Raw genomic sequence first — 55,723 nt, 5'->3', positions numbered from 1 at the left:
AGGCCGGCACCCGAGTTGAGGAACGTCTCGACCTCGGTCGCCGTCCGGGCCAGCCCTTCGGCGTCGGTACGGCGTGAACCGATCATCACGGCGGCCCGGGCCCGCTGGGCGCGCAAAGAAGAGAGGTAAGCAATCTCACGGTCGGAATCACGGAACGTGCTCGCCATCATCACCAGCAGGCCGCGTTCGTCGGCGGCTCGCATCACGCCGTTCGCGATCGCCGCGAAGTACGGGTCCTCGATGTCGTGGACCAGGATGCCGACCACATTGGTGGACGACTTCGCCAGTGCCTGGGCCTGCGCGTTCGGCGTGTAGCCGAGGGCTGCAGCCGCGTCCCGGACGCGTTCCTGCAGCTCCGGGCGCGGCACCCGGTCCCCGCCGTTCAGGACGCGGGAGGCGGTCGCTACGGACACACCCGCCCGCTGCGCCACATCGAGCAGTGTCACCGGTGCTCGCAGGTTCATCGCCTTACCCACCTTCCGTGCATCTCCCCCTGGGTGGCGGTCACACTATCGGAAGTGGCGTCATCATCACCGTGTGTGGCTGAGAACTACCGGGCAATGTTTCCAGAACCTGGCTTTGCGGCCCTCGAATGACTAGCCTTCCAAGCCATGACGACCGTCCGCGCCAGGGTCCTCCTTCTGGCTTCGTCCACCGCGCTGGTGTGTCTGGGTACCGTCACGGGTACCGCAGCCGCCGCGCCGCCGTTGGACGGGCCCGCTGGAGTCTTCGCCCCCTCCGAGACCCCGGAGCAGCAGAACTCGGCACAGGGTGCACAGGCGGCCTCGCCACCGGTGGCTGAGGGAGCAGCGACTTCCTCGGTACCGCCGAACGTGGACCCGCGCACGCACAGCACGAAGCCGGTCTACGACTACGGCAACGCGATCCGCGAGTCGGTCTACGTGGACACCACGATGGACACCGACTCCGACGGCACCGACGACGTGGTCGCGGTCGACATCGTCCGGCCCCGCGAGACCGCCGCGGCCGGCCGCAAGATCCCGGTCATCATGGACGCCTCGCCGTACTACTCCTGCTGCGGCCGCGGCAACGAGGGCGAGACCAAGACCTACGACGAGAACGGCGACATCCAGAAGATGCCGCTGTACTACGACAACTACTTCGTCCCACTCGGCTACGCCGTGGTCGGTGTCGACATCGTCGGCACCAACCGCTCGACCGGCTGTGGCGATGTCGGCGGCAAGGACGAGATCGCTTCCGTCGTCGCGGTGATCGACTGGCTGAACGGCCGCAACACCGCGCACACCGGCAGCGGCGATCCGGTCAGCGCGACCTGGACCACCGGCTCGGTCGGGATGATCGGCAAGTCGTACGACGGAACGCTGGCCAACGGAGTCGCCGCTACCGGCGTACGGGGGCTGAAGACGATCGTGCCGATCTCGGCGATCTCCTCCTGGTACGACTACACCCGCTCCGGCGGGGTGCCGTACTCGATCGACTACATGCCCTGGCTCGGCGACTACGTCGGCCACAAGACGCCCGCCTGCGACGCCGTCCGGGCGGACCTCGGCGAGCAGGACGCGGACGAGACCGGGAACTACACCAGCTTCTGGGCCGAGCGCGACTACGTGAAGGACGCGAAGAAGGTGAAGGCTTCGGTCTTCATGACGCACGGCCTGAACGACTACAACGTGCAGACCAACCACTTCGCGCAGTGGTGGGACGCGCTCGGCAAGAACGGCGTCAAGCGCAAGATCTGGCTCGGCCTGGAAGACCACGTCGACCCGTTCGACTTCCGCCGCCAGGCGTGGACCGAAGAGCTGCACAAGTGGTTCGACTACTGGCTGCAGGGGCTGCAGAACAACGTGATGCGCGAGCCGATCGCGACCGTCGAGACCGCGCCGGACAAGTGGAAGAACTACAGCACCTGGCCGGCCACTCAGAAGACCGTGCCGGTGCCGCTGGCGGCCGGCAAGCTCGGTTCGTTCGGCAAGGGCACGGTCACCATCACCGACGAGCCGAGCCTGACCGAGGACGACATCGTCGCCACCCCGTCGGAGGTGATCGCAGGCCGGCAGATGTTCCTGTCAGCGCCGTTGCCGGCCGCCATCCGGGTCAGCGGCACGGCGACCGTGACGCTGCGGATCAAGTCCGACTCGGCCACCACGCCGGTGACCGCGCGCCTGGTCGAGTACGGCGAGGCAGAGCGGTACGCGGGCATCAAGACCACCAAGGTGCCGAGCTGCTACGGCTCGAGTGTCAGCTACGACGACTCCTGCTACTTCGAGATCGAGAAGCTGACCGAGCAGAGCGACCACGGCATCGTCAGCCGGGGCTGGATCGACGCGGCGCACAGCGCATCGCTGAGCAAGCCGAAGCCACTCACGCCCGGCAAGTGGGCCAACGTCACCGTGCCGCTGCGCGCCCAGGACGAGGTGATCCCGAAGGGCCGCATCCTCGGCCTGGCGGTGACCTTGAGCGACGACGACTGGACCACGCCGAACGACTCCGGCGCCACGATCGACATCGACCTGGCCGGCAGCAAGCTGAACCTGCCGATCACCGTCGGCAAGATCAACCCGCCCGCCGCCAAGGCCGCCCCGGTCCAGGTCACCATCACCACCCCGAGCGAGCGCCCGGACCTGCACGATCCCACCCGCTGATCCGCATACTTACCCTGGTGAATTAATTCGCCTAGGGTTGGGCCATGCTTTCGTACTCGGTGGTTGAGGCCTCTCCGTCGGTTGGTGCTTTCGAGGCTGGACGGCTTTGGTACAGCCGGCCGGCGGAGCGCTGGTTCGAGGCGCTGCCGATCGGGAACGGGCGGCTGGGCGCGATGGTCTACTCGGGCGACCGGGTGGAGCGCATCCAGCTCTCCGAATCAACCGCCTGGTCAGGCGCTGCCAGTACTACAGATGTCAGCCCGACAGCGTTGGAGAACCTGCCCGCGATCCGGCAACTGCTTCTCGACGGCCAGTACGCCGCAGCGCAAGCGCTGGCCGGCGAACACCTCCTCGGCCAACCGACCGCCTTCGGCACCAACGTCCAACTACCGGAACTCCTGGTGGAGTTCGCTGTCGACGGACAAACGACCTCCTATGAACGGTCCCTCGATCTCACCGACGCCATCGTTCGGACGCGGTTCGAGCGTGGCGGGATCGTCTTCGAACGCGAGGCCTTCGCCTCACACGCGGACTCGGTGATCGTCGTGCGGCTGACCAACAGCTCGCCGGTCGACTTCACGATCTCCTTCAGCGACGGCAAGATCCCCGCAACGGTCTCCGCCGACGGCGACACTCTCCGACTGCTCGGCCATGCCCACGAGAGCCTGCACAGCGACGGCTCCACCGGCGCCACCGTCGACATCCGCGCCCGCGTGACCACCGACGGATCAACCGTTGCCTCCGACAACCACTTGGCCGTCACCGGGGCCACCTCCGCGACGCTGTTGATTGCCATCGGCACCGACTGGCTGGGCGCCGATCCCGCCGAACGATCCGCGCGCCTGGTGGTCAACGCGGCCGGCTACCCGACACTCAGGCAGGCGCATCTCGACGACTACAGGCCGTTGATCAGCCGGGTCGCGCTCGACATCGGACGTACCGGCGAGGCGGTCCGGGAGCTACCGACGGACGAGCGACGTGAGTTGCTGGCGAAGGGTGGTGAGGATCCCGAGTTGCTCGCGCTTTACTTCCAGTTCGGGCGGTACCTGACCATCGCCGGATCCCGGGCGGACTCGCCACTTCCCCTTGCCCTGCAGGGGTTGTGGAACGACGGACTGGCGTCGGGTGGGCCTTGGACGAATGACTTCCACCTTGATATCAACACTCAGCAGAACTATTGGGCCGCCGAGATCACTGGGTTGGGCGAATCCCAGCTGCCGTTGTTCGACTGGATCGACCGGCTGCGCAGCAGTGGGCAACGGACGGCTCGGGAGCTTTACGGCGTACCGGGCTGGGTTTCGCACACTGTCAGCAATGCGTGGGGTTACTCAGCGCCTGGCTGGGGTCTGGGCTGGGGTATGCATGTGACGAGCGGGATCTGGATCTCGCTGCAGCTGTGGGAGCACTTCGAGTACAACCGCGATCTGACTTTCCTGGAGACTCGCGCCTATCCCGTACTCCGTGACGCCGCCGAGTTCTTCCTTGCGTACTTGACCGAAGACCCCGCCACCGGCCTACTGCTGAGCGGCCCGTCGGACTCCCCGGAGAACTGGTACCTCACCCCCGACGGCGAGCAATGCTCCCTCTCGATGGGCAACACCTGCGACACCGTACTGATCGAGGCCCTGTTCCGGATCTGCAGCGAAGCCTCCGTCCTCCTCGACACCGACGACACCTTCCGCAGCCACCTCGAGGCCGCCCGGAAGAAGCTCCCACCGTTCCAGATCGGCAAGTACGGCCAGCTCCAGGAATGGCTGACCGACTTCGACGAAGCCGTCCCCAGCCACCGCCACACCTCGCACCTGATCGCCCTCTACCCCGAACGTCAGATCACCCCGCGCGAACACCCTGAGCTGGCCGCAGCCTGCGAAACCACCATCATCCGACGCCAAGCGGCTGACGGCTGGGAACAAACCGAGTGGGTAGAAGCCAACCTGATGGCCTACTACGCCCGTCTCCTGAACGGCGACCAAGCCCTGTCCCACTACCGGGCCCTGATCTCCGACGCCAGCGAATCCAACCTGCTCTCCTACTCGGTGGCCGGCATCGCCGGAGTCACCGAAAACATCTACGCCACCGACGGCAACACCGGAGCCACCGGAGCCCTCGCCGAACTCTTCCTCCAGTCCACCGCCGACGAGATAGAGCTCCTACCGGCCCTCCCCTCGGCTTGGCCCACCGGCGAGATCCGCGGCCTCCGAGCCCGAGGCGGCTTCACCGTGGATCTGGCGTGGCGCGAAGGCCGCCTGACGACGGCCCGAATCACCGCCCTGACCCCCAACCAGTCCGCCCGAATCCGCTACCGCGACGACCTAGTCGAACTACTCATCACCGACACCGTGGAGCTCACCCCGTGGTGACTTTGTGCTCCGTGTGAGCATTCCCCGGGCGCTGGAATCATCAGATGAAGCACAAAGTGCCCTCGGCAACTAATTCGGAGGCCGCTGTCGGGGAGCCGGCTAGCTGGGGATGCCGTCGGCGATGTACTGCATGGGGTCGCCGAAGCCTAGGTCGGTGATGCCGGCGGTGTGGAAGGCGCCTACGAGGAGGGAGCGGCGGTGGGCGGCGAAGGTGAGGACGTGGGCAACCATGCCGCCGTAGGTGAAGACGCGGGGTGGTTCGCAGGTGGTGTCGACGAAGCTGTCGTCGAAGCGGCCTTCGTCGTTCAGGCGGTTGACCAGCGCGACGAAGCGGGAGCCGGCGTCGGCGTGCCGGCTTCGTAGGTCGGCGATCGGAGTCGTCACCTCGCGGCCGCACTCAGGGACCTGGAACGGGCGGTCCTCCACCGAGGCCAGCCACATCTCCTCCTGCCAGACGAGCCGGTCCAGCAGATACCGGATCGACACGTCATCGTCAATGCCCTCGACCGAGAGCTCGATCGGCTTGTCCAGGGTCGCGGCGTCCAGGCGCGCGCCGCGCTCGATCATCTCGCCGGTGAGCCACACGTGGTGCTCGACCATCCGTACCAGTACGTCCATCCCTCTCGTCTCCTTCTTTGCGGGCAGGCGCAAACCTGCCGGTGGCTGAAAATGAACCCCACTCGGTGCCGCCAGGAAGAACCGCCGCGACGACTCCCGCCGCCACTCCCGCGGCGACATCCCGAACGCCCTGTTGAACGCCCGCGTAAACGCCTCATGGGACCCGTAGCCCGCCTCGATCGCCAGCTCCAGTACGCCGGTATCGCCCGCCAGCAACCGATACGCCGCCCGCTCCAGCAACAACCGCCGCCGAAACGCCGAAGGTGACTCACCCGCCACAGCCGCGATCACCCGATCGCAGTGCGAGCGGGACAAGTGCACCCGCCCAGCCAGATCACAACCAGTCGTCCCAGCGTCATCGAGGCTGTCGGCAACAGCGGCCACGAAGCCGGCAAACACATCCGTGGAGTTCATGCCTCCACTGTGCCCGCCGAACCACCCGTCCGACTTGATCGATTTCCCCAAACAGACCCGCGCCGCCGCACCCACCGCCAAAAGCCCGTGGGGGACGGCGGGGTAGGTGACGCTTCGGGGTGAAACAGGATTGCGGAGTACTCTGCGGTGTGTAGTAGTGTGGTCGGCAGAGCACCGCGAGGCCGGTCTGAGGGGGCCGGGTTCGCGGTGCACCTAGCGGAGGTGGTGGAGGCGATGGATCCGAGTCAGCTGCTCAAGGGCGTGCTCGACCTGGCGGTCCTGGCGGTGTTGCGGGACGCGGACGGATACGGCTACGACGTACTGCGCCGGCTGCGGGCCGCCGGGCTCGAGGATGTCGCGGATGCGTCGGTGTACGGGACGTTGCGACGGCTGTTCGCGGCCGGTGCGCTGACGTCGTACGTGCAGCCCAGCGAGGAGGGCCCGCACCGCAAGTACTACGGGCTGAACAAGACCGGCCTGGATCTGCTCGCCGAGTCCACCAAGACGTGGAACCACTTCGCCGACACGATGTCGGTGTTGCTGCTCGAGGAGGCGGCTGCGTGAACAGCACTCTGACCGGACCGGTCGCGACCTACCTGACCCAAGTCAAGGCCGAGCTGAGCGACCTGCCGCCGGGCGAACTGGCCGAGGTTCTCGACGACGTGACCGGTCACCTGAGCGAGGTCGCCGCCGAGTTCGAGGAAGAGCCGACGGCCGCCGGCCTACAGGCCCGCCTCGGCACCCCGAGCCAGTACGCCGATGAGCTCCGCACCGCAGCCGGCTACCCACCGCGGACGAAGGCGGCCAAGCCGGAGCGTACCGGCGCCGAGGCCGCGCTGACCTGGGGAGTCATCGCCTCGATCGTCGGGCCGCTGTTCCTGATCATCGGGCTGACGAACGGCATCGGCGAGGCCGCCTTCTTCGGCACGATCGGCGTGCTCCTGCTCGCCGGCGCCGCCTTCATGGGCGTGCGGGCCTTGCAGGGCAGGGATCCGCGCATCGTCCTGGAGACGCATCGCGGTCAGCGCGGCGCGGAGCAGATCCGCAACCTGATCGACCAGATCCCGCCGAACGTCCGGCGCGACTTCGTCACCATCGGCCAGCCGGTGTGGTGGGTCGCCCGCGGCATCGTCGGAGGCGGCGCGGTCTTCGCCATGTCCGGCGCAGCCGCCGTGGTCGTGGTCGGCGCGCTCGCCGGCGCCATCGTCTCGGTCTGGATCGGCCGCAAGACACAGCAGGACCGCCGCTGGCTCTGGTACGTCGTACCGCTGAACGTGGTCGCGACCATCATCGTCCCGCTCTGGCTGGCGTACAGCTTCGTCGGCGGCTCGGCCGGACCCTTCACCAACTACCGCAGCCACGCCACCAGCAACAGCTACTACCCCCAGAACGGCCTGGCGCTGGACGGTACTTCGATCAGCAACGTGTACCCGTTCGACGAGCAGGGCCGCCAGGTGAAGGTCCGCCTCTACGACCAGGACGGCCGGCCGATCAGCCTGCCGCTGCAGAACTGTGCGGCCAGCAACGGCACCATCGGTGGCGGCGACTCGGTCAGCAACCTGTACCCGCAGGCTGTAGTACGGACCGACGAGCCGGCCCAGACGGATGCCAACGGCAACGACATCACCCCGTGCACGGAGACCGACAAGGCCCCGTTCGTCCCACCGCCGGCCCCGGCCACCACCCCGACCATGGGACCGACCACCGGCTCGACCCCGGGCGCCTCCACGACGCCCCGGCCGACCCCGACGCCGACAGCCAAGCCGTCGGTTCCGGCCGCGTCCACCAAGCCGACCCCGACCCCACCGGCCACCACCGGCAATCCGGGTGTCACCCTCACGGTCACCCCGACCCGCTGAACTACTTCAGAGCAACTGGGCTACATGTGCGCCGCGGCTACCGCGCGATACGTGTAGCCCAGTTTGCGATACACCGCGATCGCGGCATCGTTGTCCCCATGGACCATCAACCCGGTCCGCCCATGCCGCTTCACCAACTCGGCCGTCACGAACGCACACACCTCCCGTGACAACCCGCGTCCCCGAGCATCCGGCCGAGTCGCCACCCCAGCCATGAACCCCACCTCCGGCGCACTCCACCCATCCGCCGCGATGCTCAACAGGTCACCGGCCTCATCCACAACACCGGCCCACCGCAGTACGCCGGAAGCCCCCGGCCAGGCATAGGACTCCGGCGACGCCTCACTCAACACCGCCTCTACCCCGTCGTCGCCGTCCAGCCAGGCAGCCGTGGTCGGCTGGGACGGTACGACCGCCGTCTCCATCCACCCGAAAGTCGCCCGCAGCGACAACCCCGGCACCCGCGCGACCAACTCGCGAATCAACGCTTCCTCACCGAACGGCCGGAAACTCGTCCCCAGCTCACCAAGCAGCGAACCGACCAGCGGCACGAGATCGGCCAACGGCCCGCGCACCACCAGCCGATCGTGCTTCGACAGATCGGCGACGGCTACGGCCACCGCGTCACCGGCGTACCAGGCGCGGGCTCGATCGCCCAGGCCCTGCCCGCCCCAGACCACCAACGCGTCCCCATCGGCTCTCGCCGCCAACTCCCCAGCCGTTGCGATCTCATGCACGCAACCATTGTCCCTAACGCGTCAGCTAGGCGCCGAGGTGGATCGTTGCAGCGCGTACGGCGACAGATGGTGATACCCGCGCACCGATACCCGTCGCAATCGACGCAACCGGTACGCCGGATGGCCGTCGAGCGCGGCGGCCAGCTCCCGGTCGACCAGGACCCGTCCGGGTTTCGCCTCCGAGGTCAGCCGCGACGCGAGGTTGACGACCTCGCCGTACACGTCGCCGAGGCGGATCAAGATGCTGCCGTACGCGAGCCCGATCCGGAGCTCAGGCATGTCGCCGGCCTCCATCACCTTGTCCTGCAAGGCCAACGCGAGCGCGGCACCCTGCGCGGGCGTGTCGGTGACGAAGAGAACCTCGTCGCCGATCGACTTGATCACCCGGCCGCCGTTCAGCGCGACCACGTCGGCGGCCAGTCCTTCGAAGCGCTCGATCAGCTTGCCCAGCTCGACGATGGACAGCCGCCTGGTCAGCCGCGTGTAGCTGACGATGTCGGCGAAGCCCACCACCCGGACGCCACGCGACAGCTCGTCGGAGCCGGCCACCGCACGCCCGGCCGCTGCCGCCAGATGCCGGCGCCAGACATACGTCTGCAATCGTTCCATTGCCGGAAGCAACAACGTCGCGACCTCGATCGCGTCGTCGGCGGACAGCTTGGCGCCCGCCAGCAACTCCAGGAACATCGCCGACTGCCAAGACGCCAGCCGCGACTGCGTCTGACCGAGCTTGCGGGCCAGCGACGACTCCACCGCAGGATCGATGAAGCCGTCATCCTCGAGCGCCGCGACCAGCCGGAGTGCCTCGACATCACCGTCGGTGAAGGCGATCTCGTCGTCCGGTACGGTCGCGAAGCCGAGCGCATGCCACATCTGCTCGGCCCGCTCGATCGAGATCCCGGCCCGCTCGGACACCTGGATCCGGGTGAACTTCCGCTCCCCACCCAGCAACGCCTGCTCGAACTCCTGCTGCAACAACCCCAGATCCGGCTCCGGCGTCGAGCTCGCCCCGGAAGGCGGGGGTGCGGAGGCGGGCGTCGCTCCGTCCGCCTCGTCGGCTCGTCCCTCAGGAGCCGCCGCAGACCCCCGGGACGCCTCGGACACCTGGGACGCCTGGGACGCCTCGGACACCTGGGACGCCTCGGAGCCCGGCGCCTCCGGCCGCTTGGACGCCTCGGGGGCCGGCCCCTCGGACGCCAAGGCCGCGTCGGAGGCCGGCGGCGCTGCGGGATCAGCGGCGGCGCCGGATCCGGGGCGGTCAGTCCTTCTGGGGGCCACGGCGTTCGACGATGGTGGCGTCGATGGCATTGCGGAAGTTGGGGAGGCGGGTGGTCAGGTCGTCGAACTTCTCCCGGGTGAAGTGCAGCAGCTGCAGCCGCGACTTCGCCGTGACCGTTGCCGTTCGCAACCGGTTCTGCCGGACCGCGACCTCGCCGGCGATGTCGCCCGGGCCGAGCACGGCGATCTCCTCGCCCTTGACCCGGACCGAGGCGGTGCCGCTCAGGATCAGGTACGCCGCGTCGGGAGGCGTCTGCTCCAGGATCAGCGACCAGCCGGCCGGAACCGAGACCTCTTCGCCGGCCCGGAAGATGTCCTTGATCTCCCGCCCCGACAGGTCCGCGAACAGCGGCAGGTCCCGCGGGGACGTCCTACCCAGTGCCACAACGATCCTCCGAGCCCGCCGGGCGTTGACCCAGCGATAGCAGGCCGATGTTTCCAGTCAGTAACTCTAACGGTTGTTTTGTTCCGGGGTCACACCAGCATCGCCCAGGGGTTGGGCAGGAAGGCGACGTAATAGCGGTTCGCCCCTTAGCATCAGGGTCCGTACGCCGGTTCTGCGGCGTACCAAGCTCAGGGGTGGGCGCATGCGAGTAGCAATGGTGGGGATGGGGACCCGGGGGGACGCGCAACCAATGGCCGTCCTCGGCGCGGAACTGGCCGCACGTGGGCACGAAGTCACGCTCGGTGTGTCTTCCGATCTGGTCTGGCTCGGCGAAGCGCTCGGCCTGCGGACGATCGATCTGCGCACGAGCGCCCGGGAGTTCCTCGAGTCCGAACAGGGCCAGAAGTGGCTGGCCGCGGGCGACTTCCAGTCGTATGTGCGCTGGCTGATGGACCACAAGAACCAGGTCGCCGACCAGCTCCAGGCCGACCTGATCGACCTCGCGTCCGGAGCCGATGCCTTCATCTCCGGTACTGCGACCGAGCTCGAATCCGTCATCATCGCCGAAGCGGCAGGCATCCCCTACGCGTCGGTCTACCACGCCCCGATCCGCAGCAACAGCGCGTTCCCGCACCTGCTCGTCTCGACCGACATCTTCTCTCCGGAGCGGAACCTGGAGACGTACGCCGAGATCGACAGAACCAATTGGCCGCTCTTCGAGCCCTACGTCAACAAGCTCCGCGCCCGCGTCGGCCTCGCCCAGACCACGGAGACGACCGGCAGCCGCCTAGCCAGTTCCGGCGCCCTCGAGATCCAGGCGTACAGCCGGCACGTCGTACCGGAGCTCGCCGACTGGGACATCCGCCGACCGCTGACCGGGTTCCTCGCGCCATCGGCCGATCAGCGCAGACTGCTCGACGAGCTGGTCGACCCCGACCTCGACGCCTGGCTGGATGACGGCGAACCGCCCGTGTACTTCGGCTTCGGCAGCATGCCCGTACTCGACCCAGGCGCCGCGTTGACCATGATCGAGAAGGTCGCCGACACCCTCGGCGTCCGCGCCCTCGTCAACCTCAAAGCCAGTACTGCGAACGCCCGGACCGTCCGCGTCGTCGGCAACCTCAACCACGAGGTCGTCCTGCCCCGGTGCCGAGCGGCCGTCCACCACGGCGGCGCCGGTACCTCGGCCACCTCACTGCGCGCCGGCCTGCCCACGGTGATCTGCGCCGTCTTCGCCGACCAGCCCTTCTGGGGCGCCCAACTCCAGCGGATGGGCGTCGGCAGCACCCTGCGCTTCACCGACCTGAGCGAACCCACCCTGTTCGCAGCCCTCGAACCGATGCTTGCCGACGGCCCCCGTCAACGCGCCGCCGAACTCGCCGTCCTGCTCCGCGAGGAAGACGCCATCGACCAGACCGCCGACGCGTTCGAGGAATCGGTGTCCGGCTGACCTTCCGGATCATCGGTCGCCCACGCCACATAACCGTCCGGCCTCACCAGAACCCGGGCAGCCGCGAAGCCCTCGAGCTCCAGCAGCAGCGGACGCCCGGCGGCGAGCAATCCGGCGATGGTCGTCCCATCGCCCAGCTCCAGATCAGGCATCCGCCGCCCGATCAACGGATGGTCGCCGGGTGCATACGCGATCCCCAGGCCGGAGATGACACCGGCCAGCCGATGGTTGGCCTCGGGGATCCGCAGCAGGTCGAGGAAGGTCTCGCGCAGACAGGCGATGTCGTCGTCGGGGATCATCAGCACGCCTTGTGCTCTGGTGTTGGCCAGTACTGCGGCCGCTACCGGATGGCGCTCGTCGTGATAGCTGTCGAGCAGCTCCTCCGGTGCTTCGCCGTTGAGGTACGCGGCCAGCTTCCAGCCGAGGTTGAAGGCGTCCTGTAGGCCGAGGTTCATCCCTTGACCGCCGGTGGGTGAATGGATGTGCGCGGCATCGCCGGCCAGGAAGACCCGGCCGGCCCGATAGCGATCCGCCTGCCTCACCGCATCGGTGAAGCGCGACGCCCACCGGATCTCACGCAGGACCACCTTCGCGCCGTACCAGTTGGTCAAGGCCTCCGAGACCTCGTCGAAGCCGATCGGATCCTCCCTGACCAAGAGTTGTTGCTCAGGGCCCGTGAACAGCACTCGGTGGACACCGTGGCCGAGTGGGATCAGCGTGAGGACGGCGCCGTCCCGCGGTACCAGCGAAGGCAGTTGCCAACGGCCACTACTCTCGGCTCGCTGGTCGTCGAGGACGACGTCGGCGACGACGGCCGACATCCTGCCGTCGCGGCCGGGGAAGTCGATGGCGGTCAGTTTGCGGACCGCGCTCCTCCCGCCGTCACACCCAATGAGCCAGCCGGTGCGCATCGTCGTACCGTCCGCGAACGACGCTTCGACGCCGGCTGCGTCCTGTGTCAGGCCGGTCAGTTCGAGACCGCGCCGTACTGCGATGCCGCGGGCGGCGAGGTGGTTCTCGAGGTGCTGCTCGATGCGGGCCTGCGGAATCCCGAGCTGGTAAGGGAATCGCGTGTCCCAGCTGGAGTAGTCGAGGGTGACGGGCAGGCCGGCGAAGTGCCCGGCCGGCACCTGGTCGACGGCGTCATCGAGCAGCGGTTGCAGGAGTCCGCGCGAGTGCAGAATCTCGACCGATCGCGGTTGGAGGCTGAGTGCACGGGACTGTCCGGACCGCTCGGTCGCCTTGTCCGCGAGCGTCACCGGAATCCCGGCGAGGCTGAGCTCCGCCGCGAGCAACAACCCGGTCGGCCCGGCCCCGATCACCAGCACGCCGTCCGGCGCATCGCCTCGCGCGCGCTCGACCTGCGCGTCGTCGGTCATGCGAGGAGGTCGTTCTTACGGGAGTAGAGCATCATGAAGCCGTAGAGCAGGACGAACAGGACGATCCATTGCGCGGTCGTCACGCCGGGCACCGCGTCGAGTGGAAGCGCATAGGCGATCACCACCCGAACGACGGCGTCGAAGACCAGCCCGACGCCCCAGACGGCCGTGATCAAGCGCAGCCCGTGCCGGAAACGCGGCTCGGTCTCCCAGCGGCTCGCCCACACCTCGCCACCACCTTTGCCGCGCTTGGCCTCGGCGATTCCGCGACCGATCGACAGCAGCAACGGCTTGCCCGCAAGGAGAGTGCCGAGCATCCACAGTCCGCAGAGCGCGGTGATGACGCCATCCTTGGCGAGCAGCATCCGTGGGCTGTGAAGTGCCAGCGAGGCGATCGTGCCGACGGCCAGTGCGCTGATCATGAAGACGGCCATCCAGTCGACCTTGCGGTCGCGGACGAGCGCGTAGGCGGTTCGCAGTACCGGGATGACGGAACCGGCCAGGGTTGCGCCGAGGACGCCGACGCCCGACTGGCGTAGTACGTAAAAGATGAGCAGCGGCGCGACCAGGTCGATCAGGACCGGCGCGAGGACCGCTCCCCAGCGGGCCTTCGGTTTGGTTTCGGTCATCGCGGTCACGACAGCTCCGCTCGGGTCGCTCGGTCGAAGATCTCGGTCAGTTCGCGGGCGTAGGCCTTGGGATCCGCGCCGGCCACGAGCCGGCCGGCCGCGACGTCGATCGCCCCGCGCAGCGTCACCGCCATCAACAGCGAGTCGAAGGTCCGGAAGGCGCCGGCATGCTGGCCCTCGTCGAACAGCGCGACCAGCCGCACGACTGCGCCATCGGATTCCTCCGAGGGCATCGGTCCTGCGCCGAAGACGATCTGTTGAACAGCACGGACATGATCCGGCTGCGCGGCGATGAAGCCGATGTTCGAGGTGATGTACGCCGCGAGCAGCTCGGCCGGGCCGGTCGCCGCGTCGAGCGTTGGCCGCATGAAGGCCGCCGCGTCCTCGGTCACCTGCCGGAGCACCTCGGCGAGCAGCTCTTCCTTGGTCTGGAAGTGGTACGAGATCAGCCGCTTGCTGCTCAGCCCGGCCGCCTCGCAGATCGCATCGAACGACGTGCCCGCGTAACCGCGCTCGGCCAGTACGCCGATGGTCGCGCCGACGATCTGCTCGCGCCGGGCCGCCGTACTGCCCGCCCTCCCGTTTATCCGCATGTATAAAAATTACCCAGCTGGATAAAAAGTGTCAAGCGATCAGCCGTTGACCTGCCTGGGGCACCTCGCTAGCGTGGGCGAGAAATCGATTTCCTGCCGTTGGACGAGCATCATCGAGCCGCCTAGGAGACGCGCATGCAGAAGCGATTGGCCTTCATCCTTCCGGTGCTGCTCGGGGCCGCGCTGCTGCCGGCCAACCCCGCGCCGGACGCCCGCGCTTCGGCGGTACCGTCAGCTGCTGAAGCGGTACCGGCGCCGGCCGAGCGGGTCGCGAAGCTCACCGGGCCGGGATCGATCAACGACACCGAGGCTCGCTTCGGGCTGAAGGCGACCGATCTGGGCATCCTCTGGGACAACGGTTCGGGCGAGATCCTGACCGCGTTCGGCGATAGCTACGGCAGTGGCTGGACCGGGCCGGGTGGGGGCGCGGGCGATCCGGCGACCATCGACTGGCGTTGCAATCTGCTGTTCCGGAGCAAGGACCACAACCTCGCCGACGGCATGACGCTCGACAGCGCCGCCGAGGACCGGCCTGGGCACGCCAAGGAGTTCCTCGGCTGCAAGAAGATCGATCGGGACGAGCACACCGTGATCCCGACCGCGGGGATCTCGGTCGGCAAGCGGCAGTACGTGCAGTACATGTCAGTCAACTACTGGGGTCCGGCCGGCAGCTGGTTCACGAACCATTCGGGCTTCGCGTACTCCGACGACAACGGCGAGACCTGGACGAAGGATCCGAAGGCGATCTGGAAGAACACGGCCGCCTGGGACGACGACTTCCAGATGAACGCGCTGGTCCGGTCGGGCGGCTACGTCTACATGATCGGTACTCCGAACGGCCGGTTCGGCAACGCGCACCTGGCGCGCGTACCGGAGCAGCAGGTGTTGTCGAAGAAGGCGTGGCGCTATTGGGACGGCGGCAACTGGTCGCGCGATGAGCGTTCCGCAGTACCGATCGCTGCCGGGCCGATCAGTGAAGTGTCCGTGCAGTGGAACGCCTATCTCGGCAGGTGGTTGATGATGTACCTCGACGAGCAACGGGCTTCCGTCGTACTACGCTCCGCCGCGTCCCTCACCGGCCCGTGGTCCGGTCAGCAGGTGGTTGTCCGAGGCACCGACTTCCCCGGGCTCTACGGAACCTTCATGCATCCGTGGTCCGCCGGCCCCGACCTCTACTTCACGATGTCGCAGTGGGACCCGTACAACGTCTTCCTCATGCACACCAAGCTGACCGACGACGGCTCAGTCACCAACCTGGTAACGGATCCCGGCTTCGAAGCCCAGTCCGGTGCCGCTCCGTCGCCTCCCTGGCAACTCAACGGCCGAGGCGGCATCGACAAGGCCAACGTGGGCCACAGCGGCACCAGCAACGCCTTCGTCCGCGACTCGATCGGCCAGCACCAACTCCAGCAGACCGTCGCCGTCCGCCCCCACCACCGCTACAAACTCTCCGCCTGGATCCGCACCGCCGACAACAACACCGAAACGATGCTCGGCGCCCGAACCCTCCGCGGCAAGGTCATCACCCAGAAGACCGGCGGCGCACACCCGCAGTACACCCAAGTAACCACCATCTTCGACAGCGGCCGCGACTCATTGGTCCAGCTCTACGCCGGCTTCTTCGGCCACGGCCAAGACGTCTGGCTCCAACTCGACGACGTAGTACTCGAGGAAATTCGATGACCCTGCGCTGATGCCACCATTCGCCTGTGGATGTCGTGGTGCAACGGGTGCGGACCCGCTGGGGCAAGGAGTCCCGGGGCGGACCGAACGCGGCGGTACGCAACGGCGTACCGGTGGCCTTCGCGTTGCCGCCCGGGCCGGGCCCGATCTTTCACAGCGTCGAGATGGAGCAGTGGTCGGACTATCTGCCCCGAGTGTCGACGGGCGACCTCGCCCTGTTCGGGCTGGAGCTGACCGAGGACAACGGGCGATGCCGGGCGTACCCGAATACCTACTATCCGATGCCGCCGCGCAGTCGGCATCCCGCCGTGCGGATCGAGGCCGGCGAGTGGTTGCGGTGGCAGCTGAACTACCGCTTGGTGCACTACAACAGCGGTGAATGGATCTACCAGCTCGATACCTTCAACATCGGCTATGCGACCACAGATCCGCGGGTGTTTCTCGGCACTCCGCCTCGGGTGATCGACGAACTCGGCTCGCTGCGCTAGTTGGCGCTTCGGTAGCGGCCGGGGGTGGTGCCTACCAGGGTGGTGAAGGCGGTGATGAAGGTGCTGGGGTTGGACCAGCCGCAGGCGTGGGCGGTGTGGGTTGTGTCGTGGCCTTCGGCCAGTAGGACCAGGGCGTGGCAGATGCGGAGTTGGGTGCGCCATTGATAGAAGGTCAGGCCGAGTTCGTCGCGGAGTAGGCGGCTGAGGGTGCGGGCACTGGCGCCGATCTTGTGGCCGAGTTCGGCCAGCGGGGTGTTGTCGGCAGGCTCGTCGTACAGGAGCTGGGCCAGGGCACGTAGTCGGTCATCGTGGGGCTCGGGAAGTTGCAACGGTTGTTCTTGGGCTTGGTCCAGTTCGTCGACGAGCACGCGCACGAGGCGGTTCTGGGCGGTAGTGCCATGGCCGCCGGCGTCGTAACTGCGGGGGCCGGTGAGGGTGAGCAGTACCTCGCGGGCCAGGTCGGAGACGGTGAACACGGACGGGCGAGTCGGCACGAGCCGGGCCTGGGCTGGTGTGAGGAACAGGATTCGCATGTCGGTGTCGCCGTGAGCCTGGTGGTAGTGCGTGAACCCGCCGGGCGTCCAGGCGACTCGGTTCGCCGGGACCACCGAGGTGCCTTGTTCGGTATGGACCGAGAGGACGCCGCGAGCCGCGTACACGAGGTGTCCTCGCGGGTGGGAGTGCGCCGTACTGGTTCCGCCCGACGGCCAGACGTGGACTCCTCCGGACGGCCATAGATGCAGGGTCCGAGGTGATGACGGAGATTGGCGGCCAACGGGCATGAGTTGGCAGTTTACCGGTGGCCCGCCACGAGGTCGCGCGGCGAGAGTTGAGGCATGCGAACGACGATGCGAGCGGCGGTCTGTGTCCGGGCGGGCGATCCCGAAGTACTGGAGATCCGCGAGGTGCCGATTCCGGAGGTGCGGGAGGGGTGGAGTCTGGTGCAGGTGAAGGGGGCCGGGCTCAACCGGTCCGAGCTGCGAACGCGGCAGGGGCATTCGCCCAGCGTGAGCTTCCCGCGGGTGCTCGGGATCGAGTGCGTCGGGATCGTGGTGGCGTCGACGGATGCGCGGCTGCCGGAGGGTACGACCGTCGCGGCGGTGATGGGCGAGATGGGGCGGGCGTTCGACGGCGGCTATGCGGAGTACGCGTTGTTACCGAACTCGTTGCTGATGCCTCTCACCACGACACTGCCCTGGGGGATCTTGGCGGCGCTCCCCGAGACGTACCTGACCGCGCAGGGCTCACTCGATGCATTGGGGCCTGGCGGCAGCTTGCTGATCCGCGGCGGGACCTCGTCGGTGGGGATGGCGGCCGCATCGATTGCCACCGGCCACGGCATCACGGTGGCGGCGACTACCCGGAGTACGGACAAAGCCGAGGCGCTGACCGCGGCTGGTGTCGAGCACGTGCTCATCGACGACGGCGAGTCGCTGGCCGCGGCGGTGCAGGCGATCTGGCCGGAGGGTCCCGACAATGTGCTCGATCTCGTCGGGGCGAGGACGGCCTTGGATTCGTTGAGGTTGGTACGCCGTGGTGGCACGGTCTGTGTGTCCGGGTCGCTCAGCGGGTGGTCGATCCCGGAGTTCGAACCGATCGCAATGATCCCGTCCGGGACCCGCCTCACGACCTTCCACAGCAAGGATGCTTCGGGCAGCAGCACGTTGCAGCGGATCGTCGATGAGGTCGAGGCCGGCGTCTACCGGCCCAACCTCGACCGCGTCTTCACGCTGGACGAGATCGCCAAGGCCCATCACCACATGGAGAACAACCAGGCCACGGGGAAGGTCGTCGTCATTCCTTAGTGACTGCGGGTACGCCGCGAGCGGTGGGAACGCGAGCGCTCGGTACGCCGCCGTACCGGCCGCCGCGGACCCACCAGGCGCGGACCGGCCAGCCGGTCCTCCAGTCGACGGGCCTCACGCCGGATCGGCTGAGCCACGTATTCGCCGAGGATCACGCCCGACGCGAGGGCGACGCCGATGGCGACCGCCGTGGCCAGCGAGACGATGCCGATGAGGTTGCCGAGGCTCATCAACTCGAGCAAACCCTTGTAAATGGTGAGTCCTGGAAGCAGCGGGACCGTGCCGGAGACGACGACCACCAGGGGCGGGACGCCGGAGCGGCGGCCCAGGGAGTAGCCGGTGAGGCCGACGACGAAGGCGGCTGCCGCGGTCGACCAGGCCGGGCCGAACTGCGCGCGCGACATCAAGGTGAAGACGAGCGAACCGAGCCCGCCGACGATCGCGATCGGGAGCAGGGAACGCAGCGGGGAGTACGACGCGTAGGCGAACGCGACGGCCATCAGAGCGCCGGATCCGACCATGACGGGGAGGTTGCTGAGCTGGATCGTCTGGGCCTCGATGGCTACCGGGAGACCCATTTTGATGCCGAGGCTGATGCCCAGTGAGACGCCGGCGATGATTCCGCCGGTGAGCAGCATCGCTTCGAGGCTTCGGGCGGCGGCGGTGACGTAGTACCCGGTGATCGCGTCTTGGACGGCACCGGTGAGGGCGATGCCGGCGAGCAACATGATGATGCCGGCGGCAACTACCAGGGATGGTTTCACTGGGGCGTGTACGGCGTACAGGATCAGGGCTACGGCCGTTGCGACGAAAGCGCCTGCGACCTGTTGGTAGAAGGCGGGGAGGCGTTGGCGGTTGAACCAGCGGTTGCTGAGCTCGATGAAGCAGGCGGTGACGACGGCGACGAGGGTGATCAGCCAGCCGCCGCCGAGAAGGAGGGTCGCGCCGCCGGCCATCACGCCCCAGGCGACTACCGAGCTCCAGCGCGGGAAGGGCGGGCCGGCTGAGACCATCCGGGCCAGCTCGCGGCTGGCTTCTTCGCGGGTGAGTTCGGCGCGGACGAAGCGGCGTACGAGTTGGTCGACGGCTGTCAGGCGGGAGAAGTCCTGGCCGCGGTACCGGACGATGCGCATGTGCGTCTCGGGGGCGACGTCGGGCGCTGCCTGGTACGAGATCGCGATCGAGGTGAAGGTGATGTCGACCTCGCAACCGCGCAGTCCGGCGGCGGCGGTCACGCTGAGGATGGTGGCGGTGGCGTCCGCGGTGCCGGCGCCGCTGGAGAGCACGACCTCGCCGATCCGCAGAGCGAGATCGAGGGTGCGATAAAGCTCACGCTGCTCATCCCGCGCCCGCTCATCCGCCGCCTGCAGTTCAGCCGACAACTCATCCACCGACAACTCACCGGTCGTCGGCTCGGACTCCCGCCGCTCCCGCCGCCGTCGCTCAGCCTGCCGACGCTCAGCTTGCCGGCGTTCGCCCAGGCGGAGGTCTTCCGTCAGGGTGACGTCGAGCGACGGTGGGCCTGTCTCGCCCCCGTCGGCTGCCGAATCGCCGCGCTTGGCCACCGTGCTCCTTTCGTCTCCTGAAACGACGCTAACGCCCATCGCCTCGCCGTACCCCATCCGCCGATCGGCACCCCGCTGTCCGGAATCGGCCTGCAATCGCTTTCCACCGACTTTCCCGACAGGTTGACTCGCCGTGACGGCCCACCTAAGGTTGCGGTCACGAGCCTTGGAAAGCCCTTTCCAAGGCTTCAGCAGCCCAACGCGAGGAGACGAGCATGTGCGAGTTCGGCCCGGCCGCGGCACTGCCCGGCGGTATCGGCGTCTCGCGGCTGACCGTGTACGACATCGAGGCGCCCGACGGTCTGGTCGGCGGCACCCCGCACGTCCACCTCGCCTGCTCCGAGGGGTACTACGTGATCGCCGGCTCCGGCGCGGTCCAGACCCTCAACCCGAAGGGCTTCACCGAGACCCCGCTGCAGGCCGGCACGGTCGTCTGGTTCGACCCCGGCACGATCCACCGGCTGATCAACGGCGGTGGCCTGCAGATCCTCACCCTGATGTCGAACTCCGGCCTCCCCGAGGCAGGCGACGCCGTCCTCACGCTCCCACCCGAGCACCTCACCGACCGCGAGACGTACCTCGAGGCCACCACGCTCACCGGTGAAGGCGAGGCCCGTACGCCGTCCGCGATGGCCCGCCGCAACCTGGCCCTCGAAGGCTTCGCCGTACTACGCGACGCGTACGCCGCCGACGGCCCCACCGCCCTCGACGCGTTCTACGAGTCAGCCGTCCGCATCGTCCAGCCCCAACTCGCCGACTGGCGCAAGCGCTGGGAACAAGGCGCCCGCCGCCTCGCCGACGAAACCGGCGCCGCACTCGAAGCTCTCGAAGCAGGCAAAGCCCCCCACCTGCAGACCGCAGAGCTCCACGAACTCCCTGCCCCCACCGAGTTCGGCCGCCACGGCATGTGCGGCCGCCTCGATGTCTATGACCTGAACCAGCACCCGTGAAACCGCCCCACACCCCGCGCAGACCGCGCCGAAGAGAGGTATGACTGTGAACGATCGACGCGTCGGCATCGTGATGAACGGCGTCACCGGCCGGATGGGCCTGCGCCAGCACCTGGAGCGTTCCATCGTGGCGATCCGCGAGCAGGGCGGGATCCCGGCCGCCGACGGAACGATGATCATCCCCGAGCCGATCCTGGTCGGCCGCAACGAACTCAAGCTGAAGAACATCGCCGACCAGTACGGTCTGAGCCGCTGGACCACCGACCTGTCCGAGGCGCTCGCCGAGCCCGACGTCGAGATCTACTTCGACTCCCAGCTCACCCAGCTCCGCGAGAAGGGCGTCCGCGCCGCCGTCGAAGCAGGTAAGGCGATCTACTGCGAGAAGCCGATCGCCGAAGGCCTCGAGGCAGCCGTCGACCTGGCCCGCCTGGTCCGCGACTCCGGGCTGAAGAACGGCGTCGTCCAGGACAAGCTCTCGCTGCCCGGCCTGCGCAAGCTCAAGCGCCTCGTCGACGGCGGCTTCTTCGGCGAGATCCTGTCGGTCCGGGGCGAGTTCGGCTACTGGGTCTTCGAGGGCGACTGGCAGGAAGCACAGCGACCGGCCTGGAACTACAAGACCGAAGAGGGCGGCGGCATCGTCGTCGACATGTTCTGCCACTGGCGGTACGTGCTCGACCAGATCTTCGCCCCGGTCAAGTCGGTCTACTGCCAGGGCGCGACCCACATCCCGACCCGGTACGACGAGCAGGGTCAGGCCTACCAAGCCACCGCCGAGGACGCGGCGTACGGGGTCTTCGAGCTGGAGGGCGGCATCATCGCCCAGCTCAACTCGTCCTGGACGACGCGGGTGTTCCGTGACGAGCTGGTCGAGTTCCAGGTCGACGGTACCGAGGGCAGCGCCGTCGCCGGCCTGCGCAACTGCCGTGCCCAGCACCGCTCCGCGACCCCCAAGCCCGTCTGGAACCCAGACCTCCCGGCCGCGTACTCGTTCCGCGACCAGTGGGCCGAGGTGCCCGACAACGAGGTCTTCGACAACGGCTTCAAGGTCCAGTGGGAGATGTTCCTGCGCCACGTCGTCGACGACGCCCCCTTCACCTGGGACTTCGTCGAAGGCGCCAAGGGCGTCCAGCTGGCCGAACTGGGCCTCCAGTCCTGGCGCGAAGGCCGCAAGCTGGAGGTCCCCGCCCTCGACATCGAGTCCCGCCCATGACCCTGTCCCTCCGCCTACCCCTCAACGGCAGCCTGGAGACCTACCAGCTAGTCGGTACTCCGATTGCCGCCGGCAACTACAACCCGGCAACCTCTCGCTTGGCCTTCGCCGCTGCCCACGTGGTGTCGGATCCGTTGGCCGACAACTCGCCGGGCGCGCCCGCGGCCATCGACTGGGACCACACCCTAGGCTTCCGCCGCCACCTCTGGTCCCTGGGCCTCTCGGTAGCCGAAGCCATGGACACAGCCCAACGAGGCATGGGCCTCGACTGGCCGGCAACCCAGGAGCTGATCCGCCGCTCAGCCGCCGAAGCACCAGCTGGGCGTATTGCAGTTGGCGTGGGCACAGACCAGCTGCCTGCGGGCACTCACGCACTCGACGCCGTGATCGCCGCCTACGAAGAGCAATTGGCACTCGCCGAAGAGGTCGGGGCTCAACCCATCCTCATGGCCAGCCGAGCCCTGTGCGCCGCCGCCAACTCACCGGACGACTACCGCAAGGTGTACGACCACCTGCTGAGCCAGTCGTCCCGGCCGGTGATCCTGCATTGGCTCGGCTCCATGTTCGATCCCGCCCTCGACGGATACTGGGGCAGCGACTCACTCGATACTGCCGCGGACGTAGTCGTCGACCTGATCAACGAGAACGTGAGCAAGGTCGACGGGATCAAGGTGTCCTTGCTCGACGCGGCCAAAGAAGTTGCCCTGCGCAAGCGTCTGCCCGAGGGCATCCGGCTCTACACGGGCGACGACTTCAACTACCCGGAGCTGATTCGGGGCGACGGTGAGCGGTACAGCGACGCGTTGCTCGGGATCTTCGCCGCGATCGCGCCGGCCGCCGCGGCCGCGTTGAAGGCGCTCGACGACGGCGAGCTGGTGAAGTACGAGGAGATCTTCGCACCGACCGTCCCGCTGGCGCGGCAGATCTTCTCGGCGCCGACGTACTACTACAAGACCGGAATCGCCTTCCTGGCTTGGCTCAACGGACACCAGCCCGGCTTCGGCATGGTCGGCGGGCTGCAGACCGGCCGCTCGCTGTCACACCTGGCCGACACCTTCCGGCTGGCCGATGCGGCCGGCGTACTGACCTCGCCCGAGCTGGCGACAACCCGCTTCAAGCAGCTGCTAGCGGTCGGCGGGATCGACGCATGAATCGCTACAGCCTCAACCAGGCGACCACGAAGTACTGGCCGCTGGAGGACGTCGTCGCCGCCAGCGCCAAAGCCGACCTGTCCTGGATCGGCCTGTGGCGCGAGCCGATCCAGGAGTACGGCGTCGAGCGCTCGGCCAAGCTCGTCGCCGACGCCGGACTACGCGTTTCCTCCTTGTGCAGAAGCGGTTTCTTCACCGCCACCGACGCCGCCGAACGCCAGGCGAAGATCGAGGACAACCGCCGAGCGATCGACGAGGCGGCCACCCTCGGCACCGACGTGCTGGTGCTCGTCAGCGGCGGCCTCCCACCCGGCTCCCGCGACATCGACGGCGCCCGCGGCATGATCCGCGACGGCCTCGCCGAGCTTGCGCCGTACGCCGGTGAGCGCGGTGTCCGTCTGGCGGTCGAGCCCCTGCACCCGATGTTCTGCTCCGACCGCTGCGTCGTCTCCTCGCTGAGCGGCGCCCTCGACCTGGCCGAGCAGTTCCCCGTCGAACAGGTCGGCGTGGTCGTCGATGCCTACCATCTCTGGTGGGATGCCGACATCTACCGCCAGATCGAGCGGGCCGGCGCCCGGATCTGCTCGTACCAAGTGAGCGACTGGACCACCCCGCTCCCCGCCGACAACCTGCTCGGCCGCGGCATGATGGGCGACGGCTCGATCGAGCTGCGCCGGCTCCGCGCGGCCTGCGACGCGGCCGGGTACGACGGGCCGGTCGAGGTCGAGATCTTCAACCAGCAACTGTGGGACGCGCCCGGCCAGGACGTCTTCGACCTCGCTCTGGCGCGGTATCTAGAGCACGTCGCCTGACCCCACCTAGAAGCTGCATCCAGAAACTCGAAGGAGCCACCTCCCCATGAGCGACCGGACCATTCCCGCTGACGGCATCGGCATGCACCTCTACACGATGCGCGAGGCACTCGCCGCCGACTACCCCGGCACCCTGCAGCGACTCGCGGAGATCGGCTACCAGACGATCGGTGTCAGCGGCCGCTTCGGCCACTCGGCCGAGGAGATCCGCTCGTACGCCGATGCGGCCGGCCTGAAGATCGTGCTCGAGCACGTCGGCTATCCCCGGCTGACCGACAACTGGGAGGGCGCTCTCGCGGACGTCCGGACGCTCGGCGGCCAGTGGGTCGTCGTACCGTCGCTTCCGGTCGAGCTGCGCACGCTCGACGGGTTCCGGGAGGCCGCTCGCGCTTTCAACACCGCGGGACAGTTGGCGAAGAAGGAAGGGCTGAAGCTGCTCTTCCACAACCACGGCCATGACTTCGACGAGGTCGACGGGCAGGTGCTGTTCGACATCCTGCTCGACGAGGTCGACGCCGACCTGCTCGGCTTCGAGCTCGACCTGTACTGGGTGGTCAACGGCGGCAAGGACCCGATCGACTACTTCCGCGACCACCCCGGCCGGTTCCCCGCGCTGCACGTGAAGGACATGGCGACGGACGGTTCGTTCGCGGACGTCGGCACCGGCACGCTCGACTTCGCCGCGATCTTCGCTCACGCAGAGTCGGGTGGCGTGCAGCAGTGGCTGGTCGAGCACGATGCACCGACCGATCAGTGGGAGTCGGCGCGTACGTCGTACCAGGCGCTGGCATCGATTCGCTACTGATCGGTTTCTCACGGTACGTACCGGTAGGCGTATTCTCGTCACTGACAGCACGCGGTCGGCTCCCGTCCGGCGTAAATCGGTCGTCCGTGCCGCGCTGGAGAGCGTCTTCCGGCGTGAATGGTCTGTCACCCTGTAAGAGGGCCCTCACCACGGCGGGGTCCCGTGAGGCCGCCGACGCCGTGACGCCGGAGAGATCGCACGTGCAGAACGAGCCCACCGTACGGATGACGGCAGTGCGCCGTCTGTACGAGGTGAGCGCCCGGATGGGTGCTGGGCGCAGCCTGGCCGAGACGCTGCAGGCGGTCGTCGACGGCGTCGTCACCGGCCTCGGCTTCGGGATCGCCGTGCTCAACCTGCGGCAGGCCGACGGCAAGTTCGAGGTGATCGCCGTGGCCGGCTCGCCGGAGGCCCGGGAGGCGTTGCTCGGCACGATCAGCGCGGCCGACATCTTCGACGCGGAGTTCGCGATCGCGGACAAGTGGGGCGGGCTGCGGTTCGTACCGCACGAGCGGCTGCCCGAGGGCGGCGAGATCGTCGGCTGGGTGCCCGAGATCCCGGTACCGACCGCAGCCGACGCCTGGCATCCGCTGGACGCGCTGTTCGCGCCGCTGCACTCGTCCGATGGAGAGCTGGTCGGGATGTTGTCGGTCGATCTGCCCGAGGACCAGCGGCGACCGGGGCAGATCCATCGCGAACTGCTGGAGATCTTCGCGACCCAGGCCGGGATCGCGATCGACAAGGCCCGGCTGACCGATCAGTTGCTCGCCGAGAAGGCGCGGCTGGAGGCGAGCGAGACGACTTTCCGGCTGGTCTTCGAGGGCGCCGGCAACGGGATGGCGACGATCGCCTTCGACGGTCCGGAGGCGGGGCGGATCCTTCGCGTCAACGACGCTTTCTGTCACATCACCGGGTACACGCCGGCTCAGTTGATCGGCACGACCTTCGTCGACTACCTGCGCGACGAGGAGACCGGCCAGACTGAGCGGGAGATCCAGCAGCTTGCCACCGGGCGCGGCCCGTACCGGTTCGAGCGCACGTTCCGGCGTACCGACGGAAACGACATCTGGCTGGGCGGCACCGCCGCGATCGTTGACCAAGGCAAGGATCAGCCGCGGATCATCCTGATCCAGATCGACGACGTGACCGCCCGCAAGGACGAAGAACGCGAACTCCGCCACCACGCGGCCCACGATCCGCTCACCGGCCTGCCGAATCGCCGCCTGCTCCAGCACCGCTTCAATGCTGCGCTGCAACGGTCGCGACAGAGCGGGCGACGCGGGGTCCTGCTGTTCTGCGACCTGAACCACTTCAAACAGGTCAACGACAAGTACGGCCACGAGGCCGGCGACAAAGCCCTCCGCGAAATCGCCGACCGGCTTTTGACCGAGGTCCGCCATGGCGACACCGTGGCCCGCCTCGGCGGCGACGAATTCGCCATCCTCGCCGAAGACATCGACGGCGACGACCTGGACGTCCTGATGCGCCGCATCGACGAATCCATCAGCCAACCACTCGACGGCATCGACGTCCCGGTCACAGCCAGCATCGGCACCGCCATCGTCAGCCCGTACGCCGCCGACCTCGACGAACTCCTCCGAACCGCCGACAACGCCATGTACGAAGCCAAACGCACCTACCGGGCTACTCAGACCTGACCGGCTCCCCCGCGGGCTGAAGCATCGACTGGTCGCCGATGGCTGCGATCGCACAGCTGGCGACGAGTGGGGAGGGTTGGGGAGGGTCGTACCCCCGATCTGGGCGAAACACCTCCTCGGCCCCTGGGAAGATCCTCCCCAAGTCCAGGGTTGCAGACCGTTGGGGCACGCCAACTCATCAGGCCAGCGCCTACCGTCGCGGGTTCGATGGTTTGCGGGGTTGGGTGGTGGCGATCCGGTGGGCCGACTGTTGTTGGTAGCGGGCGGACGGCCCGGAGCATGTGACGCAGGAGGGCGCGTTCGGGCTGTTGGTGAGAGCGCCTGGGGATTACTGGGCGGGGCGTTGTCTGCGGCGGCGTTGTTGGCGGCGGTCTGCTTTGGCTGTTCGGTGTCGTTCGGATTCCCACTGTTGAAGGATTGCGATGGCGGCCTCGTTGTGGCGGTCGACCAGTGGCATCACCCGGTGGATGTTGGTGAAGGCGAAGATCGGGGTCCAGTGGGACTTGCCGTCGGGGGACTTCCAGCGGACGGCGGGGAAGTCGGTGATCGAGGTCACCTGGTCCCGCGCGATCCGGCGGTTGCGGAACAACCCGTGGACCTCGACGCCCGCGTCGTCGCAGACCACGCCGAGGCGCCATCCGAAGAGTCCGAGGTAGCAGGCGGCCGCCAGCGCCACCACCCCGACACCGATCACCACGCCCAGCGGTACGTCGTTGCCGTACAAGACGATGACCAGCACGGCCGCCAGGACCGGCCAGACAAGCGCACTGGAGATGCGGGTGATCAGCAGGGGTTTCAGTTCCACCTGGTCATTCTCGCTCAGCCCACCCAGACGTCGGCTATTCGAGCGAGCCCAGCTTGGTGAGGGCTTCGTCGGTCAGGCGGTAGACGGTCCACTCGTCCTGGGGGTTGGCGCCGACGGACTTGTAGAAGTCGATGGCTGGGGTGTTCCAGTTGAGGACTGACCATTCGAGGCGTTCGTAGTTGTTGAGGACGCATTCTTGGGCCAGGGCGGTCAGGAGGGCTTTGCCCAGGCCGGAGCCTCGGTGGAGGGGGCTGACGAAGAGGTCTTCCAGGTAGATGCCGTGGACTCCTCGCCAGGTGGAGAAGCTGAGGAACCAGATGGCGCAGCCGACTACCTCGCCATCGGCGAGGGCTACGTGGCAGAAGGCCGCGGGGGTCGGGCCGAAGAGGGCCGTTGAGAGCTGCTCAGCGGTCAGGTGGCACTCGTCAGGAGCCTTTTCGTACTCCGCGAGCGCATAGACCAGCTCGACGATCGCCGGTACGTCGGAGGGCTGGGCGCGGCGGATTCGGTCGTCAGTCTGCATGCGAACATCCTGCCGCGTTATCCGTTGACCAAGAGCAAGCAACCGGCGGCAACCGTTTACCTACCGGTCGCCCGAGGGTCATCTGAGCCCGGAAGGCTGAGGCCACCACCGACCGCTCACCGGAGGAAACCCATGGCTGTTTCACGTCGTCGCTTCATCGGACTCGGAGGGGCGAGTGCTGCCGGCGCGGTGCTGCTCGGTACCGGCACCTGGGACGCCTCGACCACGTACGCCGCCCCGGCCGGCGCAGGCAACCCGTTCACCCTTGGCGTGGCGTCCGGCGACCCGCAGTACAGCAGTGTCGTGCTCTGGACCCGCCTAGCCATCGACCCGTTCGCCGTCGACGGCAAGGGCGGCATGCCGGCCAAGCCGGTCCGCGTGGAGTACGAGATCGCCCGCGACGAGCGCTTCCGGCACCTGGTACGCCGGTCCAGCGTGGTCGCGACCCCAGAGCTCGGCCACTCGGTCCACCCCGAGGTCAACGGGCTGCTGCCGGATCACGAGTACTACTACCGCTTCCGCACCGGCGGCGAGATCTCGACGGTCGGCCGCACCCGGACCACCCCGCATCCGCTCAGCTCGCCGCGTGAGGTGCGATTCGCGTTCGCCTCGTGCAACGCCTGGCAAGACGGGTACTTCACCGCGTACCAGCACATGGCGGACGAGGATCTCGACCTGGTGGTGCACCTGGGCGACTACCTCTACGAGTCCGGCGTGAAGACCAACAAGCGTGGCGTGGTGACGGATCCCCGCTTCCACACCGAGACGTTCGACCTGGCCCGGTACCGGCTGCAGTACTCGCTCTACAAGACCGAGGCGCCGCTGCAGGCCGCGCACGCGGCGCACCCGTGGATCCACACGTTCGACGACCACGAGGTGGAGAACAACTGGGCCGGCGACCTCTCCCAGGCCGACACCGAGCCGGATCAGGACCCGGTGATCTTCCGCCAGCGCCGGGCGCAGGCATTCCAGGCGATGTACGAGAACCTGCCGCTAAGGCACGCACAGATGCCCAAGGGCCCGGACATCCGGTACCACCGCCGCCTCCCGTACGGACGCCTCGCCGACTTCACCATCCTCGACACCCGCCAGTACCGGACCGACCAGCCGTGTGGCGACGGCGACTCGGCGACGTGCGATGACCGGTTCGACCCGGACAATACGATGCTCGGCGGCAAGCAGCGCAAGTGGCTGCTGGACGGGTTCCGTCAGTCCAACGCCCGCTGGCAGGTGATCGGCAACCAGACCCCGATGGGCCAGACCGACATGGACCCCGGCCCGGACACCCACGTCTGGCTCGACCCGTGGGACGGTTATGTTGCCGAGCGCAACAAGGTGCTCGCGGCGGCGCAGGACGGCGGCGTACGGAACCTGGTCGTGATCACCGGCGACCGTCATCAGAACTACGCCCTGGAACTCAAGCGCGACTTCGCCGATCCCGACTCGCGCACGGTCGGCACCGAGTTCGTCGGTACGTCGATCACCAGCGGCGGCGACGGCGCCGACACCACTCCGCAGGGCGACCAGTTCCTCGCCGCCAACCCGCACCTCAAGTTCTTCAACTCGCAGCGAGGCTACGTCCGCGTCACCGCCGACCAGCACCGCTGGCGCTCCGACTTCCGCGTCCTCCCCTACGTCAGCACCCCGGACGCCCCGATCAGCACCCGGGCCAGCTACGTCGTCGAGGACCACAACCCGCACGTCCACGCCTCCTGAGCCGATTCAGTACTCCCACTGCTGACTCTCAGTGGTTATTGCTGTTTGAAAGATGAGCCGTCCTGCGGGAGGTTGGGGTGTATGACCTCAACCACCCGCAGGATCGGCGACACCCAGGTCAGCGCGATCGGCCTCGGCGGTATGCCGATGTCGATCGAAGGACGGCCTGACGAGAGCCGGTCGATCGCGACCATCCACGCCGCGCTCGACGCGGGCATCACCTTGATCGACACCGCCGACGCCTATCACCTCGACTCCTCCGACATCGGCCACAACGAGACGCTGATCGCGAAGGCGCTCAACTCCTACGGCGGCGACACGTCCGACGTACTGGTCGCGACCAAGGGCGGACACCTTCGCCCGGGTGGCGGCGCGTGGACGCTGGACGGTTCGCCCGCGCACCTGAAGCAGGCGGCCGAGGACTCGCTCAAGCGGCTCGGGGTCGACGCGATCGGGCTGTACCAGTTCCACCGGCCGGACCCGAAGACGCCGTACGAGGACTCCGTCGGCGCGATCCGCGACCTGCTCGACGCGGGCAAGATCCGGATGGCCGGTATCTCCAACGCCGACCCGGACCAGATCCGGCAGGCGAACGAGATCCTCGGCGGCCGGCTCGTCTCGGTCCAGAACCAGTTCTCGCCGGCCTTCCGGTCCAGCGAACCCGAGCTCGAGCTGTGCGACGAACTCGGGATCGCCTTCCTGCCCTGGTCCCCGCTCGGCGGCATCTCCAACGCCTCGGACCTCGGCGACAAGCACCCGGCGTTCCACCAGCTGGCCGGCGAGCTGGGCGTCAGCCCGCAGAAGCTCACCCTGGCCTGGATGCTCGCCAAGTCCCCGGTCGTCATCCCGATCCCCGGCTCCAGTCGCCCGGAGACCATCCGCGACTCCTACTCGGCCATCGAGCTGACCCTCACCCCCGACCAGGTCGCCACCCTCGACGCGTCCTGAACACCTAGGCGGAATACCGGCTCGGCCAAAGGACGTTGAGGCGGGCATGGAGGACATGCGCGCGTTGAGTTATGGCCTTGGCCAGCAGTACTTCGACGAGCGGGACTATCGCGGGGCGATCCGTGCACTGCTCCCAATCGTCGAGGAGACCCCGGATGACGTGGGCACTCGTCTGTTGCTGGCGCGTGCCTACTTCCACAGTGCATCCCTGAAGCCGGCCGAGGAACACCTGCTGGTGATCCTCGACCGCGACCCGACCGAGGCGTACGCACACCTGTTGATGGCCCGTACGCTCGAACGCCTCAGCCGCGGCGACGAAGCCATCAAGCACCGCCGAATCGCCGCTGCCCTCACCGGCGACGATTCACTCCTGGCCTCGCAGAGCCACAGCAGCACGAAGAGCTAACTCCTGGCCCGCTGGGCGGCGTACAGGTCGGCGACCGAGGGACGCGACGCCAGTTGATACGTGCCGTTCTCGAGGTCGCCCTGGAAGTCTCGAGGCAGCCCGCTCCCCGCGGATCCCAAGCCCTGCAGGCCGACGGTGATGCTGCGAGGAGCGACGTCTGCCAGGTCGATCGCGTAAGGAACACCGCTGGAGACGCGGACGTTCCAGTGCGCGATCCGGGCTCCGAAGAGTGGACCGGAGGCGGCCGAGCCACCGACCCGGCCGTTGTTGGTGAGGGTGATGTCCGTTCGGGCGTTCTCGAACGGCATCGCCCGGTGGGTGTCGAACGTGCCCTCGGCCATCGTGCCGCGACGCCAGACGTTCCCGGCCGACAACCCTTCCAGGTTGAGTCCGTGATGCAGCGACCCACTCGGCAGCGGGACGGTGAACTGCTCGATCTCAAAGCCGTCGACCAGGTTGTCATGCGACTGCATCCGGCAGGCAAAGCTGTGATGAGCCGACCGCCCACCCACCACGACATCGGTCAACGTGACCGCCTTCGTAGTGGTGAACCCGAACCCCAGATCACAGTTCTCGACCCGTACGTCATCAGCCCAGCAGTCATGAACCGCCTGGAAACAAAGGCCGTTCGACCCTGGATGCCGGTTGTGGATCGTCATCGGCCGCAGCTCGTTGCGGATCGTCAGCGACTCCACCCCGACGTCATGCAGCGTCGGCCCGATCTCCCGGAACCGCGACGGCCAGCTCGGCCGCAGGTCATACCGCAACGGCTGGGCCAACCTCACCAGGCGGTCCCCCAGCACGGCTTCGATCCGGACCGGCCACTGCAGCGTCGCGTACTGGATGTACTGCCCACCAGACCCAGTCGTCAGCTGCGGCGCCTTCACCGGCCAGTCATACGCACTGACTCCAGCGACATCCCCAGCCACATGCCGCAGCACGCCCGCGTCGGCAGGATTGTCCGTCTCCAGTACGACGAGATCGCCCGCCGCGAGCCGACTCGTGTCCGCCACGAGCAGCGTCCGCTGCCCTCGCGACGCCGACCCGACCGCGGTGAGCGTGTCGCCGAGCAACCACCCCTCCGACGCCGCGAAGTCCTCAGCCTCGGACCTGGCCTTCCGTTCGGGTGCGATCACCCAGATCTGCCCGCCCGTCCAGGACCAGCGACTCTGCAAGCTCGGCTGGAGGTTGGGCCGGTACGACTCGTCGAGCGGCCGGGTGAAGTGCAGGATCGTGTCGTCGGGGCCGGAGCCCTTGAGGACCACGTTCGACCACTGGATCCAGAGAGGCGAGTCGAGACGGTACGTGCCTCGCGGTACGACGACAGTGCCGCCGCCGTGCTCACCGGCGTACCGGACTGCTGCCGTGAAGGCGGCTGCCGAGTCGACGGCGAGGTCAGCCCGGGCGCCGAAATCGGTGACGCGGGCGACGACTCGCGGCCGGCGCGGGCGCTCGCCGCCGCCGTAGCCGGCGTGCGAGATATCCGGGATGAGCGGATGCGTGCCGGGCGCCTCCGCCCACTGATCGAGCAGCTCGGCCGAGACATCCTCCCGGCCTCGGGTCGCAGTTCCGCCTGACGGGACCACGGCGGCTGAGGCGGGAAGCGCCGCCGCGGCCGGAAGCGCGACGGCTCCACCTAGCAGCAGCCGGCGGGAGAGCTGGGGACGGTCCTGTCGCATGGTGGCGCTCCTCGGGCGGTGAGGTTTCGCATGGCGGGACCTAGTTTCACTGGACGGGACCGATCTGACAAGACCTCGGAAAGCCTTCTCCGACGAACTACCCCTTGAGCCCCGAGTGCGCGATCCCCTCCACGAACTGCCGCTGCGCCAGCACGAACACGAGCAGCACCGGTACGACGGTCAGCGACGCGCCGGCCAGCTGGACGTTCCACATGTTGCCGCCGTACGCGTCGGTGAACCGGGTGAGCGCCTGCGGCAGGGTGAAGAGCTCCGGCGTGGTGATGTACACGGTCGGCTCGAGGTACAGGTTCCACGACGACATGAAGGTGAGGATCGCGACCGCCGACGCGGCCGGCTTCGACAGCGGTACGCCGATCCGCCACCAGGTCGCCACCCGCCCGAGCCCGTCCAGCCGGGCCGCCTCCTCCAGCTCCAGCGGCAGCGCGATGAAGAACTGCCGCATGATGAACGTCGCCAGCACGCACGGTCCGGCGAACGACGTGACCAGGATCAACGGCCAATGCGTGTTGATCATCCCGGCCCGCTTGAACATCTGGAACAACGGCACGATCGTCGTCTCGCTCGGCACCAGCAGCCCGGTCAGCACGACGACGAACAGCACGTTGCGCCCCGGGAACCTGATCCGCGCGAAGGCATACCCGGCCAGGCTCGACACCAGCAGCACGATCACCGTGACGACGACCGCGATGTAGACGCTGTTGAAGTACTGCCGCCCGAACGGCTGGAAATCAAAGGCTTCCGAGTACGCCCCGACGACCGGATTCTTCGCGAACAACGTCGGCGGCGTCGCGAAGATCTCCCGCAGCGGCTTGAACGAGGACGTCACCATCCACACCGTCGGCACCACGAACGGCAGACACAACACGACCAGTGCGATGTACCAAACAGCCCGCCGGACCAGCCGATCACTCTTCATGGAAGACCCACTTCCGACGCAACTGCCACTGCAGAATCGTCAACACCAGCACGAAGGACAGCAGCATCAGCGCCAGGGTCGACCCATACCCGATGTTGTTGAACTCGAAGGCCTGCTGGAACACGTAGTAGACAAGGACCGTCGTCGAGACACCCGGCCCGCCCTGAGTCAGTACTGCGATCTGCGCGAATGCCTGCAGCGCTCCGACCACCGTGATGATCCCGGTCAGCAACAAGGTCGGCGAGATCATCGGCAGCGTGATCCCGAAGAAGACCTTGCGGCTGCCGGCCCCGTCCACCCGGGCCGCCTCGTAGAGCTCGCGCGGAACCCCTTGCAGGGCAGCCAGGAAGAGCACGACGTTGACCCCGACACTGCGCACGACCTGGGCGAAGATGACGCTGACCATCGCCGTCGGCCCCTGCTGAAGCCAGTTCGGTCCGTCGATCCCGACCACGGACAACACTCCATTGATCCCCCCGTTGTCCTGCAGCAAGAACCCCCAGACCAGCGTCCACGCGACCACCGACACCACCACCGGTGAGAAGAAGATCGCCCGGAAGGCGGTGACGCCCGGGAACCGCCGGTTGAGCAGAACCGCCAGGAGCAGCCCGACCGTGAGATTCAGGACCACGACGCCACCGGAGAAGAACAGCGTGGCCAGCAACACCTTGGGCAACTGCGGGTCGTTCACCAGATCCGCGTAGTTCGACCCGCCGTTGAAGGTCATCTCGCCGGTGAAGACGTTCCAGGTGTTGAAGCTGTAGAACACCGCGAGCCCGACCGGCAGCAGGACGAACAGCAGGACCCCGAGCACCTGCGGCGCGACGAACAGATACCCCGCCAAGCTGTCGCGTCTGCGGCCGGTCCAATACCCAGTCATTTCAGCAGCGGCTGCAATGCGTCGCAGGTCTTGCCCAGCACGGACTTGATGTCCGCATCCTGGGCCCAGATCGCATCCAGCGCAGCCTTCCCCTTCTGCGAGATCTCGGCCGGCTTGGTGTGGTTGGGCAGCGTCACGGCGCCGTTCAGCTGGTCGATCACGACGGCCTGGAGTTGCGCGGCCGACAGTTTCTTGTTCACCGCGGCCAGCTTGGCGCCGGTCAGCAGCGACTTGCGCGGCGGCGGGAAGTACTGGGCGAGCTTGGCCGCGTTGGCCGGATTCGTCAGGTAGGCAAGGAATTCCGTTGCCTGCGGCACATGCTTGCTGGACTTCAGTACGCCGACGCCCGCCTGCCCGATCACCGAGTACTTCCCGGACGGCCCGGTCGGCAACGGGTGGATCGAGTACTTGAACGCACCGTCGAGCAACGTCGCCCGTGACACCTGAGCAATCGTGAACGCGGAGTCGCCCGCGAAGAAGTCGGCCTTCACCCCAGGCCCGGGCATCGACTTGTCGACGTAGATCGCGTTGTGCAGGAACTGGAACGCCGACACCATCTGGTCGCTGTTCATCCCGCACTGCGTGCCGTCCGCGTTCCACGCGGAGGCACCCCAACCCGGCCACACGGTCCCGAGCATGTTCCAGCCCGAGTAGTCGAAGTCGCGGATGACGAAACCCGCCTTGCCGGTCTTGGCATGGACCGCTCCACCGATCTTGCTGACCTGCTCCCAGCTGAGCTCGCCCTTCCCGGCAGTCTGGCCGGCCTTGGCCAGCAGGTCGTTGTTGACGTAGAGGGCGAACGGCGAGTTGGAGAACGGGTACGCGTAGAGCTCACCGTCCCGGCTGAACTCGGCGGTCACGCTGTCCACCAGATCGCCGTAGTCCCAGCCCGCTGTGCCCTTGAGCTTGCCGGTCAACGGCACCAGCGCCTTCGCGGCGATCAGGTCGTGCGAGATGTCACCCATCCAGGCCAGGTCGGGGGTGTTGCCACCGGCGATCTGCGTGGTCAGCGTGCTGTTGTAGTCGGCGAACGGCAAGCTGTCGAAGGTGATCCGGCGTACGCCGGGATGCTCGGCCCGGTATGCGTCCGCGATCGAGTTGAACAACGCCAGCTGGTCCTTGTTGGACGTCCAGACCGTCATCCGCAGGTCGACGCCGTCGGGCGATTCGGCCGCCGGCGACGATCCGCCACCGCAGGCCACCAGCGCGAGCACCATGCTGCCGATGGCAGCCGTCCCGAACACTCTCCTCGTGATTCTCATCAGCGGTTCCTCACAAGCTAGTACCCGAGCACCTCGGGCCAATGGAGTTCGACACCGGCCTCGACGAGGCGGGTCTGGAAGCGCCGGACGGCATCGGGGTCCGCGACGACGTCCTGCGGCCGGACCGATTCCTCGAGACAGAACGCGGCGAGCTCCCCCGTCGCCTCGCCGATGTTCCACTCGACCGGATGGAGCCGGTAGGCCCCGTTGGAGATATGGGTGGTACCGATGTTCTTTGCTGCCGGCAACAAGTTCTCGGTCCGGATCGGGACCAGCGCCCCGAGCGGGATCTCGAACGGCACCGACTCGACGTCGATGTAGTTGTCGCCGCCGGTCGACGGATGCAGGTCGATCCGGTACATCCCGACGCCGACCGAGTCCTCGAACCGGACCGGCCGCGCGTCCCCTCGCAACGCCACCGACAGGTCCTGCTCGACGATGGTCCGGCAGGCCACGATGCGCCGGGACTCCCGGATGTAGGGCGCTTGCGCGAAGCCGTCCGGCGTACCGGTGATGTCGCCGCGCAGGCGCAAGCCGGGCCAGCCATGGCCGCCGTCGGGGCGAGGTGCCTCGGTCTGCAGCCAGTAGAAGTAGGACAACGACAGCTCCTTGGCCGCCGCCAGATGCGATTCGGCCTCCGGGGTGTCGATGATGGATCCGCCCAGGTAGTCGAGCATCGGCCAGTTGGCCAGCACGATGTCGCTCTCGTACGTCCCGGGCAGGAAGTTCTTCCGGGCGGTGATCCGCCGGAACTGCCACAGGTCCATGTCACCGGGATCGACCCGGGGATCGGCCTGGTGGTCTTCGGCGGGGTTCACCCGCAGCGTGCGCTCCTCGGGTGCCAGCGTCCGCGGGTTCGGCGCGACGAACGAGAGCAGCGGGGCACCCCAGAAGTCCGGCTCGTACAGCCGCCACTTCCCGTACCCGACCGGCATCTCGATGGTGTGGTCACCCTCGACGTGATCGAACGCGAAGCACCACGAGATCGCCTGGACGTTCTGCGGGTCCGCCTCCTCCGGCGCACTCGGCTCACCCGTCTCGGCCCGCGACTCCGCGCCAACCCGGTACTCCGTGCCGGCCAGCGGCAACAGATCGCCCGTCTCGGTCGCGTCGAGCACGAACGCCGCCTCGACGACAATCTCCCGGCCATCGCCTCGCAGCGTCACACTGCGGACGACGTCACCCTCAGCCTGTACGGCGATCGGCTCGTACGGCTGCAGGACCACCAGTCGCCCGCTCGATCGGTACGGAGCAAGCAGTTGCTCGATCACCGCCACGGCCACCCGCGGCTCATGACACAACCGGCTCACCCGACCGAGGCCCGGATTGAGGTGCGGATCCTTCCGGGCGCTGTCGGTCAACGGGTAGTGATCCCGGTAGTACTGCCTGATCCCTTCGCGCAGTTCCCGGTACGACGCGGTGACGCCGAACTGCTCGACCCACACGTGCTCATCGGGCGGGACAGCCTGCGAGGTCAGCTGGCCACCGAGCCACGGGTTGGGGTCGGTCAGGAGCACCCGCAACCCGCGGCGCAGCGCGGCCAGAGCGCCGGCCACCCCGCCGACACCACCGCCGATCACGGCGACATCCGCGCGCATCAACCTCGTGCCTCGGTCGACGCCGGCTTTCACCGTGACTCTTTCAACTGAGCCAGCGTCGCTCCGGCCACGATCGAGCCCTCGATCATCGTTCGGAGCTCGAGCTTTGCCCGGGCCTTGTCGTTGCGCACGATCAACTGCTGCAGCAAGGCGAGCGCCTCGGCGGCGAGCTGTTCACGCGGCAACTGGAAGCCGGTCATGCCCCGGCCGCCAAGCGAATGTCCTTCGACATCACCGAGGACCGCCAGCGACAGGTCCTCCGGGATCGCCTTGCCGTGCTCGGCCAGCTCGACCGCGAGCGCCTCGGCCATGAAGACGTCTTCGGTGATGACGACGGTGTCGGTACCGTTCGCGATCACCGCGGCCACCTCGGAAAGGTCGGAGTCGGCGGTGCTCAGCAACGTCGTCTCGACCAGCATGGTCTCGGCGGCGAGCGCCAGCCCGGCAACACGGTCGGCGGCGGCCGGCGTACTGCGGCCGTAGTGCGCGTAGGTGATCCGGCGGTGGCCGAGGGCAACGGCTTGCTCGACGATGTCGCCGGTCAAGGTGACGTAGTCGATTCCGACGTACGGGACGCCCGGCTCGTCGCGGCGACCGACGGCGACGAAAGGGAAGCCCTCTTCGACGAGTCTGGTCAGCTCTGCGCTGTCCATCTGCTGCCCGAGCAGGATGCAGCCGTCGGTGAGCCGCAGCCGGGTCTGCTTGTGGAACAGCTTGCGGGTGCCGTCCTCGACGGGCGACGAGGTGAAGAACAGCAGGTCGCAGCCGAGGCGCTCGGCCTCTTGCTCGATGCCGTGCAGCAGTGGTCCGTAGAAGTCGAGACTCTCGCGGGACAAGGCGGCCTCGTAGGTGAAAACCCCGAGGATCTTGTTGTCCAGGCCGGCCAGTCGGCGGGCCGCGGGATCTGGCACGTAGGTGGTCTGCTCGATCGCGCGGCGAACCCGCTCGCGAGTAGCCTCGGGAATCCGGACGTTCGAGTACTCCCGGTCGTTGAGGACCATCGACACGGTGGCCTGGCTGACGCCCGCGATGCGGGCGATCTCCCGCTGCGTGACCTTGGGTGGCTTCTCCATGCACGCACCTGTTTCCGTTTGATGATGCGAATTATCACGACGCTAACATGTGGTTCCGGCGAACCGCAACGATCTCTTGACAGCTACCGCCTGGCCGATGAAAGTTGGTGACCGATGTTGATAATCCGAATTATCATCACCGCTGTCAACCCGTGAGGACGGTCATCGTGAGGGAAGCACCGAGATCCGAGCCGCAGTTCTCCCCGTCCCGCCGCCAGGTCCTGGCCGCGGGGTTCGCCGCCGGCGTCCTGACCTGGCTGAGGCCCAGCGAGGTGCATGCCAGCACCAGCCCCACCGGCGAGGTGACGATCACCGCCGCCGGCATCACCGTCACCGGATCGCCGGGCGGCCAGATCGCGGTCCGCGACGCCAGCGGCAAGATTCGCCTGCAGGGCTCGAAGTTCCAGCTCAAGGACGCGGTCGCAGGCACCCTGATCTCCACCGGCGGTACGCCGACCGAGGTCCCGCTGCCCGACGGCACCACGGGCATCAAGATGGTCTACACCATGCCGGCCGCGGCCGGTCCGATCACCGTCACCGGCCTGGTAACGGTGTCGACCAACGCCGTCCATTACGAGTGGACCGTCACGGGGTCGACGACCTTGACGCTGGACGGGTTCATGTTCAGCCGCGCGATTATCGGTGGCGTCGGTTCGGACGTCTGGCTCCCGATCAACCAGTGGAACCGGGCGCCCGACGGCGGCATTCCGTTCGAGACCGCGGCGGGGGTCGCCTACGCGTCGACGTGGACGGGGTTGCATGGATTGCTCATCCTCGAGAAGTCGAAGAAGGCGTGGACCAACACGACCTGGGTGCACGCGCCCGGGACGGCGACCGGCCCCGACAGCGCGGTCACGGGGGCCGACTTCATCTTCAGCGAGCAGCGGCCGAACGCCGCGGCGGCGGCCGGCCAGGGTCGTGACCTCGCGATCGAGCTGTGGACCGAGCAGCCGTTCAACCTGTGGAGCGGGCCGGGCGTGCAGATGCCGGTCAAGGTGCAGGTGGCCAACGCTTTGCCGCAGAGTCGGTCGGCCGTGCTCACTTGGTGGGCCCGCGACTTCAACGGGACGATCCTCGGGTCCAGCACGGCGACGGTGACGGTGCCCGCGCTTGGGACGGTCGACTACACGTTCAGTTTGAGCTCACCGGCGTACGGGTCGATCGTGACTGAGGTGAGCGTGCAGGCGGGTTCCGATTCGGCCTTTGCGCGGACCAATCTGACCGTGCTGCCCGACTACGACTATCAGGCGGGCGACTCGTGCATCTTCGGGATCGCCAACTATCCGTGGCTTCAGGTGCCGTCGGCGGACGCGCTGCTGGATCTGTGGCAGAAGGTCGGGATCAGGTGGGTGCGGATCGCGTACGACGGCGGGCCGGGCGTGCCGCCTGCGGTCTACGACCAGCGCGGTATGCCACACAACATCGAACTGCAGCCGCCGCTGCCGTTGGCGACGACGACGGACGCCGCGGCGCTTGCGTGGGCCACGACGAGCGTCGATACCGCCATCGCCGCCGGTGCTCGGTACTTCGAGGTCGGCAACGAACTCAATCGGCCATGGAACACGCCTGGTGGGACCGCAGCGGCGTACGTCGCGAAGGCGCTGCGGCCGGTCTACGAGCAGGTGCAGGCGCGAGGGGCGACGCTGAAGCTGCTGAACAACGGGATCGCGGGGATGGACAAGCCCTGGCTCGAGGAGTTCCACGCGGCCGGTGGGTGGGACCTGATCGACGGGTTCGCGTTCCATCCCGGGCGGGGCAACTTCGCGCCGGACTACATCCCGGCCGGGCCTGGTGAGGACTGGGATGCGGGGGCCACTGGCAGGTACTGGAACTTCCTCGGTGGGCTGCGGCAGCTCAAGGCGCTGATGGCGCAGTACGGGCCGAAGGAGATCTGGATGACCGAGGCCTATGCGTGCACGCAGCCCAATGCGTGGTGGCACGACTCGTACCGGCATGCGGCGGAGAACGTGCTGCTGACGTTGGCACTGGCATTGGCTGAGGGGGTTCGGTGCGTGAACTGGTACCAGTTCCACGACAGCGTGATCGGGAACGAGCAGCTGGCCAACGAGGCGAACGCCGAGTACCACTTCGGGCTGATGAACCGGGATGCGAGCGCCAAGCCGTCGCTGCTAGCTTATGCGACCGCTACTCGCACGCTGGACGGGGCGACCTTCGTACGGTGGTTGCAGTTGCCCGGGGCTTCGAAGGGGCTGCTCTTTGATACGCCGCGTGGGCAGGCTGCGGTGCTGTGGAACAGGACCGATGGGTACATCCTCAACACCGCCGGACCGCGGGACGACTGGCGGTTCCCGGAGCCTGAGGTGTGGGTCGATACCTGGGCGACCAAGACCAATCTGACTGTTTGTGCCCGGACGGCCACGGTCAAGCAGGTGGACTGCATCGGGCAGGAGTCGACGCTGACCCGGTCGGCCGGGAAGGTGACGGTGCGGCTGGACGGCGCCGCGCGGATCTTCTACGGATTGGACTTCGATCACCCGCTGCCGGGTGGTCATCGATGATGGAATGACTCGCCGCCGGTTGGCGTTCTTGGTGGCAAGGTAGTTAAATTGTGAACTACCCTGAGACCGAGGAGTTCAGATGCAGTTCGGTGTGTTCACCGTCGGAGACGTGACGAAGGACCCGGTCAGCGGCAAGACACTGACCGAGGGCGAGCGGATCCAGCAGATGGTGACGGTCGCACTCAAGGCCGAGGAAGTCGGTCTGGACGTGTTCGCGACCGGCGAGCACCACAACCCGCCGTTCGTGCCGTCGTCACCGACCACGCTGCTCGGTTTCATCGCCGCCAAGACGTCGAAGATCCTGTTGTCGACCTCGACGACGCTGATCACCACCAATGACCCGGTGAAGATCGCCGAGGACTACGCGATGCTGCAGCACCTGGCCGAGGGCCGGGTCGACCTGATGATGGGCCGCGGCAACACCGGCCCGGTCTACCCGTGGTTCGGCCAGGACATCCGCAACGGCATCCACCTCGCGATCGAGAACTACGCCCTGCTGCGCCGGTTGTGGCGCGAGGACGTGGTCAGCTGGGAAGGCAAGTTCCGTACCCCGCTGGAGGGCTTCACATCGACGCCGCGGCCGCTGGACGGCGTACCGCCGTTCGTCTGGCACGGTTCGATCCGCAGCCCGGAGATCGCCGAGCAGGCCGCGTACTACGGCGACGGGTTCTTCCACAACAACATCTTCTGGCCGGCCGACCACACTGCGCGGCTGATCCAGCACTACCGCTCGCGGTTCGAGCACTACGGCCATGGGGCTGCTGACCAGGCCATCGTCGGGCTGGGCGGGCAGGTGTTCATGCGCAAGAACTCGCAGGATGCGCGTTCGGAGTACCGGCCTTACTTCGACCACTCGCCGATCTACGGTGGCGGGCCGTCGATGGAGGAGACGATGGAGCAGACTCCTCTTGCTGTTGGGAGTCCGCAGGAGATCATCGACCGGACGATGACGTTCCGGGAGAAGTTCGGCGACTACCAGCGGCAGCTGTTCATCGCGGACCATGCTGGCCTGCCGTTGAAGACGGTGCTGGAGCAGATGGACATCCTTGGTTCTGAGGTTGTACCTGTGCTGCGCAAGGAGTTTGACGCGCTGCGGCGGGCGCACGTGCCGGAGGCGCCGACGCACGAGTCGCTGAAGGCTGCTGCTGAGCGGGCCGCTTCGCTTGAGTCGGTAAGCCCGGAGGCTGTCGGGCTGGAGGGAACGCGATGACTTCGATCGCTGTGGTGACGGCTGGGTTGACGACACCTTCGTCGACCCGGCTGCTCGCCGACCGGTTGTCGGCGGCGGTGCGGGATCAGCTGGACGGGCGCGGTACGGAGTACAAGCTCGAGGTGATCGAACTGCGCGATCTGGCGCACGACCTCACCAACAACCTCCTGACCGGCTTCCCGTCCGCCTCGCTCGGCAAGGTGCTGGAGACGGTGACTGCCGCGGACGGCCTGATCGCGGTCACCCCGACCTTCAGCGCCTCCTACAACGGCCTCTTCAAAATGTTCTTCGATGTGTTGGACGACCAGGCCCTGGCCGGCAAGCCCGTCCTGATCGCCGCAACGGGCGGCACCGAACGCCACTCCCTGGTCCTTGACTACGCTCTACGCCCTCTCTTCTCCTACTTGAAGGCGATCGTCGTCCCCACCGGCGTCTACGCCGCTTCGTCCGACTGGGGCGTCGGCGCCACCAAACTCCACGCCCGGATCGAACGAGCCGCCACCGAACTGGTCGATGCCATGAGCAACGAACGGGTGGCCGCCGTAGACCCCTACGCCAACCCCACCTCCTTCGAAGACCTCCTCAACAGCTAACGCACCGAGCGGCGAACCCCACTGGTGAGCTCGGACAGCAAGTGGTGGGCTCGGACACGATATGCGATGTCCTAGCCCACCACTTCTTGTTCAAGGTCGCCGCAACTGCACGTGGTCAGTGGTGCCCAGCTCCGTCATCGGACGACTTGCCGGAACCTGACTTCCCTGAGCCCGACCCGGACGAACCTGACCCAGAAGAGCCCGACCCGGACTCACCGGAGCCGTGGCGGCCACCCCTGTCATCGCCCGGCTCCACCTGCCCGCGCAGGCCACCCTTGTCGTCGCCCGGCTCGGCGTGGCGGCGCAGGCCACCCTTGTCGTCGCCCGGCTCCGCGTGGTGGCGCAGGCCGCCCTTGTCGTCGCCGGGTTCAGCGGTGGTTGGGGTGCGGAGACCGCCCTTGTCGTCCCCGGGCTCGGCCGTCTTGTGGGTTGTCGCTGTGCGCAGGCCGCCTTTGTCGTCGCCCGGTTCGGCGGTCGCACGAGAACTCGGGGCGCGGAGACCACCCTTGTCATCGCCGGGCTGGGTCGTCCGCGTGCTGGGAGTGCGGTGGTCGCCACCCTTGTCGTCGGTTGTCACGGCCGACCAGGCGAGCGTCCCGCCGGCCACGACGCCCGTCACGGCAACCACGGCGATCGCGCCGCTGCCGGCCCAGGCGAAGTACCGGCGCGACTTCCGCCGCACCACACTCGGCTGCTGACCCATGGCTTCGTTCTGCTCATCAGTTGTCATACACCGATGCTCATCCGCGACCACGGGCAACAGCCATCGGACCTTGGTCGTAGTACCTACGGCTCACCCGGTCCAAGGAATCTTCAGCGAGCCTCAGCGCCGAGAGCGATGCCGAAGCCGGCGCCCTTTGTTTGGGTACGGATCAGCCGGTCAGATCACCGTGGTGCCGCCGTCGACGACCAGTTCCATTCCGTTGACGTAGCTCGAGTCGTCCGAGGCGAGGAACAACGCGGCCGACGCGATCTCGTCAGGCCGGCCCATCTCTCGCCGCGGGATCACGGATTCGAACTGCGCCTTCGTCTGCGCGTCCATCACTTCCTCCATCAACGGCGTGGCGACCTGGCCGGGGGTCAGCACGTTCACCCGGATCTTCCGGTCCCTCAACTCGGCGACCCACACTCGCGCGTACGCGGGCAGTACCGCCTTGCTCGCCGCGTACACACTCCAGTCGGGGTAGCCGCGGAGCGACGCGTTCGACCCGGTCATGAGGATCGAGCCGCCGTCGTTGAACAGCGGCAACGCCTTCTGGACCGTGAACAGCGTGCCGCGCGCGTTCAGCGAGAAGGCGGCGTCGAACTGCTCCTCGGTGATCTCGCCGAGCCTGCCCTGCTCACCCGTCCCGGCACTCGCCCACAACACGTCGATCGAACCCTTTTCCTGCTTGACCGTCTCGAACAACCGGTCCAGATCATCGAGGTCGGCTGAATCACCTTGTACGCCGGTCACGTTCCGGCCGATCAGCTGAACGGCCTCGTCCAGCGCATCCTTCCGCCGGCCCGAGATGAAGACGTGAGCCCCTTCGTCGACGAACAACTTCGCACCAGCCAGAGCCATCCCACTGGTCCCGCCGGTGATCACCGCAACCTTGCCATCGAGCTTTCCCACGAGAACTCCATCCACCTGCGAGTTATGTATACCGATCTGAGTACTTAACGTAGCTGGCGGCTGCCCGAGTTGCAAGCTATGCACACCGATCGGTACCCAAGTGGGCTACGCTTGGCGCGTGACAGAGGTGGAGAAGGGCCCGCGAGGACTGCGCCGCGGCCGGGGCGCGAGAGAGCGCATCATCAGCGCGTCGCAACAGCTGTTCCGCGATCAAGGCATCAACAGCACCGGCATGGACCAGCTCTGCGCGGCGGCCGCGGTGTCCAAGCGCACGCTGTACCAGCACTTCTCCGGCAAGGACGACCTGATCGCCGAAGGCCTCCGCCGATTCGACCCGGACATCCTGCCCGAGGTCTTCGACAACCCCGACCTCACACCCCGCGAACGCCTTTCAACGGCGTTCGAGATCCATGCCCCCCTGTGCCCGTTCATCGCGGCGGCCGTCGAAATCCCCGACCCGAACCACCCCGCACGCATCTACGCCCGCGACTACAAACTCGCCTTCGCCGCCCGCCTCACCCAAACCGCCCGCGAAGCCGGCGCCCCCGACCCCGAACTCCTAGGCGAACAACTAGCCCTACTCCTGGACGGCGCCTCAGCCCGCACCCGGGTCCTCAACACCGACGCCTTCTCCACAGCCATCACCATCGCTACCGCCCTCATCAACGCAGCCATCCCCGCGGCGGCAACCGCCGCCCATCACGGAGATTGAGCACCACGCCAAAGTGGTTGCGTTGCCTCAGGCAACTAAAAACAGTCCACCCAGACGCCCGTGGGATCTGCAGAACATCCGGGATACTGACCCGGTGACCGGGCTACTGCACGATCCCTCAGGGCTGTCCAAAGCCACCTGGACGGATGCCGACTTCTCCGACATGGGGTGGCATGACTGCCGAGTTCATGCGGTCAGCATCGGCGAGTACGAGGACGACGCTCTTCCACCCGCCAGGCTGCTCCTCGACCTCGACTACATCGTGCGGTGGGTGGAACCCGAACGGAGCGAGCGGCACTTCACCTTCTAGATCACGCCCGCGACGCTTGTCTTCGAAAGAGCCTGGAACATCACCGGCCAGCTCGGACCCCTCCACGAGCTCCTTGAGATCGCCGACATCCACCGCCTGGCTCCGCCCGACAACGCCCCAGAGCCGCTCTGGCACATCGAAGGCCAAAACTTCGACCTCCACCTCCGAGCCGCCGGCTACACCCAGCACCTCCGAACACCCCCACAACACGTCCCCCGACAGCTCCTCACCCCAACCCAGCGAGGCGGAACCACCTTCGACGAGCAGTCCTTCGCCTGACCCTGTTCAGCGGGCTTCCAGTTCGAAGAAGAGGAAGCAGATGAATGAGCGGCCGTCTGGGTTGGGGAGGAGTTCGGCTGGGGTGTTGGCGGCGGGTGGGGGCTCGGTGACCGTTTTGATGCTGAACCCGGCGTTGATGAAGGTGTTGATGACGTCTTGCAGGGGGCGGTGCCAGTAGGTCATCCATACGGTTCCTTCGCCGAAGTCGTAGTCCTCGGAGTACTGGGTGAGGGCGAAGTAGTCGGACTCGGGGTAGACGATCGCGTAGACGGTGGGGTGGATGATCGAGACGATGAGGCGGCCGGCTGGTTTGAGTACGCGTCGCAGTTCGGCCAGTGCCGAGGTCCAGTCTTCGACGTAGTGCAAGGACAGTGAGGCGACGACGCAGTCGAAAGTGTCGTCGGGATAGGGAAGCGACGCACCGAGGTCGGCGACTTCCAGGTCCGCGTCCTCGCCCAGCCTTTCGCGGGCGAGTTCGATCATGGCGGGACTGAGGTCGAAGCCGGAGACGGACGCGTCCTTGTTTCGCAGGGCTTCCATCAAGGGGCCCGAGCCGCAGCCGGCGTCGAGAATATGCAGGCCCGCGACGTCGCCGGCGAGACGAATCATCTCGGGACGCGCGTAGTAGGCGTTGAAGAGGTTGTTGTCGTTGCTGGCCGAGTACGCAGCCGCGAAGCTGTCATAGTCAGCGACAGGGGCGGCCTTGCTCACCGAATCGGGCATGACAGTTTCTACCCCGGCGGAGCAGGTGCGCGCCAACCAGGCGTGGCCGGCTCGCTACCCGGAATCTTCACCGGTCGGGTCTTACCGATCGCCGTGGACAAGCGCCTGACTCGCGATCTTCTGCCACCTGCTGGCAGGGTGCTGTCCCATGATTGAAGACGCCGCGAAGGCCAATTTGTACAACTACCTGAGGCACGAACGTGAGGCGGTGCTTGCCAAGCTCGACGGTCTTTCCGAGTACGACGTCCGTCGCCCGCTGACCGTGACCGGGACCAACCTGCTGGGCCTGGTCAAGCACCTGGCGACATGGGAGGCCAGGTACCTCGGCGAGGTCTTCGACCGTCCCTTTCCCGAACCCCTGCCCCGGTGGGACGTCGAGGCCGAGCGACTCGCTGACATGTGGGCGACCGAGCGCGAGACCCGCAGCGACATCGTCAACCGCTACCGACGGGTGTGGAACCACAGCGACGCGACGGTCGAGGCCCTCGCCCTCGATGCCACGGGCCGCGTCGCCTGGTGGCAGGACGCCGAAGTTCCCTTGTTCAACGTCCTCGTCCACCTGCTCGCCGAAACCAGTCGGCACGCCGGCCACGCCGACATCCTGCGCGAAGCGCTCGACGGAGCGGTAGGTACCGACGCGGAGGCCATGGCCGAGCAGCCGCACGACCCAGCCTTCTGGAAGGAGCGCCGCGAAGAGATCGAGGCGGCCGCCAAGTCAGCAGCCGACTGACCTTAGGAGCAGGCGTCGGAGGCGCGTGGGGATTACTGGCGTTCGGCTATCAGGAGGGCTGTGCCGTTGAGGATTGTGGTCAGGCCGAAGGTCAGGGCGTGGGCTGGGTCGACGGTGGCTTGGTATTGCTCGCCGGCTGAGGTTCCTACCCGGCCGGCTAGGGGGAAGCGGTCGGCCAGGCCGGCCATGTAGCGCTCTAGGACTGGGGCGGTGGTCAGCCACCATTCCTGGTCCGAGAGGCCTGACTCTTGTTGGGTGCGGATCTGCTCGGCGCCGGCGCGGGCCGTGCCCAGGACGTGGGTGAGGACCAGGGAGAGGGTCGAGTCCATCTCGACATCCGTCAGGCCCAGGCCGTCCAGGGGGCGGAGCTCGGTCTCGTACTTGAGGGTGATGTTCGGGCCGAGCGCCATCCGGCCGGCGGGGACGTCGTGAAGCCAGGGATGGCGGGTCAGGACGTCCCAGTTGCGGTGGGCGATGAACTCCAGAGCGCCCCGCCACCCACCCGGTTGCCGACCAGGCTCGTCGGGGTCGGAATACAGGTCGGCGTAAACGGTGTCGAACATGAGGTCGGTCAGCTCGCCCTTGCCGGGGACGTGGGTGTAGAGCGACATCGTGCCGACCTTCAGCTGCTCGGCGACCAGTCGCATCGAGACCGCTTCCAGCCCGCGAGCGTCGGCCAGTTCGATCGCGGCGTCGATGATCGCGCGCACGGTCAGCCCGGAGCGGCCGGGCTTGGTGTGACTGCCCCACAGCAGCGCCAAACTGCGCGCGGGATCGGGCGGGGCGATCTTTTTTCCAGTCACGAGGAACAAACTCCAGCCGGTCGTCGTTGACCCGATCGTACCCGAACCGTACGCTGTACGGTACAGTCTACGGTTCGCAGACCGGACGAGAGGTGGCAGGTGACGACTGAGCGCATGATCGAGGCGTTCGACGTACGCAAGAACTACGCCGGAGGCACGGAAGGGGCGGGGCTGAACGGTTTCGACCTGGAGGTGGAGGCCGGCACGGTGACCGGCCTGCTGGGGCCGAACGGAGCGGGCAAGACGACGGCGGTACGGATCCTGGCGACCCTGCTCAGGATGGATTCGGGCGAGGCGAGGATCGCCGGGTACGACGTGAGCCGGCACGGCGCGGAGGTCAGGCGCACCATCGGCCTGGTCGGCCAGTACGCCGCTGTCGACGAAATCCTCACCGGCAAGCAAAACCTGGTCATGTTCGGCCGGCTCAACCATCTTGGCCACACCAAAGCGACGAGCCGTGCCGACGAATTGCTCGAGCGGTTCGGGCTGACCGAGTCGGCCAACTTGCCGGCTTCGAAGTACTCGGGCGGAATGCGCAGGCGACTCGACCTGGCCGCGAGCCTGATCGTCGCGCCGAAGGTGTTGTTCGTCGACGAGCCGACGACGGGGCTAGACCCGGCCGGGCGCGCCGAGGTGTGGTCGGCGGTACGCGAGCTGGTCAGGCAAGGAACGACGGTGCTGCTGACCACGCAGTACCTGGACGAGGCGGATCAACTGGCCGACCGGATCTCGATGCTCAAGGCGGGCAAGGTCGTTGCCGAGGGGACGCCGGACGCGCTGAAAGCACAGCTGGGCGCGGACTGGCTCGATTTGGTGCTCACGGCAACGGATCAGGTGCCGCTGATCCTGCAGCTGACCGAGCGGCTGGCCGACGGCGACATCCAGGTCGACGATCTGAAGGTGAGCATCCCGGTCAAGGACCGGACAAGAGCACTCGTGGAGGTCGCAACATTGTTGCAGGAGGCAAAGATCGAACCGGCGGACATCACCTTGCGCAGACCGACCCTCGACGAGGTCTTCCTGCACCTGACCGGAGCGGGGGTGCCGGCATGACGGCGCGACTGGGCTGGGCCCTGGCGGACGGCTGGACGATCGCGCGCCGCGCCTTGCTGCATTGGCGGATGCAGCCGGGGCCGGTGATCTTCGGCTGGCTCTTCCCGGTGCTGATGATGCTGATGTTCGGCGCGCTGCTCGGCGGCGCGATCGAGATGCCGTCCGGAGACTCGTACTACGAGTTACTGGTGCCCGGCATCTTCGCGCTGGCCATGTTGTTCGGGCTGGAGTCGACGATGACGGCGGTCACCACCGATGTCGACAAGGGGATCACGGATCGGTTCCGCTCCCTGCCGATGAGTTCGGCGGCGGTCGTCCTCGGCCGGTGCATCGCGGATCTGCTCGACTCGGCCGTCACACTGATCGTGCTGAGCGGCGCGGGGCTCGCGCTCGGCTGGCGATGGCATGGGAGCGTCGTCGAAGCCGTGGCGGCGTTCGGGCTGCTGCTTGCGCTGCGGTTCGCGTTGCTCTGGATCGGGATCTTCATCGGGCTGATGGTGAAGAACGCGCAGAGCGTGATGGCGGTGCAGATCATCGTCTGGCCGATCGGGTTCCTGTCCAGCGCGTTTGTCGCCACGTCCACGATGCCGGGCTGGCTCGGCGCGATCGCCCAGTGGAACCCGCTGTCGGCGACGGCGACGGCGGCCCGGGCGCTGTTCGGCAACCCCGATCCGTCGGCGGCGTCGTGGATCGGCGATCACGCGCTGGAGGCGGCGATCATCGGTCCGTTGTTGCTGACAGCGATCTTCTTACCGCTGTCAGCGATCCGGTTCCGCCGGTTGTCGCGCTGAGCAACCACATCGTCGTGCTGAGCAACCATCGCGGAGGTCGCGCTGAGCCAGCTTCAGGGCACGCTGCGGATCTTGAACTGATCCTTACCCGGATAAGTGCGTAGTTTTGCCCGTTAACGGGTAACGATGGGGGATGGAGTATCGCGATGGAGTGGTCCGCCGGGTGGCGTGGGAGGTTCCTCACGCCGCCGGGCGGTCGCTCGGCGTCGACGCCGCACGCCGGCTCGCACGGGTGATGGGCTCCGCCGAAGGGCTGACCGAGGCGGGCGTCACCCGGATCGCCAATCGCATCTCGCCACGGGTCGCCGACCAGAATCCGCGGCTCGTGAAGATCCCGCCGGAGTGGGCGGCGACGGACATCGCAGTACGCCGGCAGGGCCTGCGCTGGCGACTCGACCTGCGGGACAACCTGCAGGCGGTCCTGTACTACGCCGGCCGCTACGAACCGGCCGTCACGCGCTTCCTGCGAGCCGAGCTGAAGCCGGACGACGTCGTACTCGACATCGGGGCGAACATCGGGCTGCACAGCCTCGGCGCGGCCCGGCAACTGCGTGAGCTCGGCGGCGGCAAGGTGATCGCCTTCGAGCCGGCGGCGGACTCGCTGGACAAGCTACGGGCAGCGGCCGAGCTCAACGGGCTGGCCGATCTGATCACGCTGGTGCCCGTGGCGCTCGGCGAACGGAAGTACAAGGCGGCACTGCACGCGGACTCCCGGTATGACCCGGCTGACTCCGGCGTGCGGTCGCTGCAGGCCGACGGCGAGGTCGTGCAGGACGTACCGGTGATCCGGCTGGACGACTGGGTTCGCGAGCAGGCGCTGGACCGGGTGGACGTGGTCAAGCTGGACGTCGAGGGCTCCGAGGCTGCTGCGCTGGCCGGCGCGACCAGGACGCTCATCCGGTTCCTGCCTCGGGCAGTACTGGTCGAGGACAAGAACCCAGCCCTCAGGCGTCGCCTCCACACGGCCCTGGACGAGCTCGGCTACCGCTCGACCGGCGCCACCTTCGACCACAACACCCTCTTCCGCCCCGACCGCACCGACCGCGAAGTCCTCCGCCGCCACTCCCTCCGCTGACTACGGCATCAGCTGGCCGCCGTTGACCTCGATGATTTGGCCGGTGACGTAGCCGGACATGCGGTCGGAGGCCAGGTAGAGGATGGTGCCTACGCATTCGTGCGGGGTGCCGGTGCGGCCCATCGGGATGGTGGTGAGCATGGCCTTCATCTGCTCTTCGCCGGTGTGGCGGTCGTGGAACGGCGTGCGGATGACTCCGGGCGAGATCGCGTTGACGCGGATTCCCTCGGGCGCGAGCTCCTTGGCGAGGCCGCGGGTGAAGGTGCTGACAGCGCCCTTGCTGGTCGCGTAGACGACCGATCCGCCGCCTCCGCCGTGCCGGCCGGCGATGGACGTGACGTTGACGATCGAGCCGCCGCCCTGCGCACGGAGTACCGGAATGACGCGCCGGCTCATCGCGAAGACCGAGGTCAGGTTGACGTCCATGATCCGGTGGAACTCCTCGTCCGGTACGTCGACCACCGGCGCCCGCTTGACCAGGTCACCGGCGTTGTTGACCAGTACGTCGATCCGTCCATGCTTCGCCAGCACCTCGTCGACCAGCGCGGCCGCCGAGTCGGGCGCGGCGAGATCGGCCTGGTGCACTGTCGCAGTACCGCCGGCGGTACTGACCGCGGCAGCCGTGTGCCGAGCCCCCTCCTCGTTCGAGTGGTAGTGCAACGCGACCGTCGCCCCGGCCTCCGCGAACCCGACCGCGGCAGCGGCCCCGATCCCGCTGCTGGCGCCGGTGACGAGAACGACCTGATCCCTGAAATCAAGAAAACCCATGCGCCCAACCCTAGGCACGACCACCCCGCTCGCCGCCCTAAGGTGAGCCTCATGCGCACCGGCCTGCTGATCGCCCTGTTCGCCGTTTGGCCGGTGACAGCCGTCGCTGCCGCGGTGGTCGGGCGGGTGCGTGCCCGGTTCATCCTCGTCTGCGCGGGCACCTGGGTGCTCGCCCTCGCGATCGCGACGACCGCGACGGGGACGCGGATCGCGGCGCCGATCGGGTTGATGATCGGGGCGAGCGCCTGCCTGTTCCTCGCGTTCGCGGTCAGCTCCGGAGTGACGTTCATCTTCAACCCGGACACCACCTACGACGTCGATGACGGCAAGAAGCCACCGGCGGAGTACGTCGTACTGGGCGTGGTCGCGCTGGTCGACGCGGCGGCGATCGCACTGGCTGTGCCCGGTTAGAGGGTTGTGAGTACGCGCCGTACGGACGTTTGCCGAGGCGGAGGCGGCGGTAGCCTCGATGGATGGGCTATGACGTGGCGAGGCTGGATCTGCGGCGGTGGCGGGTGGCTGATGCGTTGCGGTTGACCGATGCCCATCGGGAGCCGGACATGGCCAACCAGGGCGGTATCCGGGACACCGCGAGCGCGGTCGACTGGATCGGCCGGGTGGCGGACCTCGACAACGGGCATGTGTACGCCGTTGCGGACGCGGACGACCACCCCGTCGGCTGCGTCGCGGTGACCAACATCGATCGTCATCAGGTCGGCTGGACCTGGTACTGGACGATCGCCGAGGTCCGCGGCCAGGGAATCGCCCGGGACGCCCTCCGCGCCCTCGTCGACTGGGCCCACCACGAGGCCGGCTTGTTCCGCCTCGAACTCGGCCACCGCACCAACAACCCGGCCTCCTGCGGAGTAGCCGCCAGCGCCGGCTTCCTCTACGAAGGCGTGGAACGCCAACGCCTCACCTACGACGGCACCCGCTACGACGTAGAACGCCACGCCCGCCTGGCCGCCGACCCCCTCAAACCCCCGAACCGCCCAGTCACCATCACGACATAGGCCCCTGCAACACACAGAACTCGTTCCCATCGAGGTCAGCAAACACACGCCACCGCCAGCCGCGGGCGTAGGACTGCGGCGTGCGGGTGGTCATAGCTCCTCGCGGGGTTTGTCCTGTACTGCGTCCTGGGGGCGGTTCTCCAGGGGTGGCGTGGGGGTGCCGTCGGCGAAGGCGGCCATGAAGAGGCCTACTGCGGCCAGGATCAGGCCTAGGTTCCACCAGCCGCCCAGGCCGATGGCTGCGATGCCGATGGCGGTGGAGACGGCGGCGAAGACCAGGGCGGCGGCGTCGAGGGTGGATTGGGGCTTGGTGTCGAGGTGGCGGAGGCGAGCCTCGAACTGGCGTTCCACGTGGGCGGTCAGCTCGCCGCGCTCGCGGCTGCCCGGCGGGAGCTCCTTGAGCAGGTTGATGTTCAGGGTGAGGTCCTCGCGGAGGTTCTTCCGCGCCGACCGCGCCTGCAGGATCGGCGCCACCGCGGCCAGTACGCCGATCAGCAGCACCCCGAGTTGCGCCAGCAACCTCGCCGTCATGACGGGAGAGTACGCCGCGACACCCCGATCCGGCTCCTCACGAGACGTGTCCCCGGGGACCGCTTAGGGTGACGGATGTGGCGAAGAGCAGTAAGGGCGAGACGTTCCTGTCGGTGGTGATCGGTGGGGCGGCCGGGTTCGGGCTGCTCGTGCTGACCCGGCGGGCCTGGGACATCTGCCATGTCGACCTGACCGGACCGGTCGGCAACGGACCGACGCTGTTCTTCGTCGGCGTACCGGTCGCCATGGTGGTCAACATCGGGCTGTTCAACATCGTCTTCCGGTTCATGCGCCGCGGCAAAGGCGGCCGGTGGACGATGCCGCTGCTGGCCGCCCTGATCGCCATCGCGATCGCCGACCTCGCCCTCTTCTCCTGGGCCGGCACACCGGCCACCCTGCCCGGCATCTGCCCGGCCAACGTCCCTCCGTGGTGGCCGAAGAGCATCCCCACCTGACGCCTGGCGGTACCGAAAGTCTGCCCCGGGAAATCCTCCCGGCTTCTTCCCGAACGCGATCCCTGGCCGCCGTTCCGCTCCCGGCCGCAGGCTGGTCACTCGACCACCGACCGGCCGGGAGGACCGAGATGTCGCAACCCAGTGGGATTGTCTGGTCCGTCACCTATGCCTGCCCGCTGCGCTGCGTGCACTGCTACACCGAGTCCGGCCGCCGCCGGTCCCACCAGCTCGACCTGCCGGAGATGCTGGCGGTCGCCGACGCGCTGATCGCGATGGGACCCGACGAGATCGCGATCGCCGGTGGCGAACCGCTGCTCGTCCGCGGCATCGAACAGATCGGCCGGCGGATCCGCGATGCCGGAATCAGTACCTCCCTGTGGACCAGTGGCTGGAACCTCACCGCCGAGCGGATCGACGCCCTCGCCGCGAGCTTCGCCGTGATCCACGTCAGCGTCGACGGTGCCACGGCAGCGGTGCACGACGCGATCCGCGGCCGCAAAGGCTCCTACGACCGTGCTCTGAACGCATTGGCGATCCTCAACGACGCGGCAACGGGTCGTGACGCCCCGCTCCTGTTCGGGATCGACTACGTCGTGACCCGGTCCAACCTCGGCCAGCTCGAAGAGCTCTGCACCCGCATACCAGCCCTGTACTCCGAACTGCGGTTCATCTCCTTGCAGGCCGCGCTACCGATCGGGCTCGCCAGCCGGCTCGGATTCGTCGAGCACGAACTCCTCACCGACGAGGAGGTCATCGCCTTCGCCGCATCCGAACGGGTGGCCGGGCTGCAAGCCCTCGCGCCGCCAACCGTACGGATCCTCGCCAACGGCCATGAGGGCGAGCATCCGTACCTCAACGACCAGGATCCCGCGATCACTTTCCTCGAGGTGGAGCCGGACGGCGGCGTCCGCGGCTTTCCGATCTACGAGGGCACTGTCGGCAACGTGCGTACGGAGCCTGGCCCGGTGTTGTGGGAGCGTGCGCTCGCTCGCCGCCGCGATCCCTTTGTCCGGCAGGCGTTCGCGACCGTCCGCACCTCGAAGGACTGGGCCGCGGCGGTGCGGGCGATGGACCAGCACTTCGGTACCGACGAAGACCGCGCGCGCTTCGCCGATCGACCCGTCTTTCTCCCATTCACACCCTGCTGACCCACCCGTCACCGATCCAGGTGGCCCTGCCGAAAGGATGCACGATGAGGAATGACCTGCTCGACGAGTTCGATCTCGACCTCAGGATCGAGGACAGCCAGCCGATCGGCGAGAAGTACCCGTGCCTGAGCGAGGCCGCTTCCTGCGTGAGCCGCAGGATCTGCGACACGACCGGCTGATCGGCGGCTACCAGGGCGGTGCGGCATAGCTGCGCCAGCGTTCTTCGATGACGTAGCCGAGGGCGAGGTTGGCGCCGAGGCTGGCCTCGTTGAGGGCCGCTCCGCCGGTACCGAAGACCCGTACGCCGTCCGCGGCCAGCGCGAGAATCGACGCCGCCTTCACGGCCTGCCCGATCCCTCGACCGCGATACCCGTCGAGCACGGAGGTGAACCCGGTCTCGCCCCTCGGCGGGTCGTCTTGAAGGCTGATGTAGGTCGCCCCGACCAGCCGCTCGCCGTCGAAGGCGCCGAACACCCGCCCGGTCGTCCACAGCTCGGCCAGCTCATCGACCGGCTGAACGACTCGGTGGGTGGCAGGTGTGTACGGGTAGTCCTTCTCGTTCGCTGTCTCCAGCTCATGCCAGGCGGCGGCGGACGAGCGGTCCAACTCACGGACGGTCACGCCGGCTGCCCGGAGTACGACCTGCTCGAGGATCGACGGGTCGGGGTCACGCAGCCTTGCCGCCCAGGACTCGCCGACGAGCTGATACCCCGCCGCCTCCAGTTCCGCGCAGCGCGGATCGTCGTCCCGCACAACCTCGACCGTCAACCGATCCCCAATCGTCCGGCCAGCGCCTCGGCATCGAACGGCGCCCGCACCTTCACGTCGTTGTCGAAGTACACATAGACGTCTCGCTGCCAAGCCTGGATCTTGGCGGCCCAGGCGTCGAGCGCTTTGTCGTCGTAGCCGCTCACGTAGAGCTCCTCGGCGCCGTGCAACCGGACATATCCGAAGTCGGCGGTGGTGGAGTCCAGCATCGGCCATTTGCCGGCGCTGTCCGCACAGACCACGGCGATGTCGTGCTCGCTCAGCAGTTCGAGGAACTCTTCGTTCTCGTACGACTGATGCCTGATCTCCAATGCATGACGCAAAGGCTGATCGACCGGGCTGGTCAGCAG

Annotated in this window: 57 protein-coding genes (2 of these 57 running past the window's edge); 31 read left to right on the top strand and 26 right to left on the bottom strand. The window is 67.5% G+C overall.

The features are described 5' to 3' along the window. Nucleotides 1–464, bottom strand: partial view of a LacI family DNA-binding transcriptional regulator gene (locus ABD116_RS09660; RefSeq protein WP_343967157.1) — the start only. 550 nt of this gene lie to the left of the window's left edge; 464 of the gene's 1,014 nt are visible here — the first part of the coding sequence; the start codon lies at nt 462–464; its stop codon lies off the left edge, out of view. Between the two features lie 147 nt (nt 465–611). Here ABD116_RS09660 and ABD116_RS09655 point away from each other — a divergent pair, with 147 nt between their 5' ends. Continuing rightward, nucleotides 612–2,624: a Xaa-Pro dipeptidyl-peptidase gene (locus tag ABD116_RS09655; RefSeq protein ID WP_343967155.1), complete on the top strand. Its 2,013-nt coding sequence runs from the start codon at nt 612–614 to the stop codon at nt 2,622–2,624. Between the two features lie 44 nt (nt 2,625–2,668). Then, nucleotides 2,669–4,984 (top strand): glycoside hydrolase family 95 protein, encoded by a 2,316-nt coding sequence (locus ABD116_RS09650; RefSeq protein WP_343967153.1) that lies wholly within the window; start codon nt 2,669–2,671, stop codon nt 4,982–4,984. Between the two features lie 99 nt (nt 4,985–5,083). On the opposite strand, the gene ABD116_RS09645 is transcribed toward ABD116_RS09650, so the two are convergent. Further along, nucleotides 5,084–6,016, bottom strand: coding sequence for a helix-turn-helix domain-containing protein (locus ABD116_RS09645; protein WP_343967151.1), 933 nt, complete (start codon nt 6,014–6,016; stop codon nt 5,084–5,086). A 234-nt stretch (nt 6,017–6,250) separates the two neighbouring features. Here ABD116_RS09645 and ABD116_RS09640 point away from each other — a divergent pair, with 234 nt between their 5' ends. Together ABD116_RS09640 and ABD116_RS09635 are read left to right on the top strand one after the other, a co-directional pair. After that, entirely contained in the window at nt 6,251–6,580 is a 330-nt protein-coding gene (locus tag ABD116_RS09640; protein WP_343967149.1) for a PadR family transcriptional regulator, read from the top strand. After that, on the top strand, nt 6,577–7,875 hold the full coding sequence (locus tag ABD116_RS09635; RefSeq protein ID WP_343967147.1) for an HAAS signaling domain-containing protein: 1,299 nt from the start codon (nt 6,577–6,579) through the stop codon (nt 7,873–7,875). The genes ABD116_RS09640 and ABD116_RS09635 overlap by 4 nt, the downstream gene beginning before the upstream one ends. Nucleotides 7,876–7,895: 20 nt before the next feature. On the opposite strand, the gene ABD116_RS09630 is transcribed toward ABD116_RS09635, so the two are convergent. The 3 genes from ABD116_RS09630 to ABD116_RS09620 are packed head-to-tail and all read right to left on the bottom strand — an operon-like array spanning nt 7,896 to nt 10,275. Beyond that, on the bottom strand, nt 7,896–8,612 hold the full coding sequence (locus tag ABD116_RS09630; protein WP_343967145.1) for a GNAT family N-acetyltransferase: 717 nt from the start codon (nt 8,610–8,612) through the stop codon (nt 7,896–7,898). A 21-nt stretch (nt 8,613–8,633) separates the two neighbouring features. Then, nucleotides 8,634–9,890, bottom strand: a complete 1,257-nt coding sequence (locus tag ABD116_RS09625; protein WP_343967143.1) for an adenylate/guanylate cyclase domain-containing protein — start codon at nt 9,888–9,890, stop codon at nt 8,634–8,636. Continuing rightward, entirely contained in the window at nt 9,871–10,275 is a 405-nt protein-coding gene (locus tag ABD116_RS09620) for a cyclic nucleotide-binding domain-containing protein (RefSeq protein ID WP_343967141.1), read from the bottom strand. Before ABD116_RS09620 ends, ABD116_RS09625 begins: the two co-directional genes overlap by 20 nt. A gap of 202 nt (nt 10,276–10,477) precedes the next feature. Here ABD116_RS09620 and ABD116_RS09615 point away from each other — a divergent pair, with 202 nt between their 5' ends. Further along, nucleotides 10,478–11,725 carry a glycosyltransferase gene (locus tag ABD116_RS09615; protein ID WP_343967139.1) on the top strand — a complete coding sequence of 416 codons (1,248 nt, stop codon included), beginning with the start codon at nt 10,478–10,480 and terminating at the stop codon, nt 11,723–11,725. On the opposite strand, the gene ABD116_RS09610 is transcribed toward ABD116_RS09615, so the two are convergent. Genes ABD116_RS09610 through ABD116_RS09600 form a run of 3 tightly spaced genes read right to left on the bottom strand, consistent with a single transcriptional unit; the run spans nt 11,635 to nt 14,326 of the window. Continuing rightward, the gene (locus ABD116_RS09610) at nt 11,635–13,104 is read right to left on the bottom strand and encodes an FAD-dependent monooxygenase (RefSeq protein ID WP_343967137.1); all 1,470 of its coding nucleotides are present in this window, start codon (nt 13,102–13,104) and stop codon (nt 11,635–11,637) included. The genes ABD116_RS09615 and ABD116_RS09610 overlap by 91 nt on opposite strands. Next, the gene (locus tag ABD116_RS09605) at nt 13,101–13,733 is read right to left on the bottom strand and encodes a VC0807 family protein (protein ID WP_343967135.1); all 633 of its coding nucleotides are present in this window, start codon (nt 13,731–13,733) and stop codon (nt 13,101–13,103) included. The genes ABD116_RS09610 and ABD116_RS09605 overlap by 4 nt, the downstream gene beginning before the upstream one ends. 5 nt (nt 13,734–13,738) lie before the next feature. Next, entirely contained in the window at nt 13,739–14,326 is a 588-nt protein-coding gene (locus ABD116_RS09600) for a TetR/AcrR family transcriptional regulator (protein ID WP_343967133.1), read from the bottom strand. Between the two features lie 135 nt (nt 14,327–14,461). Between ABD116_RS09600 and ABD116_RS09595 the strand changes: the two genes are divergently transcribed. Both ABD116_RS09595 and ABD116_RS09590 read left to right on the top strand, forming a co-directional pair. Then, nucleotides 14,462–16,009, top strand: a complete 1,548-nt coding sequence (locus ABD116_RS09595; RefSeq protein WP_343967131.1) for a glycoside hydrolase family 183 protein — start codon at nt 14,462–14,464, stop codon at nt 16,007–16,009. Between the two features lie 26 nt (nt 16,010–16,035). Continuing rightward, nucleotides 16,036–16,497, top strand: coding sequence for a hypothetical protein (locus ABD116_RS09590; RefSeq protein ID WP_343967129.1), 462 nt, complete (start codon nt 16,036–16,038; stop codon nt 16,495–16,497). Here ABD116_RS09590 and ABD116_RS09585 read toward each other — a convergent pair. Further along, nucleotides 16,494–17,156 carry a helix-turn-helix domain-containing protein gene (locus tag ABD116_RS09585; RefSeq protein WP_343967128.1) on the bottom strand — a complete coding sequence of 221 codons (663 nt, stop codon included), beginning with the start codon at nt 17,154–17,156 and terminating at the stop codon, nt 16,494–16,496. The genes ABD116_RS09590 and ABD116_RS09585 overlap by 4 nt on opposite strands. A gap of 177 nt (nt 17,157–17,333) precedes the next feature. Between ABD116_RS09585 and ABD116_RS09580 the strand changes: the two genes are divergently transcribed. Then, nucleotides 17,334–18,302 (top strand): zinc-binding dehydrogenase, encoded by a 969-nt coding sequence (locus tag ABD116_RS09580; protein ID WP_343967126.1) that lies wholly within the window; start codon nt 17,334–17,336, stop codon nt 18,300–18,302. Here the strand turns inward: ABD116_RS09580 and ABD116_RS09575 are convergent. Then, entirely contained in the window at nt 18,299–19,867 is a 1,569-nt protein-coding gene (locus ABD116_RS09575) for a threonine/serine exporter family protein (RefSeq protein WP_343967124.1), read from the bottom strand. The two genes, ABD116_RS09580 and ABD116_RS09575, sit on opposite strands and share 4 nt — an antisense overlap. Nucleotides 19,868–20,082: 215 nt before the next feature. Here ABD116_RS09575 and ABD116_RS09570 point away from each other — a divergent pair, with 215 nt between their 5' ends. The 6 genes from ABD116_RS09570 (at nt 20,083) to ABD116_RS09545 (ending at nt 26,450) form a co-directional block, all read left to right on the top strand. Beyond that, the gene (locus ABD116_RS09570) at nt 20,083–20,817 is read left to right on the top strand and encodes a cupin domain-containing protein (RefSeq protein ID WP_343967122.1); all 735 of its coding nucleotides are present in this window, start codon (nt 20,083–20,085) and stop codon (nt 20,815–20,817) included. Nucleotides 20,818–20,857: 40 nt separating this feature from the next. Then, complete coding sequence (locus tag ABD116_RS09565; RefSeq protein ID WP_343967120.1) at nt 20,858–22,027, top strand: Gfo/Idh/MocA family protein; 1,170 nt, start codon at nt 20,858–20,860, stop codon at nt 22,025–22,027. Beyond that, nucleotides 22,024–23,178: a dihydrodipicolinate synthase family protein gene (locus tag ABD116_RS09560; protein WP_343967118.1), complete on the top strand. Its 1,155-nt coding sequence runs from the start codon at nt 22,024–22,026 to the stop codon at nt 23,176–23,178. Before ABD116_RS09565 ends, ABD116_RS09560 begins: the two co-directional genes overlap by 4 nt. Further along, a complete protein-coding gene (locus tag ABD116_RS09555) occupies nt 23,175–23,990 on the top strand; it encodes a sugar phosphate isomerase/epimerase family protein (protein ID WP_343967116.1) in 816 nt (271 codons plus the stop codon). Before ABD116_RS09560 ends, ABD116_RS09555 begins: the two co-directional genes overlap by 4 nt. Before the next feature lie 46 nt (nt 23,991–24,036). Further along, nucleotides 24,037–24,795 (top strand): sugar phosphate isomerase/epimerase family protein, encoded by a 759-nt coding sequence (locus tag ABD116_RS09550; RefSeq protein ID WP_343967114.1) that lies wholly within the window; start codon nt 24,037–24,039, stop codon nt 24,793–24,795. Between the two features lie 200 nt (nt 24,796–24,995). Further along, a complete protein-coding gene (locus ABD116_RS09545; protein WP_343967112.1) occupies nt 24,996–26,450 on the top strand; it encodes a diguanylate cyclase domain-containing protein in 1,455 nt (484 codons plus the stop codon). A 328-nt stretch (nt 26,451–26,778) separates the two neighbouring features. Here the strand turns inward: ABD116_RS09545 and ABD116_RS09540 are convergent, their stop codons facing one another. Together ABD116_RS09540 and ABD116_RS09535 are read right to left on the bottom strand one after the other, a co-directional pair. After that, entirely contained in the window at nt 26,779–27,255 is a 477-nt protein-coding gene (locus ABD116_RS09540) for a hypothetical protein (protein WP_343967110.1), read from the bottom strand. Nucleotides 27,256–27,289: 34 nt separating this feature from the next. Further along, nucleotides 27,290–27,778 (bottom strand): GNAT family N-acetyltransferase, encoded by a 489-nt coding sequence (locus ABD116_RS09535; protein WP_343967108.1) that lies wholly within the window; start codon nt 27,776–27,778, stop codon nt 27,290–27,292. Nucleotides 27,779–27,910: 132 nt separating this feature from the next. Here ABD116_RS09535 and ABD116_RS09530 point away from each other — a divergent pair, with 132 nt between their 5' ends. From ABD116_RS09530 to ABD116_RS09520, 3 genes are all read left to right on the top strand, one after another. Next, nucleotides 27,911–29,494 (top strand): alkaline phosphatase D family protein, encoded by a 1,584-nt coding sequence (locus ABD116_RS09530; protein WP_343967106.1) that lies wholly within the window; start codon nt 27,911–27,913, stop codon nt 29,492–29,494. 81 nt (nt 29,495–29,575) lie between these two features. Then, the gene (locus ABD116_RS09525; RefSeq protein ID WP_343967104.1) at nt 29,576–30,442 is read left to right on the top strand and encodes an aldo/keto reductase; all 867 of its coding nucleotides are present in this window, start codon (nt 29,576–29,578) and stop codon (nt 30,440–30,442) included. Between the two features lie 46 nt (nt 30,443–30,488). After that, entirely contained in the window at nt 30,489–30,848 is a 360-nt protein-coding gene (locus ABD116_RS09520) for a tetratricopeptide repeat protein (RefSeq protein ID WP_343967102.1), read from the top strand. On the opposite strand, the gene ABD116_RS09515 is transcribed toward ABD116_RS09520, so the two are convergent. The 6 genes from ABD116_RS09515 to ABD116_RS09490 form a co-directional block, all read right to left on the bottom strand. Beyond that, entirely contained in the window at nt 30,845–32,527 is a 1,683-nt protein-coding gene (locus tag ABD116_RS09515) for a glycosyl hydrolase family 28-related protein (RefSeq protein ID WP_343967100.1), read from the bottom strand. The two genes, ABD116_RS09520 and ABD116_RS09515, sit on opposite strands and share 4 nt — an antisense overlap. A 97-nt stretch (nt 32,528–32,624) precedes the next feature. Then, nucleotides 32,625–33,464, bottom strand: a complete 840-nt coding sequence (locus tag ABD116_RS09510) for a carbohydrate ABC transporter permease (RefSeq protein ID WP_343967098.1) — start codon at nt 33,462–33,464, stop codon at nt 32,625–32,627. Then, nucleotides 33,454–34,344, bottom strand: a complete 891-nt coding sequence (locus tag ABD116_RS09505) for a carbohydrate ABC transporter permease (RefSeq protein WP_343967096.1) — start codon at nt 34,342–34,344, stop codon at nt 33,454–33,456. Before ABD116_RS09505 ends, ABD116_RS09510 begins: the two co-directional genes overlap by 11 nt. Beyond that, nucleotides 34,341–35,606: an ABC transporter substrate-binding protein gene (locus ABD116_RS09500; protein ID WP_343967094.1), complete on the bottom strand. Its 1,266-nt coding sequence runs from the start codon at nt 35,604–35,606 to the stop codon at nt 34,341–34,343. The genes ABD116_RS09505 and ABD116_RS09500 overlap by 4 nt, the downstream gene beginning before the upstream one ends. 17 nt (nt 35,607–35,623) lie before the next feature. Beyond that, nucleotides 35,624–37,237 carry an FAD-dependent oxidoreductase gene (locus ABD116_RS09495; protein WP_343967092.1) on the bottom strand — a complete coding sequence of 538 codons (1,614 nt, stop codon included), beginning with the start codon at nt 37,235–37,237 and terminating at the stop codon, nt 35,624–35,626. Next, nucleotides 37,234–38,277, bottom strand: a complete 1,044-nt coding sequence (locus tag ABD116_RS09490) for a LacI family DNA-binding transcriptional regulator (RefSeq protein ID WP_343967090.1) — start codon at nt 38,275–38,277, stop codon at nt 37,234–37,236. Before ABD116_RS09490 ends, ABD116_RS09495 begins: the two co-directional genes overlap by 4 nt. Nucleotides 38,278–38,444: 167 nt before the next feature. Here ABD116_RS09490 and ABD116_RS09485 point away from each other — a divergent pair, with 167 nt between their 5' ends. The 3 genes from ABD116_RS09485 to ABD116_RS09475 all read left to right on the top strand — a co-directional run bounded on the left by ABD116_RS09485 (nt 38,445) and on the right by ABD116_RS09475 (nt 42,599). Next, the gene (locus ABD116_RS09485; protein WP_343967089.1) at nt 38,445–40,796 is read left to right on the top strand and encodes a hypothetical protein; all 2,352 of its coding nucleotides are present in this window, start codon (nt 38,445–38,447) and stop codon (nt 40,794–40,796) included. A 79-nt stretch (nt 40,797–40,875) separates the two neighbouring features. After that, a complete protein-coding gene (locus tag ABD116_RS09480) occupies nt 40,876–42,006 on the top strand; it encodes an LLM class flavin-dependent oxidoreductase (RefSeq protein ID WP_343967088.1) in 1,131 nt (376 codons plus the stop codon). After that, nucleotides 42,003–42,599 carry an FMN reductase gene (locus ABD116_RS09475; RefSeq protein ID WP_343967087.1) on the top strand — a complete coding sequence of 199 codons (597 nt, stop codon included), beginning with the start codon at nt 42,003–42,005 and terminating at the stop codon, nt 42,597–42,599. Before ABD116_RS09480 ends, ABD116_RS09475 begins: the two co-directional genes overlap by 4 nt. A 115-nt stretch (nt 42,600–42,714) precedes the next feature. Here the strand turns inward: ABD116_RS09475 and ABD116_RS09470 are convergent, their stop codons facing one another. Continuing rightward, nucleotides 42,715–43,329, bottom strand: coding sequence for a hypothetical protein (locus ABD116_RS09470; protein WP_343967086.1), 615 nt, complete (start codon nt 43,327–43,329; stop codon nt 42,715–42,717). A gap of 150 nt (nt 43,330–43,479) precedes the next feature. Next, nucleotides 43,480–44,214, bottom strand: a complete 735-nt coding sequence (locus ABD116_RS09465) for an SDR family NAD(P)-dependent oxidoreductase (protein WP_343967085.1) — start codon at nt 44,212–44,214, stop codon at nt 43,480–43,482. A gap of 118 nt (nt 44,215–44,332) precedes the next feature. Here ABD116_RS09465 and ABD116_RS09460 point away from each other — a divergent pair, with 118 nt between their 5' ends. After that, nucleotides 44,333–44,926, top strand: coding sequence for a TetR/AcrR family transcriptional regulator (locus tag ABD116_RS09460; protein ID WP_343967084.1), 594 nt, complete (start codon nt 44,333–44,335; stop codon nt 44,924–44,926). Between the two features lie 94 nt (nt 44,927–45,020). Beyond that, nucleotides 45,021–45,236, top strand: a complete 216-nt coding sequence (locus tag ABD116_RS09455) for a hypothetical protein (protein WP_343967083.1) — start codon at nt 45,021–45,023, stop codon at nt 45,234–45,236. Between the two features lie 285 nt (nt 45,237–45,521). Here the strand turns inward: ABD116_RS09455 and ABD116_RS09450 are convergent, their stop codons facing one another. Continuing rightward, nucleotides 45,522–46,238 (bottom strand): class I SAM-dependent methyltransferase, encoded by a 717-nt coding sequence (locus ABD116_RS09450; protein ID WP_343967082.1) that lies wholly within the window; start codon nt 46,236–46,238, stop codon nt 45,522–45,524. Nucleotides 46,239–46,386: 148 nt separating this feature from the next. On the opposite strand from ABD116_RS09450, the gene ABD116_RS09445 reads away from it, so the two are divergent. Beyond that, nucleotides 46,387–46,968 (top strand): DinB family protein, encoded by a 582-nt coding sequence (locus tag ABD116_RS09445; RefSeq protein ID WP_343967081.1) that lies wholly within the window; start codon nt 46,387–46,389, stop codon nt 46,966–46,968. A gap of 32 nt (nt 46,969–47,000) precedes the next feature. Here the strand turns inward: ABD116_RS09445 and ABD116_RS09440 are convergent, their stop codons facing one another. After that, a complete protein-coding gene (locus ABD116_RS09440; RefSeq protein ID WP_343967080.1) occupies nt 47,001–47,771 on the bottom strand; it encodes a TetR/AcrR family transcriptional regulator in 771 nt (256 codons plus the stop codon). Between the two features lie 114 nt (nt 47,772–47,885). Between ABD116_RS09440 and ABD116_RS09435 the strand changes: the two genes are divergently transcribed. The 3 genes from ABD116_RS09435 (at nt 47,886) to ABD116_RS09425 (ending at nt 50,690) form a co-directional block, all read left to right on the top strand. Continuing rightward, nucleotides 47,886–48,824, top strand: coding sequence for an ATP-binding cassette domain-containing protein (locus ABD116_RS09435; RefSeq protein ID WP_425552074.1), 939 nt, complete (start codon nt 47,886–47,888; stop codon nt 48,822–48,824). Then, the gene (locus ABD116_RS09430; protein WP_343967078.1) at nt 48,821–49,615 is read left to right on the top strand and encodes an ABC transporter permease; all 795 of its coding nucleotides are present in this window, start codon (nt 48,821–48,823) and stop codon (nt 49,613–49,615) included. The genes ABD116_RS09435 and ABD116_RS09430 overlap by 4 nt, the downstream gene beginning before the upstream one ends. Before the next feature lie 133 nt (nt 49,616–49,748). Further along, nucleotides 49,749–50,690, top strand: a complete 942-nt coding sequence (locus ABD116_RS09425) for an FkbM family methyltransferase (protein ID WP_343967077.1) — start codon at nt 49,749–49,751, stop codon at nt 50,688–50,690. Here the strand turns inward: ABD116_RS09425 and ABD116_RS09420 are convergent, their stop codons facing one another. Continuing rightward, a complete protein-coding gene (locus tag ABD116_RS09420; protein WP_343967076.1) occupies nt 50,691–51,458 on the bottom strand; it encodes an SDR family NAD(P)-dependent oxidoreductase in 768 nt (255 codons plus the stop codon). Between the two features lie 51 nt (nt 51,459–51,509). Between ABD116_RS09420 and ABD116_RS09415 the strand changes: the two genes are divergently transcribed. Together ABD116_RS09415 and ABD116_RS09410 are read left to right on the top strand one after the other, a co-directional pair. Next, nucleotides 51,510–51,869, top strand: a complete 360-nt coding sequence (locus ABD116_RS09415) for a hypothetical protein (protein WP_343967075.1) — start codon at nt 51,510–51,512, stop codon at nt 51,867–51,869. A 62-nt stretch (nt 51,870–51,931) separates the two neighbouring features. After that, nucleotides 51,932–52,471 carry a GNAT family N-acetyltransferase gene (locus ABD116_RS09410; RefSeq protein ID WP_343967074.1) on the top strand — a complete coding sequence of 180 codons (540 nt, stop codon included), beginning with the start codon at nt 51,932–51,934 and terminating at the stop codon, nt 52,469–52,471. Nucleotides 52,472–52,561: 90 nt separating this feature from the next. On the opposite strand, the gene ABD116_RS09405 is transcribed toward ABD116_RS09410, so the two are convergent. Beyond that, nucleotides 52,562–53,002 (bottom strand): hypothetical protein, encoded by a 441-nt coding sequence (locus tag ABD116_RS09405; protein WP_343967072.1) that lies wholly within the window; start codon nt 53,000–53,002, stop codon nt 52,562–52,564. 77 nt (nt 53,003–53,079) lie between these two features. Here ABD116_RS09405 and ABD116_RS09400 point away from each other — a divergent pair, with 77 nt between their 5' ends. From ABD116_RS09400 to ABD116_RS09390, 3 genes are all read left to right on the top strand, one after another. After that, a complete protein-coding gene (locus ABD116_RS09400) occupies nt 53,080–53,457 on the top strand; it encodes a hypothetical protein (protein ID WP_343967071.1) in 378 nt (125 codons plus the stop codon). A gap of 128 nt (nt 53,458–53,585) precedes the next feature. Then, entirely contained in the window at nt 53,586–54,605 is a 1,020-nt protein-coding gene (locus ABD116_RS09395) for a radical SAM protein (RefSeq protein WP_343967069.1), read from the top strand. A 44-nt stretch (nt 54,606–54,649) separates the two neighbouring features. Continuing rightward, a complete protein-coding gene (locus ABD116_RS09390) occupies nt 54,650–54,784 on the top strand; it encodes a hypothetical protein (protein WP_343967066.1) in 135 nt (44 codons plus the stop codon). 7 nt (nt 54,785–54,791) lie between these two features. Here the strand turns inward: ABD116_RS09390 and ABD116_RS09385 are convergent, their stop codons facing one another. Beyond that, on the bottom strand, nt 54,792–55,358 hold the full coding sequence (locus ABD116_RS09385; protein ID WP_343967064.1) for a GNAT family N-acetyltransferase: 567 nt from the start codon (nt 55,356–55,358) through the stop codon (nt 54,792–54,794). A gap of 11 nt (nt 55,359–55,369) precedes the next feature. After that, on the bottom strand, nt 55,370–55,723 hold the final stretch of the coding sequence (locus ABD116_RS09380; protein ID WP_343967062.1) for a DUF72 domain-containing protein. Its footprint extends 471 nt past the window's final position; only the last 354 of its 825 coding nucleotides appear in the window; its start codon lies off the right edge, out of view; it ends in the stop codon at nt 55,370–55,372.

Source organism: Kribbella koreensis (assembly GCF_039525325.1).
GTDB classification, from domain to species: Bacteria; Actinomycetota; Actinomycetes; order Propionibacteriales; family Kribbellaceae; genus Kribbella; species Kribbella koreensis.
This window is presented reverse-complemented; position numbering and strand designations above follow the sequence as displayed.

Coding starts and splice junctions, on each gene's coding strand:
- ABD116_RS09600 (WP_343967133.1), bottom strand. CDS start 14,326: ATGCGGATAAACGGGAGGGCGGGCAGTACGGCGGCCCGGCGCGAGCAG.
- ABD116_RS09480 (WP_343967088.1), top strand. CDS start 40,876: ATGCAGTTCGGTGTGTTCACCGTCGGAGACGTGACGAAGGACCCGGTC.
- ABD116_RS09535 (WP_343967108.1), bottom strand. CDS start 27,778: ATGCAGACTGACGACCGAATCCGCCGCGCCCAGCCCTCCGACGTACCG.
- ABD116_RS09520 (WP_343967102.1), top strand. CDS start 30,489: ATGGAGGACATGCGCGCGTTGAGTTATGGCCTTGGCCAGCAGTACTTC.
- ABD116_RS09450 (WP_343967082.1), bottom strand. CDS start 46,238: ATGCCCGATTCGGTGAGCAAGGCCGCCCCTGTCGCTGACTATGACAGC.
- ABD116_RS09415 (WP_343967075.1), top strand. CDS start 51,510: ATGCGCACCGGCCTGCTGATCGCCCTGTTCGCCGTTTGGCCGGTGACA.
- ABD116_RS09565 (WP_343967120.1), top strand. CDS start 20,858: ATGACTGTGAACGATCGACGCGTCGGCATCGTGATGAACGGCGTCACC.
- ABD116_RS09610 (WP_343967137.1), bottom strand. CDS start 13,104: ATGACCGACGACGCGCAGGTCGAGCGCGCGCGAGGCGATGCGCCGGAC.
- ABD116_RS09640 (WP_343967149.1), top strand. CDS start 6,251: ATGGATCCGAGTCAGCTGCTCAAGGGCGTGCTCGACCTGGCGGTCCTG.
- ABD116_RS09550 (WP_343967114.1), top strand. CDS start 24,037: ATGAGCGACCGGACCATTCCCGCTGACGGCATCGGCATGCACCTCTAC.
- ABD116_RS09530 (WP_343967106.1), top strand. CDS start 27,911: ATGGCTGTTTCACGTCGTCGCTTCATCGGACTCGGAGGGGCGAGTGCT.
- ABD116_RS09395 (WP_343967069.1), top strand. CDS start 53,586: ATGTCGCAACCCAGTGGGATTGTCTGGTCCGTCACCTATGCCTGCCCG.
- ABD116_RS09580 (WP_343967126.1), top strand. CDS start 17,334: ATGCGAACGACGATGCGAGCGGCGGTCTGTGTCCGGGCGGGCGATCCC.
- ABD116_RS09470 (WP_343967086.1), bottom strand. CDS start 43,329: ATGACAACTGATGAGCAGAACGAAGCCATGGGTCAGCAGCCGAGTGTG.
- ABD116_RS09615 (WP_343967139.1), top strand. CDS start 10,478: ATGCGAGTAGCAATGGTGGGGATGGGGACCCGGGGGGACGCGCAACCA.
- ABD116_RS09430 (WP_343967078.1), top strand. CDS start 48,821: ATGACGGCGCGACTGGGCTGGGCCCTGGCGGACGGCTGGACGATCGCG.
- ABD116_RS09570 (WP_343967122.1), top strand. CDS start 20,083: ATGTGCGAGTTCGGCCCGGCCGCGGCACTGCCCGGCGGTATCGGCGTC.
- ABD116_RS09390 (WP_343967066.1), top strand. CDS start 54,650: ATGAGGAATGACCTGCTCGACGAGTTCGATCTCGACCTCAGGATCGAG.
- ABD116_RS09425 (WP_343967077.1), top strand. CDS start 49,749: ATGGAGTATCGCGATGGAGTGGTCCGCCGGGTGGCGTGGGAGGTTCCT.
- ABD116_RS09405 (WP_343967072.1), bottom strand. CDS start 53,002: ATGACGGCGAGGTTGCTGGCGCAACTCGGGGTGCTGCTGATCGGCGTA.
- ABD116_RS09505 (WP_343967096.1), bottom strand. CDS start 34,344: ATGACTGGGTATTGGACCGGCCGCAGACGCGACAGCTTGGCGGGGTAT.
- ABD116_RS09650 (WP_343967153.1), top strand. CDS start 2,669: ATGCTTTCGTACTCGGTGGTTGAGGCCTCTCCGTCGGTTGGTGCTTTC.
- ABD116_RS09560 (WP_343967118.1), top strand. CDS start 22,024: ATGACCCTGTCCCTCCGCCTACCCCTCAACGGCAGCCTGGAGACCTAC.
- ABD116_RS09490 (WP_343967090.1), bottom strand. CDS start 38,277: ATGGAGAAGCCACCCAAGGTCACGCAGCGGGAGATCGCCCGCATCGCG.
- ABD116_RS09435 (WP_425552074.1), top strand. CDS start 47,886: ATGATCGAGGCGTTCGACGTACGCAAGAACTACGCCGGAGGCACGGAA.
- ABD116_RS09500 (WP_343967094.1), bottom strand. CDS start 35,606: ATGAGAATCACGAGGAGAGTGTTCGGGACGGCTGCCATCGGCAGCATG.
- ABD116_RS09510 (WP_343967098.1), bottom strand. CDS start 33,464: ATGAAGAGTGATCGGCTGGTCCGGCGGGCTGTTTGGTACATCGCACTG.
- ABD116_RS09420 (WP_343967076.1), bottom strand. CDS start 51,458: ATGGGTTTTCTTGATTTCAGGGATCAGGTCGTTCTCGTCACCGGCGCC.
- ABD116_RS09445 (WP_343967081.1), top strand. CDS start 46,387: ATGATTGAAGACGCCGCGAAGGCCAATTTGTACAACTACCTGAGGCAC.
- ABD116_RS09605 (WP_343967135.1), bottom strand. CDS start 13,733: ATGACCGAAACCAAACCGAAGGCCCGCTGGGGAGCGGTCCTCGCGCCG.
- ABD116_RS09645 (WP_343967151.1), bottom strand. CDS start 6,016: ATGAACTCCACGGATGTGTTTGCCGGCTTCGTGGCCGCTGTTGCCGAC.
- ABD116_RS09595 (WP_343967131.1), top strand. CDS start 14,462: ATGCAGAAGCGATTGGCCTTCATCCTTCCGGTGCTGCTCGGGGCCGCG.
- ABD116_RS09525 (WP_343967104.1), top strand. CDS start 29,576: ATGACCTCAACCACCCGCAGGATCGGCGACACCCAGGTCAGCGCGATC.
- ABD116_RS09515 (WP_343967100.1), bottom strand. CDS start 32,527: ATGCGACAGGACCGTCCCCAGCTCTCCCGCCGGCTGCTGCTAGGTGGA.
- ABD116_RS09555 (WP_343967116.1), top strand. CDS start 23,175: ATGAATCGCTACAGCCTCAACCAGGCGACCACGAAGTACTGGCCGCTG.
- ABD116_RS09475 (WP_343967087.1), top strand. CDS start 42,003: ATGACTTCGATCGCTGTGGTGACGGCTGGGTTGACGACACCTTCGTCG.
- ABD116_RS09410 (WP_343967074.1), top strand. CDS start 51,932: ATGGGCTATGACGTGGCGAGGCTGGATCTGCGGCGGTGGCGGGTGGCT.
- ABD116_RS09655 (WP_343967155.1), top strand. CDS start 612: ATGACGACCGTCCGCGCCAGGGTCCTCCTTCTGGCTTCGTCCACCGCG.